This window comes from Sulfurimonas sp. (assembly GCF_041563035.1).
GTDB lineage: Bacteria > Campylobacterota > Campylobacteria > Campylobacterales > Sulfurimonadaceae > Sulfurimonas.
The window spans coordinates 1-57,671 of sequence record NZ_JBFFNS010000007.1; the positions used below are offsets into that span (position 1 = coordinate 1).

The 57,671-nt window shown below is 36.0% G+C and carries 60 protein-coding genes (1 of these 60 running past the window's edge); 39 read left to right on the forward strand and 21 right to left on the reverse strand.

The features are described from left to right. The coding region (locus ABZC13_RS06415) for an OmpA family protein (RefSeq protein ID WP_373001510.1) at positions 1-360 on the forward strand (360 nt) is incomplete at its 5' end. Here the strand turns inward: ABZC13_RS06415 and ABZC13_RS06420 are convergent. Further along, positions 352-1,224, reverse strand: a complete 873-nt coding sequence (locus ABZC13_RS06420; RefSeq protein ID WP_373001512.1) for a ketopantoate reductase family protein — start codon at positions 1,222-1,224, stop codon at positions 352-354. The genes ABZC13_RS06415 and ABZC13_RS06420 overlap by 9 nt on opposite strands. Position 1,225: 1 nt before the next feature. After that, positions 1,226-3,121, reverse strand: coding sequence for a sensor histidine kinase (locus tag ABZC13_RS06425; RefSeq protein WP_373001514.1), 1,896 nt, complete (start codon positions 3,119-3,121; stop codon positions 1,226-1,228). Between the two features lie 101 nt (positions 3,122-3,222). On the opposite strand from ABZC13_RS06425, the gene ABZC13_RS06430 reads away from it, so the two are divergent. Genes ABZC13_RS06430 through ABZC13_RS06440 form a run of 3 tightly spaced genes read left to right on the forward strand, consistent with a single transcriptional unit; the run spans position 3,223 to position 7,107 of the window. Further along, complete coding sequence (locus ABZC13_RS06430) at positions 3,223-3,804, forward strand: class I SAM-dependent methyltransferase (RefSeq protein ID WP_373001516.1); 582 nt, start codon at positions 3,223-3,225, stop codon at positions 3,802-3,804. Next, entirely contained in the window at positions 3,804-5,609 is a 1,806-nt protein-coding gene (asnB, locus tag ABZC13_RS06435) for an asparagine synthase (glutamine-hydrolyzing) (RefSeq protein WP_373001518.1), read from the forward strand. The genes ABZC13_RS06430 and asnB overlap by 1 nt, the downstream gene beginning before the upstream one ends. A 37-nt stretch (positions 5,610-5,646) precedes the next feature. Next, positions 5,647-7,107 carry a diguanylate cyclase gene (locus ABZC13_RS06440; RefSeq protein WP_373001520.1) on the forward strand — a complete coding sequence of 487 codons (1,461 nt, stop codon included), beginning with the start codon at positions 5,647-5,649 and terminating at the stop codon, positions 7,105-7,107. On the opposite strand, the gene ABZC13_RS06445 is transcribed toward ABZC13_RS06440, so the two are convergent. Then, the gene (locus tag ABZC13_RS06445) at positions 7,088-7,972 is read right to left on the reverse strand and encodes a class I SAM-dependent methyltransferase (protein WP_373001522.1); all 885 of its coding nucleotides are present in this window, start codon (positions 7,970-7,972) and stop codon (positions 7,088-7,090) included. The two genes, ABZC13_RS06440 and ABZC13_RS06445, sit on opposite strands and share 20 nt — an antisense overlap. After that, complete coding sequence (gene upp, locus ABZC13_RS06450; protein ID WP_373001524.1) at positions 7,972-8,595, reverse strand: uracil phosphoribosyltransferase; 624 nt, start codon at positions 8,593-8,595, stop codon at positions 7,972-7,974. Before upp ends, ABZC13_RS06445 begins: the two co-directional genes overlap by 1 nt. 205 nt (positions 8,596-8,800) lie before the next feature. Here upp and ABZC13_RS06455 point away from each other — a divergent pair, with 205 nt between their 5' ends. The 3 genes from ABZC13_RS06455 (at position 8,801) to ABZC13_RS06465 (ending at position 14,590) form a co-directional block, all read left to right on the forward strand. Then, positions 8,801-11,218, forward strand: a complete 2,418-nt coding sequence (locus ABZC13_RS06455) for a nitrate- and nitrite sensing domain-containing protein (protein WP_373001525.1) — start codon at positions 8,801-8,803, stop codon at positions 11,216-11,218. 100 nt (positions 11,219-11,318) lie between these two features. Beyond that, on the forward strand, positions 11,319-13,721 hold the full coding sequence (locus ABZC13_RS06460) for a Lon protease family protein (RefSeq protein WP_373001527.1): 2,403 nt from the start codon (positions 11,319-11,321) through the stop codon (positions 13,719-13,721). Positions 13,722-13,726: 5 nt separating this feature from the next. Continuing rightward, positions 13,727-14,590, forward strand: a complete 864-nt coding sequence (locus tag ABZC13_RS06465; RefSeq protein ID WP_373001738.1) for a ribokinase — start codon at positions 13,727-13,729, stop codon at positions 14,588-14,590. A gap of 5 nt (positions 14,591-14,595) precedes the next feature. On the opposite strand, the gene ABZC13_RS06470 is transcribed toward ABZC13_RS06465, so the two are convergent. Continuing rightward, a complete protein-coding gene (locus ABZC13_RS06470; RefSeq protein ID WP_373001529.1) occupies positions 14,596-15,348 on the reverse strand; it encodes a slipin family protein in 753 nt (250 codons plus the stop codon). A 3-nt stretch (positions 15,349-15,351) separates the two neighbouring features. Next, positions 15,352-16,647: a nodulation protein NfeD gene (locus ABZC13_RS06475; RefSeq protein WP_373001530.1), complete on the reverse strand. Its 1,296-nt coding sequence runs from the start codon at positions 16,645-16,647 to the stop codon at positions 15,352-15,354. Between the two features lie 126 nt (positions 16,648-16,773). Here ABZC13_RS06475 and ABZC13_RS06480 point away from each other — a divergent pair, with 126 nt between their 5' ends. Next, positions 16,774-17,430: a DUF2459 domain-containing protein gene (locus ABZC13_RS06480; protein ID WP_373001532.1), complete on the forward strand. Its 657-nt coding sequence runs from the start codon at positions 16,774-16,776 to the stop codon at positions 17,428-17,430. On the opposite strand, the gene ABZC13_RS06485 is transcribed toward ABZC13_RS06480, so the two are convergent. From ABZC13_RS06485 to ABZC13_RS06505, 5 genes are read right to left on the reverse strand one after another with little or no spacing between them, the layout of a single operon-like run. Further along, the gene (locus tag ABZC13_RS06485) at positions 17,397-18,008 is read right to left on the reverse strand and encodes a protein-L-isoaspartate O-methyltransferase (RefSeq protein ID WP_373001534.1); all 612 of its coding nucleotides are present in this window, start codon (positions 18,006-18,008) and stop codon (positions 17,397-17,399) included. The two genes, ABZC13_RS06480 and ABZC13_RS06485, sit on opposite strands and share 34 nt — an antisense overlap. Beyond that, the gene (amrS, locus tag ABZC13_RS06490) at positions 18,009-19,034 is read right to left on the reverse strand and encodes an AmmeMemoRadiSam system radical SAM enzyme (RefSeq protein ID WP_373001536.1); all 1,026 of its coding nucleotides are present in this window, start codon (positions 19,032-19,034) and stop codon (positions 18,009-18,011) included. A gap of 32 nt (positions 19,035-19,066) precedes the next feature. Beyond that, positions 19,067-19,651, reverse strand: coding sequence for a hypothetical protein (locus ABZC13_RS06495; protein WP_373001538.1), 585 nt, complete (start codon positions 19,649-19,651; stop codon positions 19,067-19,069). Between the two features lie 17 nt (positions 19,652-19,668). Beyond that, positions 19,669-20,157 (reverse strand): GAF domain-containing protein, encoded by a 489-nt coding sequence (locus ABZC13_RS06500; protein ID WP_373001540.1) that lies wholly within the window; start codon positions 20,155-20,157, stop codon positions 19,669-19,671. After that, positions 20,157-20,678 carry a GAF domain-containing protein gene (locus ABZC13_RS06505; protein WP_373001542.1) on the reverse strand — a complete coding sequence of 174 codons (522 nt, stop codon included), beginning with the start codon at positions 20,676-20,678 and terminating at the stop codon, positions 20,157-20,159. The genes ABZC13_RS06500 and ABZC13_RS06505 overlap by 1 nt, the downstream gene beginning before the upstream one ends. Before the next feature lie 63 nt (positions 20,679-20,741). Here ABZC13_RS06505 and arsC point away from each other — a divergent pair, with 63 nt between their 5' ends. Next, entirely contained in the window at positions 20,742-21,095 is a 354-nt protein-coding gene (arsC, locus tag ABZC13_RS06510) for an arsenate reductase (glutaredoxin) (protein ID WP_373001544.1), read from the forward strand. Positions 21,096-21,101: 6 nt separating this feature from the next. Here arsC and ABZC13_RS06515 read toward each other — a convergent pair whose 3' ends face one another. From ABZC13_RS06515 to ABZC13_RS06540, 6 genes are all read right to left on the reverse strand, one after another. Beyond that, a complete protein-coding gene (locus ABZC13_RS06515; protein ID WP_373001546.1) occupies positions 21,102-21,653 on the reverse strand; it encodes an iron-sulfur cluster assembly scaffold protein in 552 nt (183 codons plus the stop codon). A gap of 9 nt (positions 21,654-21,662) precedes the next feature. Continuing rightward, positions 21,663-22,106, reverse strand: a complete 444-nt coding sequence (locus ABZC13_RS06520) for a cytidine/deoxycytidylate deaminase family protein (RefSeq protein ID WP_373001548.1) — start codon at positions 22,104-22,106, stop codon at positions 21,663-21,665. Then, entirely contained in the window at positions 22,096-22,932 is an 837-nt protein-coding gene (locus ABZC13_RS06525; RefSeq protein ID WP_373001550.1) for a SurA N-terminal domain-containing protein, read from the reverse strand. The genes ABZC13_RS06520 and ABZC13_RS06525 overlap by 11 nt, the downstream gene beginning before the upstream one ends. A gap of 67 nt (positions 22,933-22,999) precedes the next feature. Then, positions 23,000-24,286 carry a diguanylate cyclase gene (locus ABZC13_RS06530; protein WP_373001552.1) on the reverse strand — a complete coding sequence of 429 codons (1,287 nt, stop codon included), beginning with the start codon at positions 24,284-24,286 and terminating at the stop codon, positions 23,000-23,002. Next, positions 24,286-24,903, reverse strand: coding sequence for a chemotaxis protein CheC (locus tag ABZC13_RS06535; RefSeq protein WP_373001554.1), 618 nt, complete (start codon positions 24,901-24,903; stop codon positions 24,286-24,288). Before ABZC13_RS06535 ends, ABZC13_RS06530 begins: the two co-directional genes overlap by 1 nt. 15 nt (positions 24,904-24,918) lie before the next feature. Further along, the gene (locus tag ABZC13_RS06540; protein WP_373001556.1) at positions 24,919-25,281 is read right to left on the reverse strand and encodes a response regulator; all 363 of its coding nucleotides are present in this window, start codon (positions 25,279-25,281) and stop codon (positions 24,919-24,921) included. Between the two features lie 192 nt (positions 25,282-25,473). Between ABZC13_RS06540 and gltX the strand changes: the two genes are divergently transcribed. The 19 genes from gltX (at position 25,474) to ABZC13_RS06635 (ending at position 42,467) form a co-directional block, all read left to right on the forward strand. After that, positions 25,474-26,862 carry a glutamate--tRNA ligase gene (gene gltX / locus ABZC13_RS06545; protein WP_373001558.1) on the forward strand — a complete coding sequence of 463 codons (1,389 nt, stop codon included), beginning with the start codon at positions 25,474-25,476 and terminating at the stop codon, positions 26,860-26,862. Between the two features lie 123 nt (positions 26,863-26,985). Continuing rightward, positions 26,986-27,525, forward strand: coding sequence for a DUF2202 domain-containing protein (locus ABZC13_RS06550; protein WP_373001560.1), 540 nt, complete (start codon positions 26,986-26,988; stop codon positions 27,523-27,525). Continuing rightward, positions 27,525-27,977, forward strand: a complete 453-nt coding sequence (locus ABZC13_RS06555) for a hypothetical protein (protein WP_373001562.1) — start codon at positions 27,525-27,527, stop codon at positions 27,975-27,977. Before ABZC13_RS06550 ends, ABZC13_RS06555 begins: the two co-directional genes overlap by 1 nt. Positions 27,978-28,051: 74 nt before the next feature. Next, positions 28,052-29,098 (forward strand): SO_0444 family Cu/Zn efflux transporter, encoded by a 1,047-nt coding sequence (locus ABZC13_RS06560; protein ID WP_373001564.1) that lies wholly within the window; start codon positions 28,052-28,054, stop codon positions 29,096-29,098. After that, positions 29,091-30,860 carry an ABC transporter ATP-binding protein gene (locus ABZC13_RS06565; protein ID WP_373001566.1) on the forward strand — a complete coding sequence of 590 codons (1,770 nt, stop codon included), beginning with the start codon at positions 29,091-29,093 and terminating at the stop codon, positions 30,858-30,860. The genes ABZC13_RS06560 and ABZC13_RS06565 overlap by 8 nt, the downstream gene beginning before the upstream one ends. After that, positions 30,857-31,498, forward strand: a complete 642-nt coding sequence (locus ABZC13_RS06570) for an HAD family hydrolase (RefSeq protein ID WP_373001568.1) — start codon at positions 30,857-30,859, stop codon at positions 31,496-31,498. The genes ABZC13_RS06565 and ABZC13_RS06570 overlap by 4 nt, the downstream gene beginning before the upstream one ends. Before the next feature lie 359 nt (positions 31,499-31,857). Further along, positions 31,858-32,103, forward strand: a complete 246-nt coding sequence (locus ABZC13_RS06575; RefSeq protein WP_373001570.1) for a type II toxin-antitoxin system Phd/YefM family antitoxin — start codon at positions 31,858-31,860, stop codon at positions 32,101-32,103. After that, complete coding sequence (locus ABZC13_RS06580; protein WP_373001572.1) at positions 32,097-32,366, forward strand: Txe/YoeB family addiction module toxin; 270 nt, start codon at positions 32,097-32,099, stop codon at positions 32,364-32,366. Before ABZC13_RS06575 ends, ABZC13_RS06580 begins: the two co-directional genes overlap by 7 nt. A gap of 97 nt (positions 32,367-32,463) precedes the next feature. Continuing rightward, a complete protein-coding gene (locus tag ABZC13_RS06585) occupies positions 32,464-32,769 on the forward strand; it encodes a hypothetical protein (RefSeq protein WP_373001574.1) in 306 nt (101 codons plus the stop codon). 48 nt (positions 32,770-32,817) lie between these two features. Next, positions 32,818-33,987 carry a TolC family protein gene (locus ABZC13_RS06590; protein WP_373001576.1) on the forward strand — a complete coding sequence of 390 codons (1,170 nt, stop codon included), beginning with the start codon at positions 32,818-32,820 and terminating at the stop codon, positions 33,985-33,987. Continuing rightward, entirely contained in the window at positions 33,980-35,065 is a 1,086-nt protein-coding gene (locus ABZC13_RS06595) for an efflux RND transporter periplasmic adaptor subunit (RefSeq protein ID WP_373001578.1), read from the forward strand. Before ABZC13_RS06590 ends, ABZC13_RS06595 begins: the two co-directional genes overlap by 8 nt. A gap of 9 nt (positions 35,066-35,074) precedes the next feature. Then, positions 35,075-38,128, forward strand: coding sequence for an efflux RND transporter permease subunit (locus ABZC13_RS06600; RefSeq protein ID WP_373001580.1), 3,054 nt, complete (start codon positions 35,075-35,077; stop codon positions 38,126-38,128). 113 nt (positions 38,129-38,241) lie between these two features. Beyond that, positions 38,242-38,673, forward strand: a complete 432-nt coding sequence (locus tag ABZC13_RS06605) for an Hsp20/alpha crystallin family protein (RefSeq protein ID WP_373001582.1) — start codon at positions 38,242-38,244, stop codon at positions 38,671-38,673. A 27-nt stretch (positions 38,674-38,700) separates the two neighbouring features. Then, positions 38,701-39,306: an Hsp20/alpha crystallin family protein gene (locus ABZC13_RS06610; protein WP_373001584.1), complete on the forward strand. Its 606-nt coding sequence runs from the start codon at positions 38,701-38,703 to the stop codon at positions 39,304-39,306. Between the two features lie 163 nt (positions 39,307-39,469). Continuing rightward, a complete protein-coding gene (locus tag ABZC13_RS06615) occupies positions 39,470-39,913 on the forward strand; it encodes an Hsp20/alpha crystallin family protein (RefSeq protein ID WP_373001586.1) in 444 nt (147 codons plus the stop codon). 9 nt (positions 39,914-39,922) lie between these two features. Continuing rightward, complete coding sequence (locus ABZC13_RS06620) at positions 39,923-40,483, forward strand: Hsp20/alpha crystallin family protein (RefSeq protein ID WP_373001588.1); 561 nt, start codon at positions 39,923-39,925, stop codon at positions 40,481-40,483. A 69-nt stretch (positions 40,484-40,552) separates the two neighbouring features. After that, positions 40,553-41,956: an MBL fold metallo-hydrolase RNA specificity domain-containing protein gene (locus ABZC13_RS06625; RefSeq protein WP_373001590.1), complete on the forward strand. Its 1,404-nt coding sequence runs from the start codon at positions 40,553-40,555 to the stop codon at positions 41,954-41,956. After that, complete coding sequence (locus ABZC13_RS06630) at positions 41,934-42,137, forward strand: hypothetical protein (protein WP_373001592.1); 204 nt, start codon at positions 41,934-41,936, stop codon at positions 42,135-42,137. Before ABZC13_RS06625 ends, ABZC13_RS06630 begins: the two co-directional genes overlap by 23 nt. Positions 42,138-42,164: 27 nt before the next feature. Then, on the forward strand, positions 42,165-42,467 hold the full coding sequence (locus ABZC13_RS06635) for a monooxygenase (protein ID WP_373001594.1): 303 nt from the start codon (positions 42,165-42,167) through the stop codon (positions 42,465-42,467). A gap of 24 nt (positions 42,468-42,491) precedes the next feature. Here the strand turns inward: ABZC13_RS06635 and ABZC13_RS06640 are convergent, their stop codons facing one another. Together ABZC13_RS06640 and ABZC13_RS06645 are read right to left on the reverse strand one after the other, a co-directional pair. Beyond that, complete coding sequence (locus ABZC13_RS06640; protein ID WP_373001596.1) at positions 42,492-43,607, reverse strand: sensor histidine kinase; 1,116 nt, start codon at positions 43,605-43,607, stop codon at positions 42,492-42,494. Continuing rightward, positions 43,600-44,247: a response regulator transcription factor gene (locus tag ABZC13_RS06645; protein ID WP_373001598.1), complete on the reverse strand. Its 648-nt coding sequence runs from the start codon at positions 44,245-44,247 to the stop codon at positions 43,600-43,602. The genes ABZC13_RS06640 and ABZC13_RS06645 overlap by 8 nt, the downstream gene beginning before the upstream one ends. Positions 44,248-44,346: 99 nt before the next feature. On the opposite strand from ABZC13_RS06645, the gene ABZC13_RS06650 reads away from it, so the two are divergent. From ABZC13_RS06650 to ABZC13_RS06690, 9 genes are all read left to right on the forward strand, one after another. After that, complete coding sequence (locus ABZC13_RS06650) at positions 44,347-44,541, forward strand: hypothetical protein (RefSeq protein WP_373001600.1); 195 nt, start codon at positions 44,347-44,349, stop codon at positions 44,539-44,541. Positions 44,542-44,639: 98 nt separating this feature from the next. Beyond that, positions 44,640-46,772, forward strand: a complete 2,133-nt coding sequence (locus ABZC13_RS06655; RefSeq protein ID WP_373001602.1) for a copper-translocating P-type ATPase — start codon at positions 44,640-44,642, stop codon at positions 46,770-46,772. Between the two features lie 50 nt (positions 46,773-46,822). Next, complete coding sequence (locus ABZC13_RS06660) at positions 46,823-47,128, forward strand: hypothetical protein (protein ID WP_373001604.1); 306 nt, start codon at positions 46,823-46,825, stop codon at positions 47,126-47,128. An 86-nt stretch (positions 47,129-47,214) separates the two neighbouring features. Continuing rightward, the gene (locus ABZC13_RS06665) at positions 47,215-47,595 is read left to right on the forward strand and encodes a FixH family protein (RefSeq protein ID WP_373001606.1); all 381 of its coding nucleotides are present in this window, start codon (positions 47,215-47,217) and stop codon (positions 47,593-47,595) included. Positions 47,596-47,604: 9 nt separating this feature from the next. Then, positions 47,605-48,798 carry a TolC family protein gene (locus ABZC13_RS06670; protein ID WP_373001608.1) on the forward strand — a complete coding sequence of 398 codons (1,194 nt, stop codon included), beginning with the start codon at positions 47,605-47,607 and terminating at the stop codon, positions 48,796-48,798. Next, positions 48,795-49,790 carry an efflux RND transporter periplasmic adaptor subunit gene (locus ABZC13_RS06675; protein WP_373001610.1) on the forward strand — a complete coding sequence of 332 codons (996 nt, stop codon included), beginning with the start codon at positions 48,795-48,797 and terminating at the stop codon, positions 49,788-49,790. Before ABZC13_RS06670 ends, ABZC13_RS06675 begins: the two co-directional genes overlap by 4 nt. Before the next feature lie 10 nt (positions 49,791-49,800). Beyond that, a complete protein-coding gene (locus ABZC13_RS06680; protein WP_373001612.1) occupies positions 49,801-52,923 on the forward strand; it encodes an efflux RND transporter permease subunit in 3,123 nt (1,040 codons plus the stop codon). A 52-nt stretch (positions 52,924-52,975) separates the two neighbouring features. Further along, entirely contained in the window at positions 52,976-53,506 is a 531-nt protein-coding gene (locus ABZC13_RS06685; RefSeq protein WP_373001614.1) for a hypothetical protein, read from the forward strand. Further along, a complete protein-coding gene (locus ABZC13_RS06690; protein WP_373001616.1) occupies positions 53,506-54,081 on the forward strand; it encodes a transglutaminase family protein in 576 nt (191 codons plus the stop codon). The genes ABZC13_RS06685 and ABZC13_RS06690 overlap by 1 nt, the downstream gene beginning before the upstream one ends. Before the next feature lie 5 nt (positions 54,082-54,086). Here the strand turns inward: ABZC13_RS06690 and ABZC13_RS06695 are convergent, their stop codons facing one another. Both ABZC13_RS06695 and ABZC13_RS06700 read right to left on the reverse strand, forming a co-directional pair. Further along, complete coding sequence (locus ABZC13_RS06695) at positions 54,087-55,487, reverse strand: HD-GYP domain-containing protein (RefSeq protein WP_373001618.1); 1,401 nt, start codon at positions 55,485-55,487, stop codon at positions 54,087-54,089. 88 nt (positions 55,488-55,575) lie between these two features. Then, positions 55,576-56,613 (reverse strand): hypothetical protein, encoded by a 1,038-nt coding sequence (locus ABZC13_RS06700; RefSeq protein WP_373001620.1) that lies wholly within the window; start codon positions 56,611-56,613, stop codon positions 55,576-55,578. Positions 56,614-56,802: 189 nt separating this feature from the next. Between ABZC13_RS06700 and ABZC13_RS06705 the strand changes: the two genes are divergently transcribed. Both ABZC13_RS06705 and ABZC13_RS06710 read left to right on the forward strand, forming a co-directional pair. Continuing rightward, entirely contained in the window at positions 56,803-57,642 is an 840-nt protein-coding gene (locus ABZC13_RS06705; RefSeq protein WP_373001622.1) for a PhnD/SsuA/transferrin family substrate-binding protein, read from the forward strand. Continuing rightward, positions 57,639-57,671, forward strand: partial view of a diguanylate cyclase gene (locus ABZC13_RS06710; protein ID WP_373001624.1) — the beginning only. Its footprint extends 1,890 nt past the window's final position; only the first 33 of its 1,923 coding nucleotides appear in the window; the start codon lies at positions 57,639-57,641; its stop codon lies off the right edge, out of view. Before ABZC13_RS06705 ends, ABZC13_RS06710 begins: the two co-directional genes overlap by 4 nt.

Below are 57,671 nucleotides of genomic sequence, written 5' to 3' on the forward strand. Positions count from 1 at the left end.
GTTGTTGATGGTTATGGTTGTCCACAGACTGCAACACTAAAAGTAAACTTTGCACCGAGTAAATACAATGTTTCAGAAGAACTTGTTAACGATCTTCAAAACTTTGCACTCTTCTTAAAAGAAAACTCCGGATATCAAGTTGTTATCTATGGATATACAGATAGTATCGGTAGTGCGGCAGCAAACAAAAAGCTTTCACAAAACCGTGCAAATGCTGTAAAAGAAGCTCTTAGTCGTTATGGTATAAAAGCTACTAGAATGACTGCTATAGGTAAGGGTGAAGCTGACCCAATAGCTGATAATATGAATAAAGCCGGACGTGCGCAGAACAGACGTATTGAAGTAGAGTTACTACAGTAACTCTCTATACATCTTACTCATAAGTGGAGTTAAAACTCCACTTGTTTTTCCCTCTCTTACAACATAACCCGTCAGACTCTCTAACTCAACTCTCTTTTCATTTTTAAAGTCTAGATGCATTGATGTGTAAGAATCTTTTGGAACTTTACTAGCAGTATAGAGTGCCTTTTGCACCTCAGCTTGAACATCTATACCCTTTGCCAAAGCGACATCTGCTATCTCATGTAGTACTGCCTTTACCTCATCAAAATGTTTCTCATGAAGATAATCTATGCTTCTGTCATAGTAGCTAGTCAGCGTAGCAAAAGCGGAGATAAATATATACTTTTTCCATATTGCTGTTTTTATATCATCAGGAATTTTTGCTCTTAAAAATGAGTCATCAAATATAGATTTTAGAATGGCACTTTCATACTCTATACCACCAAAAACAGCTAAGAAAATAGTTCCTTTTTTTCTTATGACTCCTGGAGATTCTATATGAGAGAGTATATACACACAGCCATCAAGAACTTTTGACTTGCTGATTTTTCTTAAAAAGTCACCGTTAGATACACCATTTGAGAAACTTACTATTATAGTATTGTTATTTATGAACTTACTAATAGCCTCATATGATTTTTTCAGATCATAGCTCTTTACACAAAATAACACTACATCAAAGTATCCACTAGCCTCACTAAGCTCTCTTGCGTCTAACTTTGCACTCCAACTCTTATCGTCTTCAACTATTTTAATACCACTTTCTTTTATCTTTAAAAGATGCTCATCTCTGGCAAAACCAACTATCTTATGAGTACTTTTCGTTAGATTTGCAGCTATGTAGCCACCTACTCCACCAAGACCTACAACTGCTATTCTCATATTACACTTCACTCTCTTTTGTATTGTTTTTTAGCTCTATCTTAAAACATGCTCCACGATTTGTATTTTGCACACTTACTGTACCATCACAATGTTCAGTAATGATTGTTTGCGCTATATATAATCCAAGTCCTGTTCCATTTTTATCTTTAGTTGAAAAGTACGGATCAAATATTTTAGAGATAATTTCATCAGGGATTCCTCCGGCGTTATCTTCAATTGATATTACCTGATCTCCAACCGAGTTTTGTTCGATTCTTATATAGATACGCGGTTCTTTAATCTTGTTTTGCATTAAAGCATCAACTCCATTATTAACAATACTCAGTATAACTTGCATGATCTCATTTTCAAAACTGCTTATATTAGGCAGGTTTCTCTTATAGTCTTTTACAACTTCTACACGATTTGTATCTAGTAAATGCTCACCGATATTAAGTGTTTTATCTACTAACGTCACAAGACTAAAAGAAGTTCTAACCTTATCAGGCTTAAAAAAGTTTCTAAAATCATCAATGGTTTTAGAGAGATGCTTTATAAACTCATTGATCTTATGTAGATTCTTAAGACTGTACTTCTCCATGTCTTCTCTACCTTTTTGCGTGGTAAGATCATAGATTCGACGTTCAAAAAGTCTGATTTGCATATCAATAGAGATAGCTGAGATAACACCAAGAGGCTGTCTCCACTGATGAGCAATCATAGAGATCATCTCTCCCATCTGTGCAAGACGAGACTGGTTTAACATATGCTCATCTTTAATTTTCATCTGAGCAAGCTTATTCTCCATTACCTCTTCGATCTTTACAATGTTTTCATTCACAACATTTGCCATAACAGCGATCTCATCTTTGCTCTCTATCTCAATCTGATTAGCAGAGTTCTTTTGAAGATCCAAGTAGCTAAAAAAGTCCAAAAGACCAGTTTGAAAATTTGTTATAACTTTAGAGATAGAGCGAGAGATAAGAGCACCAAAAGCAACACCAAAAAGAATAGTTAAGAAAGTAACGATGATTAAGACAGCGACTACGAAGGTACGCTTTTCATAAATATCATCTAAAGAGTCATTACCGATTTTAAGTGATTCTGCAATGACAATAGAACCCAACTTCTTCGTTTTAGGAACTATACTCGATACATGCTCACCATTATATTTAACCCATCTATACATTGCCTTTTCATAATTTTTTGCAGAGTCATTAAAGATTGATATTTTCTCATGTTCAAAAGGCTCATCTGACATAGTTTTAAGACGTTCTAACTCACTCATCATAAAAGCATAATCTTGTTTAAATTTCTCAAGCAGTTTAGCATCCGGAGAGAGCAGATAGCGCTTTTCATCGGCACGAGTCATATAAGTGTACTGCCAAATATTTGATCCTGCATTTATCTTTTCAATAGTTTTTTGAGACAGGTGTTGTTTTACATCAACCCTCTTTGCTTCAACATATTGCTGAATCTCAGATGTTATACTCTCTCCCTCTTTTTGAAGAAGCCGGCTCTCTTTTTCCAACTCTTTTAGTAGATAAATTCCTCTTTTATAGTTAATATCATACTCTTTTATAGCATGTCTGATCGCTTTTGTTGACTCTTCGTTCATATCATCAATAGTTACATAAATATTTTTTACTGCACGCTCAGACTTGATGAAAGCCTGCTTGGCATTAGCATGATTCATTACAGAACCATTGGCATTTAAAAGGTAGTTTTTATCTTCTAAGATTGCTCGATATGCATATCTTTCTATATTGTTTGCCCGAATCAATTCATCGACCTGAGCCTGAATAATATTTAACCCGCTGTTAGAGACAAGAGAGAGCGTAATTGCAACCAATACACTCAATCCAACAAGCATATAAGTTTTGCATTTGATAGAAAAATTGTTTAAGAAGTTCATTTTTCCCCTAATATAAGATAGACTAATACTATATTGTAAGCTATTGTTCATTTGTGTTTACTTATAAAATGAATTATAATACGCTTTTACAAAGGGGTTTGATGCCACGCATTGACAATAAGAAATTTTACAAATCATCTATAGAGATGTATGGAGTAAGTGCAAAAGGTGTAAACTGGCACTCAAAATGGTCTCAGGAAATTAGATTTGATGTTATACTCTCAATGCTACCGCCCAAACTTGAACCTTTTAGCATAGCAGATGCAGGCTGTGGATTTGGTGACTTATATCTTTATACTCAAAAAAAGAAGAAATATCCTAAAGAGTATATAGGCATAGATGCTCTACCAGACATGTACTCCATTGCATCTGAGAGAACTGGCTGTGAGATCATTATCGCAGATATATGTAAAGATGAACTCCCCAGTGCTTCATACTATATTTGTAGTGGCGCTATGAATGTTCTAAACAGTTTTGAGACTCACCTTTTCATGCGAAACTGTTATGAAGCATCTGAGATTGGATTTATTTTTAATATTCTTCATGGAAAATCAGATAGTGAGACTTACAACTACATCACTACAGCTCAAATCCAAAAGATAGCAGCTGACTTGAATGTGAAGACTATAACTATCAAAGATGATTATATGGAAGATGATATAACCGTAGGATTTTTCAAGTAATGTGCGCAATATTTGGAATAGTAGGAGAGTATGATGAGTCAAAAGCAAAACATGCTTTAGGTCTACTCTCGCACAGAGGCCCAGACTACTGTGGCATCACTCAGAAAAACAATCTATTTTTTGCTCATCAGAGACTCAGCATCTTAGATGAGAACAGTCGTTCACATCAACCTTTAAAACATAAAAACATCCTACTATCTTTCAATGGAGAGATATATAACTTCAAAGAGTTAAAAAGAGAACTGGCATCTGAGTTTGAGTTTAAAACACAGAGTGACAGTGAAGTTATCATAGCTGCATATCTCAAGTGGGGAGTAGACTTTGTACTGCATCTGCGTGGTATGTTTGCCATCGCTCTGATGGATGCAGAGACACTCTACCTTTTTCGTGACAGACTAGGCAAAAAACCTCTTTTTTTCATGCAAGGTGAGAGTTTTATATTTGCATCTGAGATAAAAGCACTGACACCGTTTCTAAACAGTGTTCAAATGAATGAAGATGCTCTTATGAGCTACCTCTCTTTTTTAGCACCGACTCCTCCTCACACTTTTTTTAAAGGCATAAACAAACTTGCATCTGGAGAATATCTAGTTTTGAAAGATGGACAGTATGAAGTGAAGAGATACTTTGACCTGCTAAATGTAACTCCAAGTATCATTACAGATAGAGATGAAGCTCTGCATACCTTAGAATCACTTTTAAATGAGTCTATAACTATGCGTCTAGGTGCAGATCAGCCTATGGCATCTCTACTCTCTGGTGGAATAGACAGTGCGACCATAAATGCTTACGCAAAACAAAGTGGTGTAAATCTTCAAACATATACACTTGGATATAAAAACTTTGCAAAATATGATGAACGCGCAAATGCAAAAGAGACAGCCGACTTTTTAGGTCTGAGCAACATTGATGTTGAAATCTCACAAAGCGACTTTATAGATGCAAGTGACAAAGTCTTAGACTCGTTGGATGAACCTCTGAACGATCCTGCATCTGTTCCTCTGTATTTGCTGTTTGATAGAATTAGACAAGATGGATATAAAGTAGTTCTAAGTGGAGAAGGAAGTGATGAGCTTTTTCTTGGTTATAGACAGTATTTTGAATTTTTAGACATAGAACAAATGTCAAAACTCTCAAACAAGAACTGGCTAAAAAAATATTTCCGTTCAAACTACTCTCAAAATAGAGAGTGGGAATACTATAAAAGAATCTTTGATGACACCCTGCTCTTTAGAACATCCGGTGAGACTTTTACAGACCTGCAAAAAAATGCTCTTATGAAGAGAAACGTAAAAGACAACCAAGCTCTAAAATATTTGAAAACTTACAGAGACAGGTTTGAAGCATCTGAACACACAGATGAAAGCATCTGGTACAGCTACATAGACTTAAATCATTTTCAAGCAGAACAATTCCTCACAAAACTAGACCGCGTTTCTATGGCTCACAGTATCGAGTCACGTACCCCATTTTTAGACCACAAGCTTGCATCTGCTGTCTTGAGTATAGACCCAAAACTCAGGTATGAAGATGGAGTCACAAAGTCACTGCTCAAACAAATAGTAAAACCGCATCTAAATGATAAAATCCTAAAACGTAAGAAAAAAGGTTTTTCAAATCCTTATATGGAGTATCTAGTAAACTCTAAGAGATTAGAACTTATCAAAGAAGTAAACAAAGAAACTGGGATGTTTAAAACAAAAGAGTTAGATGAGCTGATAAATAGCGCATCTACTGGTGGATTTAAACAGCACATATGGGGATTATATGTGCTGAGTGTTTGGATTAAGAAGTGGATAGTTTAATTAAGATATAATCCTTTTTAATATACTTAGGATTATTATGAGATCAAACTACAAAATTATTATCGTTATTACAGTCTTACTTCTTATTCTTTCTGTTACCATTTCTGTAGCCAATTACATGGTTTCACTAAAATCTACTCAGACGCATCTAAAAACTCAGTCCCTGCCTCTTTCTATTGACAATATCTATACTGAGATTCAAAAACACTTAATAGAGCCTTATCTTGTTAGTTCCATGATGGCTAACGATACTTTTTTAAAAGACTGGATAGTTCATGAAGAGGAGAATGTAGGCAAAATAGCGAAGTATCTTGACAGCATAAAAAACAAGTATGAAATGCTAACAGCATTTTTAGTCTCTGAAAATAGTAAAAAGTACTATACTCACAATGGCTTTTTAGAGGACATAAAAAAAGATAATCCTACTAATAAATGGTATTTTGACTTCAAAAATATTCCAAAGAGTCATGAAATAAATCTTGACTTTAATGACAATTTCACAAATACTCTTATCATGTTTATCAACTTCAAGATATATGATGACAACTATAATTTCATAGGTGCAACAGGTATTGGGATAGAGATCTCATACATTGATGAGATGCTTCGTATGTTTAAGAAGAAGTACCATTTAAATGTTTACTTTTTAAATGAAGCTGGAAAAGTTGTACTTACCAGACAAGACAAAAGTGCTCCTAAACATATAGATGAGATGCAAGAATTAAAAGCTTATAAAGATGAGATAATATCTAAGAACACGGATATCATCGAGTATGAAAAAGATGGCAAAGAATACATAGTAAAGACTAAGTATATCCCTGAGTTAGACATATATCTGGTAGTTGAAGCAAAACTAAATGACTTTGCAAAAGAGGCTACACAGGTTTTCTACATAAACCTTGGACTTTCTTTATCTTTTACATTTATATTTGCTATTATCATTATGCTTATTTTAAGAAAGTATCATCAAAAGTTAGAAAGACTGGCAGACTTTGATTCACTTACACAGATACCAAATAGACGTAACTTTGACAAACAGTTTGAGCAGTTTTTAGCTCTACATAAAAGGGATGAGAGACCTATATGTCTGGTGTTTATGGATATTGATGATTTTAAAACTATTAATGATGAACTTGGACATCAGATAGGCGATGATGTTTTAATACAAGTTGCGAAGATACTTAGTAAGAGCATAAGAAAAACAGACCTTATTTCAAGATGGGGTGGAGAAGAGTTTGTTGTCGCATTTATAGACACACATATAAATGATGCTCATACTATCACTCAAAAAATCAGAGAAGCCATAGAAAAAGATGAAAGACTCAAAAAGACTATAGGTTACAATCTAACAGCAAGTTTTGGACTTACTTCCTGTAATGAATACGACAATATAGACACTGCTATATCAAGAGCGGACAAAGCTATGTATGAAGCTAAACAACACGGCAAAAACAGAGTTGTCTTAGCCCGTTCACAGCCTACTGAGCAATTTTCCTAGCCGTTAGGAAAAGATAGTCTTTTCCTGTTACGGTAACTCTGTACTTTTTTTGTTGAAGATATTTTTTACAAAAATGTATATCTTTTAAAACCAAACTCAACTCAGAAAATGCATAGTTTGGTGCTTTTGCACCATAAACCATCTCGCCGTCAATCCATCTACAGTTTGGAAAGCCAAGTATTATGGCTCCACCCCTTTCCAAGTGATTTTGATAAAGAGACATAAATGTAGTGTTGAAGTTTATGTTTGTGCTTTGAAGAGTTCCTATTGAGATGATAAGATCAAACTCTCCCAAACCCAGCTCATCCAAAGCATTTATATCGTGACATCTAAACTCTACATTTGAACTTGGGAAATCTTTTTTTGCATACTCTATAGCAGATGCTGAGTAGTCTATACCAACAAACTCTTTTGCCCTAAACTCATCTTCGGACAACAATTCTTGAATAACTTTAAACTCATCACCTCTGTTTACCCCAAGGTTTAAAACTCTTTTTTTCTTCTCTATATTTATAAATTTCAATGCTTGTCTGTAGTGGTATAAAAAACTGAACTGTGATGTTTTATCTATAGTAAAGAACTCACTATCTACGCCGTATTTCTCACTGCTTTTATCTGCTTTATGAAAAGATGTCTCCAAATTTAACTTCTGAAATCTCAGGGTTAAACTCTTTGCATCTGATTGAGTAGGAGTCAGCATCTTCATAAAAAAGATCTGCGCTAAATCAACAAATGCTTTATAACCTATGCGTTCTATATCACTCTCTAAAATTTCCAACTCGACAATTTCACCGGCTTCTACTTCACAAGCTTCAAACCACTCAAGTATCTCTTTTGAACTTTTCTCTTTAAAATTTATACTCATTACCCTACCGTGTTATATGACCTGTCACCAGCATCTCCAAGACCAGGAATAATGTACTTATCTTCGTTGAGTCTCTCATCTATTTGTGCGATAAAGATATCGATCTCAGGATAAGCAGATTTTACCACGTCCAGACCCTCTGGTGAGCCTATTATGTTTAGTGTTATTATTCTTGATGGCTCTCTTGATTTTATAAGCTTTAAGGCATCTATAATCGAACCGCCAGTTGCTACCATCGGATCAACCAAAAGTATTGTTTTGTCCTTACAGTCCGGAAGTCTATCATAATAGAGAACACTCTCATGTGTTGTCTCATCTCTTTTCATAGCTAGAAATCCAGCATGAGCCTCTGGTAAAAGCTCCATAACACTGTCTAGCATCGGCATACCTGCTCTTAAAACTGTGACTACAACGATGCTCTCTTCGTCTATCGTTTTACAACTTAGCTCCCCAGTCCATGTAGTTATAGTCTTATCTAAAAGAGGAAAGTCGTGAAGTGCCTCATAAACAAGTTGTTTTGTAAGTTCGGCAATCGTATGTCTAAAGCGAACTGCATCTCTTCTTTGATCTCTTAGATGTGTCACTAAAGTTTTTGTTACAGGGTTTGTAAGTTCATGAATCATTTCTACTCCATATTCTATAAAGTATTTCTCTTGAGTTATCATACAATATTTTTTACAACTTAGGAGTATTCAAAAATTCAATTCTATTTAAATTAATTATATCTAATAATATAAAATTAATTATATATTTAAAAGTATATTCATATTTCATACAAACTAGCTATTTTTTTGATACAATATTTTTCAATAAAAGAAGGAATCATATATGCAACTAGACTTAAAATCAAAACTACTTTTTTTAACTGCAGTTCCCATCATCATCATTTTTATCTTATCAATTGGTAGAATTATTTACGATATAGACGTTAAACAAGAACTTGAAGATACGAAAGAGCATATAGTTGAAGCAAGAGCTCTCTCCAGAGTAATCCATACCATGCAAATAGAAAGAGGACTTAGTATTGGATTTGTAACAAAAGGAGATTCAAATGATACGGAGTCTCTTGCAAAAGCACGAGAAAATTTAAACAGAGCTATAGAAGCTACAAATTCCATATACTTTTTTAAAAAAATAAAAAATATAGACTTTTCAAATATCTCAAATGATTTAACATCAATAAGAAATAAAGTCGATAATTTTGACATATCGACAAAAGGAGTTATGAAATATTATACAAAGCATATAGAAAGCCTTATTGATTTTACACAAAGTATGCCGAGTATGATAAGTGACAGAGATGACAGAAATTTTATCCAAGCATACAGTTATATTCTAGCTTCAAAAGAGTCTTTAGGACAAATAAGGGCAGCACTTAACGAAGCTTTAATTATGAAGACTTTTTCAGATGCTAATTTTATGTTTGTTAGCGAACAGCTTTATAACTATAAAAACAACTTAAACAGATTTGAAAAAACACTTTTTGACCACAATGAACTCATAGATTATTATTACAAAAATTTAAATGATGCCAGCACTAAAGAGACATTTAAAATTATTAATTCTGCTCTTAAGAACAAAGATACTTTGGATTTGGATGTTAATGCTTCGCACTGGTTTGAACATGCTACAATGACAATAGATATGCTCAAAGAAGTAGAAAGTAAACTCTTTCAAATCTTATACATAAGCATTAATGAAAAAATAAGTGCTATTACTTTTACTATGACTTTCATTCTCTTTTTTCTACTTTTTATGATAGCTATTGTTATCTTTTTCTCAGCTACATCTATTAAAAAAATCATATCTTTGACAAATAAATTCAGTGAAGATTTTGAAGATTCATTGACACTTCTAGAGCAATACAAGGCGACTGTGGACAAAAGTTTCATTGTCTCAAAAACAGACCCTAAAGGAATCATAACATATGCAAACGAAACATTTTGCAAAATAAGCGGATATACAGAAGCTGAGCTAGTAGGAAAACCACACAACATAATCAGACATCCGGATATGCCAAAAGATATTTTTCAAGAAATGTGGCACACCATAAAAGAACTAAAACAGCCTTGGAGCGGTGAAATCAAAAATCTTGCTAAAGATGGCTCTTCTTATTGGATGAACACTCATATAAACCCTATTCTAGATAAAGAAGGTAATGTCATAGAACATATTGCCATGAGAATGGATATTACGATGATTCAAGAAGATAAGGAACGCATCAAAGAGAGTTTGGGTATTAGCATGTCAAACTATGAAGAAGCGCGTCACTTAGCAAATGAGTATGAAGATGCTATGAATGCAACTTGGAGTATCATAAGAACAGATACCGACAATATTATCATACATATAAATGAGACATTTTCAAAGGTAAGCGGCTACTCTTTAAAAGAACTTGTCGGTAGAAACTGCAGTGAACTAAGGGATAAAAAACATATTAACAGCGGTGATTGCGACAGATTAAAAGCCGCACTATGGCGAAAAGAGATTTTTAGAATGCAGTTTGAAAATATTGCAAAAGACGGAAGCTCTTATTTTGTAGATGCAACTGTCATACCAATTGTAAACAGCAAAGGTGTCGTTATCGAGCATCTGCATCTTATGTGTAATGTCACAGAATTAGTACAGCTTCATGTCGAGATAGAAAAAACACAGCAAGAGATAATCTGCCGTATGGGAGAGATAAGCGAATCAAGAAGCAAAGAGACAGGCAAACATATACATCGTGTTTCAGAATACTCAAGACTCTTGGCACTTAAAGCAGGGTTTGATGAGAAAGAAGCAAATCTTATCGCTAATGCTTCACCTATGCACGACATAGGAAAAGTAGCAATTCCTGATAAAGTTTTATTAAAGCCAGGTAAACTTGATGAAGAAGAATGGGAGATTATGCGCTCTCACAGCACAATAGGTCATACTGTTTTAAGCGGCTCGCAAAGACCTCTTTTAAATGCGGCAGCAGTTATCGCCAAAGAGCATCATGAGAAATACAACGGAAGCGGTTATCCTGATGGAATTGTAGGTGAGGATATTCATATCTATGCACGCATAGTAGCTATTGCCGATGTTTTTGATGCACTGGGGACAGATAGGGTTTATAAAAAAGGATGGGAGCTCGATAAGATTTTAAACTTTTTTGAAGAAGAAAAAGGAAAACATTTTGACTCAAAATTGGCAACAATATTTTTAGAAAATATTGATGAGTTCTTAAAGATTAGAGATGAATATAAGGAAGTTATAAAGTAACTCAAATAATTAAATTTTTATATTTAAACTTTAAGCTAAATTTTTAAAAGTGAGAGTATAATTTTTGATAAGACCGAGCTTTATTATTTAAAGGACTAAAATGGTTGACCCTCTTAATGTATCTGATCTATTTCATTCATGTGATCCTAGCCTTTTCTCATTTGGTACTACCGATGAGCTGGAACTACTAGAACAACCTATAGGTCAAACAAGTGCCCTTGAAGCTGTTGACTTTGGTGTCAACATAGAGCAGGACGGCTACAACCTCTTTGCCATGGGACCATCTGGAAGTGGTAAACATTCAGTTATTATGACCTTCTTACAAGGCAAGGCAAAAGATAAAGATATGCCTAGTGACTGGTGTTACGTAAATAACTTTAAAGACCATCAAAAACCTATTGCTATAGAGTTGGCACCCGGACTTGGAGCAAAGTTTAAAAATGACATTGCAGAACTCATAGAGTTGGTTAAGACTATCCTTCCCACTGTTTTTGAGAGTAACAGCTACCGCAATGAACGCGAGGCAATCAACCAGAAGTATATTGATGAACAGGCAGATATTTTCTCAAGCTTGCAAGAAGAAGCAAAAAAACACAATGTCTCTATGAAGACTACATATGTCGACCGTGTGACTTTTGTGCCTATTGTTGATGGCAAAATACTCTCTGCTGAAGAGTTCAATGCCATAACCGGAAAGAAAAAAGAAGAGATCACCAAAAAGATGAGTGAGTTTGAGCGCATCGTAAAAGAGGGTCTTCACAAGGTCAGCGAGCTAAATAAAAGTCTGCATAAAGAGCTTAAGCAATTAGAAAAAATGGTTACTCAAAAAGCCGTAGAATCGCTTATTGATGAAGTCTGTCGTAAATATGAAAAGTACGAAAAGATACTAAACTACCTTGAAGCCGTGCAAGATGATATCATTCACCATTCACAAGACTTTTTATCAAAACAGGACAATGTTGGCATACCGCCATTTATGAGAGAGTTTTACGCTCCATCTTTTGCAAGATACAAAATCAACCTCTTTATTTCACACGATGGTAAAAATTCTGCACCACTCATCTATGAAGATAATCCCACTTACCAAAATCTTATTGGAAAGGTTGAGCATCTTTCTCAGGTCGGTACTTTAGTCACCGACTTTAGTATGATTAAACCCGGAGCACTTCATAGGGCAAATGGCGGGTACTTGGTTTTAGATGCCAGAAAAATACTTATAAATCCTTTCTCTTATGAGGGTCTAAAAAGAATTCTGCTTGCAAAAGAGATACATATAGAATCACTTGCTCAACAATACTCCCTTTTATCCACAACTTCGCTCGAACCGGAACCAATCCCTATTAATGTTAAAGTTGTACTCATAGGTGAAAGAATGCTGTATTATCTTCTATATCACTACGACCCTGAGTTTAAGGAGCTTTTTAAAGTAAGTGCCGACTTTGATGATGAGATGCAGCTAAGTGATGAAAACGTCCAACTTTATGCGCGCATGATAGGCACGATCTCAAAGCATAACAAACTTCGTCCTCTTACGCCTCAGGCTGTTGCAAGAGTTGTAGAGCAGAGTTCACGTGATGTTTCACACTCTTTGAAATTTTCTACGCATCTTCGAACACTATCAGACCTCTTAAAAGAAGCTGATTACTATTCAAAAGAAAATGAACATACTTCAATAGAAAAAAAGGATATTGAAAAAGCACTAAACTCTCAGATAGAACGCATGAACCGTATACAGATGAAGTTATATGAACGCATAGACGAAGGTACCATTATGATTAACCTAGAGGGAAGTGCGGTTGGTCAGATAAATGCTCTCAGCTATATATCCATAGGCGGTCACAACTTCGGCATCCCATCACGTATCACCACAAGAACACGAATAGGTAAAGGTGAGATCATAGATATAGAGCGAAAGGTCGAACTTGGCGGTCCCATACACTCTAAGGGTGTAATGATCCTGACTTCTTATCTGGGCTCAAGATATGCTAAAGAGTTACCACTTAGTCTATCTGCTTCACTTGTATTTGAACAGTCTTACGGGATGGTGGAAGGTGACAGTGCTTCATCTACAGAACTATACGCCCTACTATCATCTATTTCAGAACTGCCAATAAAACAAAATATTGCAGTTACAGGCTCAGTCAATCAATTTGGAGAGATTCAACCAATCGGTGGCGTAAATGAAAAGATAGAGGGCTTTTTTGATATCTGTATGCGTAAGGATCCTAAAGCCTCGTACGGGGTTATTATTCCACATACAAATGTAAAACATCTAATGCTAAAAGAAGAAATACTTCAAGCTGTAGAAGATAAAAGATTCTCCATCTATGCTGTCAAGTCTATTGATGAGGGAATCTCAATTCTAACTGGAATTGAAGCAGGCAAAGAGAATAAAAAAGGCAAATTCCCGGCTAAATCTGTAAACGGTTTAGTTGTAGCACGTTTAGAAAAACTATCCAGAATAGTTAAAGAGTTTTCTCACTCCAAAAAGGATGATAAATAAGAATTATCAATTTTGGCTCAATAAATATAGATTATGTCTACTCTGTGGAGCACTTTGTACGCCCGGGTGAAACACTAAAAAGCGATAACTACACTATCTTTAGCGGTGGCAAAGGGGCAAATCAGTCCATCGCACTCGCACGTGCCAAAGCAGAAGTTATTCATGCCGGAAAAATCGGTAATGATGGAGCATGGCTCAAAGAGAAACTGCAAAAAAGCGGTGTGAACACGAGTCTGATAAAAACCATCGATACACCTACCGGACATGCCGTAATCCAAGTAAACAAAGATGGAGAAAATGCCATTATCATTCACGGTGGGGCTAACCAGACTTTTACTGATGCAGAGATAGAAGAAGTCCTAGATAGTTGTGAAGCAGGAGATTTTTTACTTTTACAAAATGAAATAAATGCTGTTGGTAAGATACTTCAAAAGAGTCAAAACAGAGATCTTACCGTCATATTTAATCCGGCTCCAATAACAGATGCTATTCAAAACTACCCTTTAGAGTTTGTAGATATATTCATCATCAATGAAGTAGAAGGTGAAACTCTCACCAAACAAAAAAGCCCAGATGCAATACTAAACACGATGCAAAAACTATATCCTAAAAGTAAAACTGTCCTGACTCTTGGTAAAGCAGGTGTTATCTATACCCATAATGAACAACGAATCAAAACGGCAGCTTTAAAAGTAAAAGCTGTAGATACAACAGGAGCCGGAGATACTTTCATTGGCTACTTTTTAGCAGAACTCTCACGGGGAAGTAAGATAGAAAAATGTCTGGAGATGGGTACCAGAGCTTCAGCCATATGCGTAACACGTAAAGGAGCAGCAGACTCGATTCCCAAGCTCGAAGAGATTATTTAACATTTCTAGTCAGCTTTAAAAAACTTTCTAAAGTCTGCCGGAAATGGAAAAACAAGAGTATTAGTCTTATCATTGGAAATGTCACTCATAGTCTGAAGATATCTCAGCTGTATTGCTAAATCATTTTGAGAAAGTTTTTTTGCTGCTTCTAGTATGTTTTCACTAGCTTCTACTTCACCTTTAGCGTTAATGACTTTCGCACGGCGTTCACGTTCTGCCTCAGCCTGTTTAGCAATCGCACGGACCATACTTTCATCTAGGTCAATATGCTTGATCTCAACATTTGAGATTTTTATACCCCATGCATCTGTCTGCTTATCAAGTATCTCTTGTATATCAAAGTTCAGTCTCTCACGTTCTGCAAGCATCTCATCTAGTTCATGTCCGCCAAGAACTGAACGAAGAGTAGTTTGGGCTAGTTGGCTTGTAGCCGTATAAAAATCTTCTACTTGAATGATAGATTTTTGAGGATCTATAACACGAAAATATACAACTGCATTTACGTGAACTGAGACATTATCATGAGAGATAACATCTTGTGTCGGGACATCAAGAACAATAGTCCTCAAATCAACTCTGACCATCTGTTGTATAAATGGAACAAGTATGATCAGACCAGGTCCCTTAACACCTGTAAAACGACCCAGTGTAAAAACGACACCACGTTCGTATTCCCGCAAAATACGAATAGCCATCGCAAGAAAAACAATCACTAAAACTACTATATAAATTACTAAAACTGGTGTATCAAAATACATCTTTTACTCCTTAATTGGTTTAACTTCCAGCGTAAGACCCAATAGTCTCACAACTTCAACTTTCTCTCCAACACTTAACTCAGTGCCACTCTTCGCACTCCAAATTTCACCGTGACATCTAACATGATAGATACCGTCCTCAGTCTCAGTTACCTCAGCAACAGCCCCTATAAGCTCTTCAACTCCAGAGACTACTTTTGCAGAGCGAGAAGTCATAAAGAGCTTGATGACCAAGACAAAGAATGCGGCACTGACTATAGTAAAAGCCAAGATCAGCGGTATTGAAACACTGCTACCCAAAGTATCTGCATCAAAAAGAAGCACTGAACCAAAGGCAAAAGCTATTACTCCCCCTATGCCAAGCACTCCAAATCCGGCTATAAAGATTTCCGCAATCATAAAGACTATGCCCAAGAGCATAAGCATCAGACCTGCATAGTTAAAAGGTATGATGTTAAGGGCATAGAGTGCTATTACTGCAGAGATGCCGCCGATGACTCCAGGAAATATCTCACCAGGATTCATCAACTCAAAGAAGATTCCGTATATTGCTATAAGTAAAAATATATATGCCATGTTTGGGTTTGTGATGACTGAGAGAAAACGCGTTTTAAAATTTGCTTCGTAGCTGATTATGTTGGCATCTTTAGTATTTAGTTTGACACTGCTGTTAGAAACCTTGACAACTCTGCCATGAAGTTTACCAAGCAAATCATTTGTATTAAAAGCTATCAGGTCAATCACCCCCGAGCTCAATGCATCTTCAGCAGAAAGACTCTTTGCCTCTTTTACCGCATCAATTGCCCAAGAGATATTGCGGTCATTTAATTGAGCCAAACTCTTTATGTAGGCCATTGCATCATTTATAGCTTTTTTCTCTAAAGTAGAGACAACACTACTGTTTGAGTCAACCATCTTTTGTCCGGGCATAATACTAACAGGAGTAGCTGCGCCAAGATTAGTTCCTGGTGCCATAGCCGCTATATGAGATGCATATAAAAGATAAGTACCTGCACTCGCTGCTCTTGCACCCTTAGGGTAAACATAAGCAGCTACAGGAATGGAAGAGTTAACAATCTCTTGAATCATCTCTCTCATAGACGTGGATAGACCTCCGGGAGTATCTAACTCTATGAGTATCATCTGAACATCATAAGCTCGTGCTGATGCCATTCCCTCTTTTAAGTAGTTGCTTGTTGCAGGTCCTACAGCACCTTTTATTTGAAATTTCATTATTGTAGCGGTGCTTGCTAGAAGCGATAAAGTGATTAGAAGAAGTAAAAAAAGTAATCGTTTCATCTTGCATACCTCATATTTTAAGCATTGAAGGACACATATAACTATAAGTAATAATACCCAAGAAATAACAATAAAGTCAAGTTTTATAACTTTATAAATGATATAATTTGTTATAAAAGGTTTCCCGTGAAATTAAAGAGCTTAACACTCCTTTCTCTTCTTTTGTTGACTGCTTGTGCAAAACCTGTCAGCTCGTTCTATCCGCCGGACTTCAGCAGGACTGACAATAAAACAATATATGTCGTAAATGACAGATGGCATACTGGCATTATAGTATTCAAAAAAGACTTAGACCCATATATCCGTTTGTTTGATGATATTCCAAACAGAAAATATTTAGAGATTGGCTGGGGAGATGAAGTCTACTATCGGGCTAAAGAAAAGACTCTCTGGATGGGCTTCAGAGCTCTCTTTTTGCCTACCGGTTCCATTATTCATGTTGCCTCATTTCAGCAAGATCCTGCATCATATTTTTCCAATAGTGAGCTTATAAAACTAAAACTATCAGAACAAGGCTTTATAAGACTTGCCGAGTTCATCAGCAAAAGCTTTGCTTTAAACGAGAAGAAAGAACTTGTTAGACTGGGAAAAGGCATCTACGGGACAAGCAGGTTTTATCGTGCAAACGGTACATTTCATATATTTAACAACTGTAATACCTGGAGTGCAGATGCAATCTACTCCTCAGGGTTTCCGATAAGCAGATATACATTTTCAGCCGAGAGCCTGCTCGAGCAAGTAAAGAAAAATCAGGTAATCAACGGAACAAACGTAAAGCCGTAATGCTCCAGTGCCTCGACTTTACCATTTTCACTCTTTGTGATTTCATAAATAGAACTTCTTACCGGAACAACAAGTTTTCCATTATCTTTGAGTTGTCCTATCAATTGAGTCGGAAGCTCATCCGCTGCAGCAGACACCAAGATCCTGTCAAACTTTTCGCCCGGGACACCAAGTTTATCACCGGCTTGGATAATCTTAGAATTGTAAAATCCATATTTATCAAGATTGATACCGCCAAAGCTTACAAGCTCTTCAACTCTTTCCACGCCAAGGACAGAACCTCTGTCTCCAACTATAAAACTAAGAAGAGCAGTTGTCCAACCTGAACCGCTTCCGATATCCAGTATTTTTTGACCCTTTCGCGGAGAGAGCATCTCCAACATCATAGCAACTGTTGTCGGCTGCGAAATAGTTTGTCCATAGCCTATTTGAAGAGGGTAGTCTTCATATACGTCTGAGACACTTGGATTATAAACAAAATCCGCTCTGTCTATATTTTTAAATGCTTCTATAATGTTTTTAGATCTAAGAGCTCCTGTATTTATAAGGTGTTTAATTAAATCATTATTTGAAGTCATCTATTTCCATACTCCTTCAAGCTCATAACTACAATAAGGACAAACTCCATTTTCATCAAGTTCGTTGGTCACAAACTGACCTATATTGCCACTTCTATCTATAACTCTTTTTTTACAGCTTGGGCAATATGTAGATTCATAATCTTCGTTGTCTACATTACCTACATAGAGATACTTCAGTCCCTCTTGCTGACCTATTCTGTACGCACGAAGAAGTGTGGACTCAGGGGTGCGATGAACATCTAACATCTTATATGTTGGATGAAATGCCGATAGATGCCAAGGTATAGAAGGATCAAGATGCGCGATAAACCTAGCGATACCGCGTATCTCTTCATCAGAATCATTTTTACCGGGAATAAGCAGTGTAGTTATCTCTATCCAGATGCCTTTTTCATGAGCATATGTTACTGCATCTAGTACAGGTTTTAATCTGGCACCACAAATCTCTTTGTAAAACTCATCTGAAAAAGATTTTATATCTATATTCATCCCATCTATATATGATGCCAGCAGGTCTATTGCTTTGTGTGTCTCATAACCGCTTGTCACATAGATATTTTTAAGCCCCTTTTCATGAGCTATTTTTGCTGTATCATATGTGTACTCAAAAAAGACAATCGGTTCGTTATAGGTATAGGCGATTGAATCACATCTATTCTCAATAGCTAGTTCGACAATACGTTCTGGAGAAAGTTCCTGCCCAACTATTCTATGATTATGCTCTTTTGGATACTGAGAGATATCATGGTTTTGGCAAAACTTACAAGAGAAGTTACAGCCAACTGTGCCAAGAGAGAAGGCTCTGCTTTTTGGCAGAAAATGAAACATCGGTTTTTTCTCTACGGGATCAACATTTACAGCTGAAGCAAGTCCATATACAAGAAGTCTTAGCTCACCATTTTCTACTTTTCTGACACCGCATATGCCGTATTCACCCTCATTAAGTACACATGCTTGTGAACATGCTTCACACATAACTTTACCGTTTTTAAGTTCTCTGCTTAACCACGCTTTTTCTGACATAACGTACTCCTTTATAAATGTTCTAAAGAGCTTTACAAATTCTCATCTTCCTTTACATCTTTTCTTTGTTTTGATGTTTTAAAAATAATATATCCTACACCAAGTAAAACCAACAGAGCTAAAACTATCTCGAGAGTATAATCTTTCTCTTCTTCAATATGTTTTACCGGTGCTTTGATTTGTGCATGTGTCTTCACTCCGACACTATCATCATTTTTTACTTCTTTTGATTTTTCACTCTTTTCTTTTACAGGTGCTGTTTTTTCTTCTACTACTTTTTTAGCCTCAACCTGACTTATAGTTATCTTCTGTCCATTATCCAACACATATGCATCATCATAATAGCTCTCTAATGCTCTTAAAGTTCTAAGCAGTTGTACATAACTTGTAAAAGGCGACAAAGATGCAGCATGATACTCACCTATCTTTTTTAGCTTTACTTCTACAGAGTTTTTATTTATAAGTGCTGAAAGTTTATCGTCTCTGAGTATATGGTTGTTAAGTTTTACTAAACTATTTAAAGCATTTTTCTCTTGTAAAAAACTCCCGACAATAATCTGTTTCTCATTTGAGAAAAGCATTGTTGTTAACATTAAAAGTAAAAGTATTGATTTCATTTGTAAATCCTTAAGAGTTATTTTTTTTCGTTAATTAGATCTAGCTCCAGACTACCGCTTACATAGTTTGCAAAAAAAGTAAGTGATTCAAGGTCATCATCATTGTAGTCACCTCTTGATTTATTCAACAACTGTATAACACCTATAACATCTCTTTTAGAGTCAAATATAGGAACCGTTATAATGTTTTTTGTAACGTAACCGCTTTTTTTATCTATGTTAGGCAAAAATCTGGGATCATCATATGGAGAGTTTACAACTTGCGGTTTGGCACTTTGATAAGTATCACCCACTATTCCTGAATCTAAAGAGATAACTATACGTCCTATTCCATCACTAACTTTAGTCCATAGCATCTTATCTTCTGCATCCACGATAAATATAGAACATCTGTCTGCATTAAGTAGCGACTTTGCTTCATCTGCAATAAGTTCAAGTGAATTTTCAATCTTTCCAAGAGCCATAAGCTTCTTTCCAAACTCTGCTATTTGGTTATACTTCTGCATTAAGCTTTACTCTCCTTGCTGCTAATACCTTCCATCAAACATAAGTCTATCAATTCCAAATATCCACTGACATAGTGTGCAAAAAATATCATAAACCTGATATCTTCACCATCAAAACCTTCCTCTTTATTCAAGAGTTGAAGAACCCCTATTATCTCTCTTTTTGAGTTAAAGATTGGTGCTGTAACTAGATTTTTAGTAATGTAACCGCTCTCTTTATCTATGTCTGGAAGAAAGTTAGGGTTGCTATAAGGATCATTTTCTATAAGCGGTTTTCTCTCTTTTATAGTATGACCTACAAGACCTTTATCTGAAGGGATTATAATTCTCTCGATATCATCTGCCAAAGTTGTCCAAAGTTCACCCTTTGCTATATCATTGATAAAGATGGAACATCTATGCGCTCCAATAACTTCTTTTGCATACTTTGCAATGCGGGGAAGACCCTTCTCATAAGAGGTGTCATTTAGCAGGTCTCTTCCAAAATCAGCAAGTTTTTTATAAATATTTTCATATCGCATAATAGTACCTCATTATTTTCTTATAATAATTATAGTGTAAAATACGGAAAAAAAGGAACCTATATGATTCAAGTAACTATTTGGCATAATCCAAGATGTTCAAAATCTCGCGAAGCACTATCAATCTTAGAAGAAAGCGGATGTGAAAAAGAGGTAGTAAGATATCTAGAGACTACTCCTACCAAGGATGAGATTACAACCGCACTTACTATGCTTGGAATGAACCCTAGAGAGTTAATGAGAACTAAAGAAGATATCTATTTGGAACTAAATCTAAAAGAAGAAGATGATTATGATAAATTAGTAGATGCTATGGTTGAGAATCCAAAGCTTATTGAGAGACCTGTGATTTTTAAAGATGGAAAAGCAATCATAGGAAGACCTACTTCTATAATTGCTAAGTTTTTAACTAGCTAAAGAGAGTTACTTTTTCCCTTTAGTTTTTTCTACAAAAGTACAGTCACCGCTTGAGTATGGGCAAGTTTTTACTATGCTCATCTCAAACTGTTCCTCTTCTATGCCTTCTTGCTTGCGGTCGTAATGGCGCATAGCTGCTCTAAAAGAAGTAAGTACCATATTTGCACTGTCTTGATGATCTGTTGAGATATGCTCTACCTGCTCACCTTCTGGCTTAGATGTATCTATTTTTGGCGGTTGAATATTTGCATAAGCTTCTTGAAGGTCTTGCTCTAATCCTAAAACTGTTACAAGAGAATCAACTATAGGTTCGCCTTTTATCATCTCTGTAAGAAGAGAGCCAAGAGTTGCCGCGTCTTGAGTTGCAGAGTTTGTACCAAACTTCACATCAAGAATATGACTACTGTCTCTTTTCATATACATGATTACATAACTCTTTGTCGCATTATCAATGCCTACACCGACACAATCTGCATCTTCAAGTTTGCCATAATTCTCGGGCTGCATCATGTGTTTTGCTATCTCAGCACTTAGTTCTTCTTGATTTTCTTCTTGCATATTTTACCTCTATACTTTTGGAGCAAGTTGTTCTATACTCACACCATTGTCTTTAATAAATTTTGAAATCGTATCTGAGTGAGTATGCTCATACTCTTTTGCATAAACGATTCTTTTGATACCACTTGCTATTAGGTTTTTACTACATTCACTGCATGGTTCAAGTGTTACAAATATCGAAGCACCTTCTATTGAGATGCCTTTTCTAGCTGCCCAGATAATAGCATTCATCTCTGCATGAATCTCGTAAGTCTTTGACCAGTCATGGTGATCTGCTGTATACTCTCCATCCCAGTGGTCGCAACAATTTGTAAATCCAGAAGGTGTACCGTTGTAGCCAGTACTTAAGATGCGACCATCTTTTACAATAACTGCACCCACCTGTTTAGACACACACTTTGAAGCTGTTGCAAGTTCGAAGGCAATATTTATAAAATTTTCATCACTTAACATTTCTAATCATCTTTATATCTGCATTGTGACGAAGCCTAGCGAAGTAATCACCAAGAACCTGTTCTCTTTGCTCAGCAGCAATCATATTCATTATCTGGCTTCTAACACTCTCTAAGCCTGTCTCTTTAGCTGATGCTATCTCTTTTATGTAAAAGCTCATATATCCACCTTTGCCATCAGGAACTGCGGCTGTAAAAGTGTTTAGTGGAGTCCTTTCTAACAGAGAAGCTAACTCTGGAGAGATTCTGTCATAAGGAAGGTCCTGCTCATTGCTAGAGATATCTGGTGAATAGAACATTGGATTATCAATTTTTTCTTGAAGCTTTTGTTTGTTTGTTGACTGATATATCACAACTTTAAATCCACTTGGGTGAGCAAAGTCATTTTTATGTGTTTTAAAATATGCTTCTATCTCATCATCAGTCGGCTCTGAAACCCCACTATAAGCGATCGCAGAATAAAGCTTTTGAGAGAGTAGTTTCTCTTTTATCTTCTCTTTTAACTCTTCTGAAGTTAAACCGCTTGAATTTCTAACAGCTTCGTAAAACTCACTTACACTCAGGTTATTTCTCGCAGCAGTTTTCTTGATGTCATCATAGACTTCACCACTGCTAACAGATATTTTTCTCTCATTTATCTCTTGTTGTTCAAGAGCTTTTCTTATTAAAGAATCTGTAGCAGATTTAGAATCTATTTTTGAAGTCTGCATCTCTTTTTTTATGTCATAAAGAGTTATAGCACTCCCTTTAACAACAACAGCGATGCCATCAACAATCTCGGCACTTAGCGTTAAAGTAAGTATAATAGTTAAAAATATTTTGTGCATTAATTATCCTGTAAAATTAAAAAAAGCATTTTACCTCTTTTTAGCCAATAGTTGCCTAAAAACAATCCTACAGCTCGACAACAACCCTATTTCTGCCTGATTCTTTTGCTTCATAAAGAGCATTATCTGCTCTTTTAAAAGTAAGGTTGGTATCTTCTCCGGCATAATACTTAGTTAAACCAATTGATGTTGTAACATTAATAGTATCTTGTATTTTTGCTTTTTCTACATTAGCTCTTAACTTCTCTGCTATCATTTGAGCTTCATCGAGTTCAGTATTTTTTAGCATAATAACGAACTCTTCTCCACCCCATCTAGCAACAACATCATTGTCTCTCAAAGAGTTTTTAAGGACATTAGCCACATCTTTTAGTGCTTCATCCCCGACTTGATGACCATAAGTGTCATTTATAGATTTAAAATGATCAATATCTGTAATCAGTATAATAAAATTAGTATCAGCTTTTCTTTGATGAAGAGCTATAGAAGTCATTAACTCATCAAAATATGTACGATTATATATTTGTGTTAGAGGGTCAGTAACATAGAGTACTTCAAGAAGTTTTTTATTTGTAATGTCCTGATAAACAGCATTAAACTCCACTATTTCTCCGTCATTATTCAGAATAGGAGTTATTCTTGACTGCACCCATCTACTTTCACCTGATGAAGTTACATTTTCAACTTCACCTGTCCAAGATTTATTATTTGTAATAGTATTCCAAAGTTCTTTATAGACTAAGTCAGGTAATTTACCACTTTTAAAAACAGAAGGATTTTTACCGATAAGTTCACTCTTGTCGTATTCAAAAAATTCACAAAACAGACTACTAACGTCTGTTATTTTTCCATTTGCTGAAGTTTTCATCACCATAATATTTTTGTCTATTATATCTCTGTCATTTTCTAAAATCTCATTTAACTCATTTACTTTATTTATCTCTTTTTGGAGGGAAAGTTTTACTTCATGAAGCTCACTGATATTGTAAATAGAGACCATGACTTTATTTTCATTCACTATGTATGGGGAAATCGTTACTTGTTGCTGCATTAACTTCAATGCTGTTCTAGTGACTTTATTTCGAGTGATTGGTATGAAAACAGTGTTGGAGTTTGAGTCATAAAAAGTAGGAGTGTTTAATCTAAGTGCAGTTCTTATTTTGCGAAGTAAAATTTTATAGTTAATATCCGGATAAAATTCTTGGAGATTTTTACCGATAATATCTTCACTTGTTATTTGAGTATTGACACTTAACCATCTATTCCAATAAGTTACCGTGAAGTTCTCATCTATTACAAAATGACCGTTTTCTAAAGAGTTTAACAAAATCTCTGGACATTTTAAACCATCCATTACGAATACAACTCTTCTATTTTTTTGTCTATCAGATCTCTTAGACTTGTAATGGCTTCATCTTTTGTAAGTATAAAGATATTTGCACATATATTTTGATCTTTAAACTCTAACTCTGTACTTACAACTATAATTTTTGAATAACTAGTGATTTCATCATCATCTATGATATTTGATGCATTTAGAAAATTGGATGTCGGTGCGAAAAACTGAACCTGAACATCCAACTCTTCTGTCAAGCGACTTATTATTGAAGAGGTCACGATATTTGTAAGTTCCATAACGGCGTCAGTAATATCATCTTTTAAAGGCTCTTCTATGTCGTATAGGTGTGCTCCTAAATTACTTGCAGAATCCTCGCTTATGATAAACACACACTCTCCACCAAATTTACCGGAAAAAAGCTGTTTCATCACATAGTAATTTAAATTTTTATCTATATTATCAATAACAACTTGATTCAATTCACTCATATCTTGAATAGAGATATTCGGTATATGCATAGTACCAAAAGCATTTAGGAGTTCAGCCACATGAGAAGTCGCCTGACCAATCGAAATATTCATAAACTCTTTTAATGCGTCTATTTGATCTTCGTTGAAATTTATACTATTCAAAAATTAACTACCTTTTTATACGATTAAATCATTAATGAAAATGTTTTGCATTTTCTCATCATTTATTGGTTTGGGACACATGTTTTTAGCACCAAGTTTTAAAACTCTTTCTCTTGCTACAGGTTGTATGTCTGCACTCACAACTATAACTTGAGCATCTGAGTCTATCTTCATAATCTCCGCCAAAGCTTCATAACCATCCATTACAGGCATAGTAAGATCTAAAAATACTACACGAGGCATCTCTTTTTTAAATACTTCTACTGCTATCGCCCCGTTTTCTGCTTCAAAAAACTCCGTAGCCGGCTCAACATTTTTCACTGATTTTATGAGTGATAATCTTGCAAGCTTTGAGTCATCTACAACTAATACTTTCAAATCTGTAAACTCCATTCTTAGTCATGTGATATAACTTTAATTAATTCATTATATTCTACCATAATTAAATAAATACTTTAGATTTTTGGGAGACAACAATTAAAAAGCTTAATATGTTTAAATTGAAAAAGTTTTACCCATTTTTAACAAACATTTGTCTAAAATTCAACTACTAAAATAAAAGGCTCTCTCATGGTTGTTACTCGTTTTGCTCCTAGCCCTACCGGCTATCTTCATATTGGTGGTTTAAGAACTGCTCTTTTTTCGTACCTTTGGGCTAAAAAAAATGGTGGAAAATTTGTTCTTCGCATCGAAGATACGGATAAAGCAAGAAACTCAGAGGAGGCTTCAGATGCTATTTTAAAGGCGTTTGAGTGGTTAGGTTTAGATCATGACGGCGAGATAACTTACCAATCACAAAGAGATGAGATATATGCTAAATACATCAAACAACTTTTAGATGAAGGCAAAGCCTACAAATGTTACATGTCAAAAGAAGAACTTACAGAGCTTCGTGAGACTCAGATGGCGAACAAAGAGCGTACTATGTATGATGGTCGCTATCGTGATTTTGATGGAACTCCGCCAGAAGGTGTTGAACCAGTTATCCGTATTAAAGCACCTCTAACTGGAGAGGTCTTAGTTAAAGACGGCGTTAAAGGTAATATTAGTTTTCAAGCCCAAGATATCTTAGATGATTTTGTAATCGCAAGAGCTGATGGAGCACCTACTTACAACTTTGTTGTAGCTATTGATGACCACTTAATGGGAATCAATGAAGTAATCCGTGGTGATGATCATCTCTCAAACACTCCAAAACAGATAGTGGTTTATAAAGCTCTTGGATTTGATATTCCGATGTTTTACCATGTTCCAATGATTCATAACTCTGCAGGGAAAAAACTATCTAAACGTGACGGTGCTACTGATGTTATGGCATATAAAGAGATGGGTTACACTCCTCAGGCACTACTGAACTTTTTAGTTCGTCTTGGCTGGAGTCACGGAGATCAGGAAATATTCTCTATGGAAGAGATGATAAACCTTTTCAACCCAAAAGATATAAACAAATCAGCATCTATTTATAACACTGAAAAGCTTGACTGGTTAAATGCTCACTACATCAAAAATACATCAAACAAAGAGTTGGCTCAACTTCTAACTGAATATGGTCTAGTTCTAACTTCACATGATAAAATAGAGATTCTTCTAGATGCTGTTAAAGAGCGTGCAAAAACTTTAAAAGAGATGGTAGAACTCGCACAAGAGATACTAGCCACTCCTACTTCTTATGATGAAAAAGCTGTTAAAAAAGCATTTAAAGATGACTCTGTTGTTATTTTAAATGCCTTTGGAGCAAAAGTCGGTGCTTCTGACGAGCTTCACCTTCCAAGTGATTACCATCACCTAATGGAGAGTGTTGTAAATGAGATGGAGATAGGCTTTGGAAAAATCGGTCAGCCACTTCGTGTAGCACTTCTTGGAAAAATGAGTGGTCCAGGACTTGATGTTGTAATGGCAGTGGTAGGCAGAGAAGAGACTATGCTTAGAATCGCAAATGCTATAACTGCAAACTCTTAAAACTTCCCCCCCCCAAATAAGCAGATAAATTTTTATCTGCTTATTAACATTGCATTAACAAACTGATAACACTTCACTTACACTTAGCTTATATACTTTTGTCATTAAACCTAAAGGATAAAAATGAAAAATATATTATTAGCAGGATTAGTAGTAGCTGTCATGACAACAAGTGCAATGGCAGGTAAAAAAGTGACTACTACAGTGTCTCTTACAGATGAGCAGCTAGATACATTGGTATTTATTTATCAAGAAGAAAAAGTTGCTCGTGACACATACATCACACTTGGAAATATGTATTCAAACCAAAATGTTTTTGCAAATATTCAACTATCTGAACAAGAGCACATAGACAAAGCTGAAATTCTTTGTGACAAATATGGTGCTGATACATCTAACATCGACGAGACTAATGTTGGTCAGTTTGTAGTTCCTGTTTTACAAGAGCTTTATGACACATTGATAGCACAAGGATCTCAATCAGAACTAAGTGCCTTGATGGTTGGAGAGTATGTTGAGATTACAGATATTGATGACATTGAACATGCCCAAGTCGGTATGCCTAGTGATGTAGTAAAAACGTATGAAAACCTAAAAGAAGGTTCTATAAATCACCTTGCAGCATTTCGTAGTGCAATAGACGCATATAACAGCTCTAACTAATGTTGAAAATTCTTTCTCTTTCTCTTTGTCTTGCAAGCTTTTCGCTTGCAAGCGAAGTAGATTTAAATACTCCAAGCAGAGCTGTCCAATCTTACTATGATGCTATAAATGAAGGTGACTTAAACTCACTCTCAAAAGTAATGGTAAAAGAGTCTTATGATACTGATGTGCAAGTTTATGCTCTGTCTATTGCCCTTAAAAACAAAGAGTTTCACAAGACACTAAAACAGTATAGTGAGAGTGAGACGGCAAAACAGAGTGTTCTACAAGCTGTAGAGAAAAAGTTACAAAATAGAAAAAAACGAGACATCGTAATAAACAAAGAAGTCCCAATCGGGAAAAATCGTGTAATGGTTCGTTTTAGCGAAAATTTAAAACCTAAACAGTTATACCTAAGTCACCATCCTGAGGGCTGGAAAATAGATTACTTAGCAGGTAGAAAAACAAACTAAGATACCTTTTAAATAACTCTTCTTGAACTAAAAGTGCCTGTGAAGTTTAATAATAAGTAGGTAAACTTCTGATTATGGAACTACTATTAGAATTTTTCACAGCCTTGTATGATCTTAGCAATGCAATGGCTCTTTATATCATCTTCGGTCTTGCCTTTGCGGGAGTTATGCACGAACTTGTACCTGAGACACTTGTGACAAAGCATCTCGGACGTGAGAGCATCAGCTCAGTTATAAAGTCCACCATCTTTGGCATCCCTCTTCCCGTCTGTTCTTGTGGTGTTATACCTTTAGCATCTAGTATCAAAAAAAGTGGGGCTTCAAAGGGTGCGACTCTCTCATTTCTTATCTCTACACCCATTACTGGAGTCGACTCAATCCTAGCTACTTACGGTATGTTTGGCTGGATATTCACTATCTATAGAGTTATAACTTCTATGGCTATCGCTATGGTTGCAGGAATACTTACAAATATCTACGACAAAGAGATAATCCCTGAGGAAGTAGAAGAAAAAAGTGATAGTTGTTGCTGCTCTAGTTCTTGTTCATCAGAGGGCGAAGTCAAACAAAGGTTCTCATTTAAAAGAGCTATGGAGTATGCCTTTGTAACTCTTCTTGGTGATATTGCAAAAGCTCTTTTTTGGGGTCTTATCATCGGAGCACTTATTACTATAGCTATCCCTCAAAACCTTAGTGATATTCTTAGAGAATACTCATGGCTTTCATACCTGATAGCAATCGCTATTGCGGTACCTATGTATGTTTGTGCCACTGCATCTCTGCCTATCGCTGCGGGACTTATGCTTAGCGGAGTAAGTGCTGGAGCTGCTTTTGTGTTCTTAAGTGCAGGTCCTGCTACAAACACCGTTACTATCGGTGTAGTTAAGAAGATGCTAGGGACAAAGTCTCTTTACATCTACCTTGGAACTATCATCTTAGGAAGTGTTCTTTTTGGTCTTGGACTTGATTTTGTGTTTGATATCAACTCCATAGATGCCAAGTCTCTTATCCATATGGAAGAAGAAGCCGGTCTTTTAGAGATAGCAAGTAGTCTAGTCTTATGGAGTTTGATGTTATACTTTGTATTAAAATCATATTTTAAAAAAGCTTCAAATGAATAACAAACCAATCACCCTAAAAACTATTTACAGACTCATACTAGAGAAAAAACCTGCACTTATTTACGGTCAAATAATCACACTCTTAGCTATCTTAGTAAGTGTACCTATTCCTCTTATGCTACCGATAATGGTTGATGAGATTCTTTTAGACAAGCCTGCTCATTTTGTAGATGCTATCGACTTCTTCCTTCATGGAACAACTGCATTTTACTATATTGCAATCGTAACAGTTGTAGTTATCTTACTGCGTTTTATCTACTACTTTCTTGGTGTGATCATCACTAAGATCTTTACCAAAATATCCAAGCACGTTACCTTTATGATTCGTAAACGTCTCATAGAACATCTTCGTATTGCATCTATGAATGAGTATGAGACACTAGGTTCAGGCGCAATAACATCAAACTTGGTAACTGATGTAAACACTTTAGATGCTTTCATCATCACAAGTGTGAGCAAGTTTGTTTCGTCCATCTTAACTCTGGTTGCTGTTGCTATTGTTATGATTGTAATCGACCCTGTTTTAGGGATATTGATTTTGATTATTCAGCCTATGATTATGCTTATGAGTAAAAAGATGGCGAAGATCGTCGGTAATCTGAAGAAAGACGAGAACAATGCAATAGAGAAGTTTCAAGATAACATCGGAGAGACTCTAGACCTCTATGGACAGATAAAAGCATCTAACAAAGAGGATTACTTTTTTACTGATGCTATCTCTCATGCTAAAGAAGTTCAAACAACATCAAATGCGTATGGCTATAAAAGTGTAGCGTATGAAAAACTATCTTACACTATCTTTTTAACAATGTTTGAAATCATTCGTGCATCTGGGCTTATCCTTGTAGCTTACAGTGATCTGAGCATCGGTATGATGTTTGCGATGTTTGGCTATATCTGGTTTATCATGACTCCCGTTCAAGACATTCTTTCCATGCAGTACAGCTATGCATCTGCAATGAGCGCGATAAAGAGAATAAACAAGATACTTACCCTAAAAACTGAGAAGAGCGGAGACAAAAAGATAGAGTCTAAAAAACTGGAAATCTCTATAAAAGATTTGGACTTCGCATATTCAAATGAAAAACCCATCCTTAAAAACATCTCTTTAAACATAGAAGCCGGATGCAAGATAGCACTTATCGGTGCAAGTGGAAGTGGTAAAACAACTCTCGCGCAAGTAATTTCAGGCTTCTATGCAAAAAACAGCGGTTCGCTAAAGTACAACGGCATGGACATAGAAGAGATAGACAAAAGCTCACTAAGGCAGAGGATATTTTTAGTTCTTCAGATGCCAATCCTTTTTAACTCTACTCTGAGGTTTAATATAACTATGGGTGATGAAAGTATAAGTGATGATGATATTTATAAAGCGCTAGAAATAGCTCAACTAACGGATATGATAGAAGAAATGTCAGAAAAACTAGATACCATCGTAGGTCGTCACGGTATCAGATTATCGGGTGGTCAGAGACAAAGACTTAGCATCGCAAGGATGATTATCGCTGATCCAAGTGTAGTAATCTTTGATGAGTCTACATCAGCACTCGATGTTCACACTGAGGCAAAACTACAAACGACTATAGCACCGCTTCTAAAAGATAAAACAGTTATCACCATCGCACACAGACTAAGCACAGTTAAAAATGCTGATATTATTTACGTTTTAGATGGTGGAAAGATAGTTCAGCAAGGAACTCATGAAGAGTTGGAAGCCGAAGAAGGGCATTATATGGAATTTGTGAAAAAGCAGTTATTATGACAAAGAAATTTCTTCTTTTTGACAACGACGGCGTTTTAGTCGAGACTGAAAACTGGTACTACGAAGCAAATGTAAAAGCCCTGGCAGAGATAGATATAGAACTAACATTTGATGTCTATATGGAGATAATGGCAAGAGGCGGAACTGCTTGGGAAGTAGCCCGTGCGCAAAATATTTCTCACTCTATCATAGATGCACAAAGAGCTAGAAGAGATGTCTACTACAGAGAGTTTATAAGAAGTGAACACATCGAAATAGAAGGTGTTGTTGACACTCTTGAAGAACTCAAAAAAGAGTACAAGATGGGAATCATAACTACTGCAAGACGAGTAGATTTTGACCTTATACACAATGAGCGAGACATCATAAAGTTTATGGACTTCTCTCTTTGTGTAGAAGAATACCCTCGTGCAAAACCACACCCTGACCCTTACTTAGCGGGTATGAAAAAGTTTAACGCTATGAAAGATGAGTGTTTAATCATAGAGGACTCTCAAAGAGGACTAACATCTGCCGTAAATGCTGAGATAGAGTGTGCGATAGTTGAAAATGAGTTTACTAGAACTCATGACTTTTCAAAAGCCACTTATCATATTGAGAAGTTTTCTGAGTTACCAAAACTGCTTCTAAGTATATAAATTATTGAAGAGATTAAGGGACATATAAATGTACCTATTTATGAACCTATAACCCCATCTCGTTACGCCTCTCCTGAGGTGTGACGCATCATTGTATTTATTTACTTCTATATGCGTTCCATCTCGGGAGAGATGGAACGATAAGAATCTTCACTCGAGTTGGGATTGCCCTAATTGCGGTTCTATTGCTGCATGGAACGGAGCCAGATGTGTTATTTGTGGAATAATGAACGATGAATAGTTTCACACTAATAAATGCCTATGAGATATTTATTAGTGTATTCAACCCTTATATTTCATAAATTCAATTTGACAATACGTACGATATATGGTACCATACTAGAATAAGAGGAGTTTTTATGACAAAAGTTATGACAGTTAGCCAAGCCAGAACTAATATATATAAAATAATGGATGAAACAGCTCAAACGCATCAGCCTATTATAATTACTGGAAAAAGAAACAATGTTGTGATGATTTCAGAAGAAGATTGGAACGCAATAGAGGAAACTTTGTATCTAAATTCAGTTACTGGTATGGCAGATTCTATAAAAGAAGCCATGAACGCTCCTGATAGTGAATTTAGTGAAGATATTGAATGGTAAACTATAAAGTTCTCTATTCAAAACAAGCTTTAAAAGATGCAAAAAAACTCTCATCTGCTAACTTAGACAAGAAAGCTAAAGAGTTGATTGAGCTCATAAAAAACAATCCATTTCAAAAACCACCTCCATATGAAAAATTGGTTGGAAATTTAACAGGTTCTTATTCAAGAAGAATAAATATTAAACATAGAATAGTTTATGAAGTTAGAGAAAGTGATAAAGTTATTAGAATATCTAGAATGTGGACGCACTATGGAGAGTAAGGTTTAACGACTAATATAGCCCAGTGAATACATTCCCAATCTACTAAAAACTGTCTCCTAAAAGTACTCTGTTACTTTTATAGAGTATACTGCTTTCATGAGACTAAGAAGCCTAACTACATTAGCGCTACTGTTTGTAATCAGTTTTTCTATCGTACATGAGTATGTTTATGCAGCTTATGATGATGACCACTGCAGTGCCATAGAGTATGTTAGTGAGTTTGACAAACCCTCATCTCATGAAGACCTTTGTGATATTCACTTTGAGTATCATCAATCCTATCTACTTTCTCAAAATACACATTTACCAGATGTAGACTTTAAAACAACTACAAATAAAATAGACAAAGAAACATACAACTTCAAAACTCATTTAGAATTTTACAAACCCCCTATCTCATAACCTGTAACCCAACTAAATACAAACTATATAATTATTACAGGAACAATAATGATAAAGATATTATCAGCAGTTGTTCTAATCTCAGCATCACTATTTGCACAAAATTTTGATGCGTTTTTAGACAACGCACTAAAAAACAGTCCTTACTTAAAGTCGTCAAATTTGAGTTTGTCTCAAGCACGCGAGCAAGGTTCTGTTATAACTAGATACAAAAACCCGTCTTTAGAGTTAGAGTACTCAGCTTTTAAACCAGATAACTCTAGCGATGACAATGGTTACAGAGCTGCCTTTACTCAGCCAGTAAGGTTATGGGGAGTCGGTAGTGATTCAGAAGCTTACGCAGATGCCACTCTACAAAAAGCTGCATCTGATTATTCACTAACATATGCAGAGTTCACTCGTGATATCTCTATGCTCTACACGGAATATGCAAACCAGAGAAAAAAGCTTGAACTAGCTGGAGAAGAGTTGGAGATTGCAAAGCATATATATGACATCTCAAAAGAGAGAAACAGTGCCGGAACAATCTCTAGGGGCGTAATGCTTCAAGCACAAGTTGATTATGAGATGGTTGAGATAAAAGCACAGGCTCTTAACATTACTATCCAAGAGACATATTTCAAGCTTCTTAAGTTTGCAGGCATCTCTAAAGAAGTAGAACTTGATTTCAAACATGAGTTTAAACTAGACTCGGATGCAGACTCTCTTAATAACCCAAACATAAACTATCTCAAAAGTTACAAAGAAGAAGCAAAAGCTTCCTCGCAGATAAACTCAAACAAAGTTAAGTGGGTAGACCTTACAGCTGAGTTTGAAAATGAACCAGATCAAAATATTATGAGAGTAGGAGCTTCTATTCCTCTTGCTATTTTTAATACTTCATCAGAAGAGATGCAAATAGCAAAACTCGAAGCAGATAAAACTGAACTTCTTATAGAAAATGAAAAGGCAAAGATATCTATAGAAAATATCAAACTAAAAAAACAGAGAAAGCTTTTAGTGCTTTTAAAAAACAAAAATGAAGAGACTCTGAAGACTCAGACAAAACTTCTAAAAATGTTTGAAGATGGATACAAGATAGCAAGTACAAACCTGCTTGAACTTCAAAACATCAAAAACAGAGTTATCAAGACAAAAGAGTCTCTCATAAAAATCGACACTGCACTAAATCAAAATGCAATCACAACTAACTATATTGCAGGAGCATATAATGAATAAAATATTTTTACTATCAATCACTTTAACCCTTACACTTTTTGCGATTGAGATACCGACTAAACATGCCGAGCAAAGAGCATTTGGAAAGTCTGTAGAACTAAACGCGCAGATAATTCAACTCTCAAATGCTTCACAGTCTATCATGTCGCTTGTCGGCGGTCACATAGAAGAGTATTACGTAAGAGTCGGGCAAAGGGTTAAAGAGGGACAAAAAATAGTCCTCATAGAGTCTATAATGCTCTCAAACATGACAGCAAACTTTATCTCTCAAAAGAAACAACTCCAAGCACAGGAGAAAAACTACCAAGCTTCAAAAAGTCTATATGAAAAAGGTATGACTTCGATGCAAGAGCTAAATACTCAAAGCATCAAAAGAGATGAAGCAGAAGCAAAACTTACATCACTAAAGTCTCAGCTTAACACTTTAGGAGTAAATACAAATGAGTTAAAAGGCGCTTCTCCAAACTTTATACTTTACGCTCACAGTGAGGGCGTTGTATCAGAGATACTTCAGCCTCTGCACTCCAGTATCAAAGAAGATACTCCTATCATCTCTGTTATAAAAAGCCAAGCATTTTATCTGAAATCTTTCTTGCCCTTAGAATATGCATCTAAGGTTAAAATAGGACAGAAGATAGTTATAAAGACAAATGCTAAAAACATCGTCTCAAACGTAACACAGATACTTCCAAATGTAGATGAGAAGACTCAAAGAATAGTTTTACTATCAAGCATAGATGAGATTACAGACAACCTATATGTAAATGCTTACACATCATCAACACTCTACTTTAACTCTACAAAAAAATATGTAGCAGTAGAAAAATCTGCTCTGTCGTTTTTTAATAACGAATGGGTTGTGTTTGTTCCAAAAGAGGATGAACATGAAAAGCACGAAGGACATGATGAAGAAAAACATGAAGCAACATATGAAGCTCGTGTTATCAACATAGTGACTCAAGATGAAGAGTTTGCCGCAGTTGAAGGTTTAGAGCTGGATGAGAAATACGTTAGTGACAAAAGTTACTATGTAAAATCACAACTACTTAAATCTTCTCTTGGCGGACACGGTCACTAGGGAGATATTATGTTAAATAGACTCATTGATACTTCTCTAAAGTACAAACTCTTAGTAATAACTCTTTTCATTGCCATAAGTGCCTTTGGTTTTAAAGCCTACCAAGATATACCAGTAGATGCTTTTCCTGACATCACACCTAAACAGGTTGTTATCTATACTGAGAGTCCAGGTAACTCTGCCGAAGATATAGAAAAACTCATAACTTACCCCATAGAGTCAGCCCTCTCAGGGATGGCGGGAGTTAATATGATAATGTCAAACTCATTTTTTGGCTTATCATATGTATCTGTTTTCTTTGAAGACGAGATGGATATTTACTTTTTACGTCAACTTGTAAGTGAGAGACTTGGAAGTGTAGATATTCCAAAGGGTTGGGGTAAACCCGAACTTGGTCCAAACACTACAGGTCTAGGACAAGTCTTTTGGTATAAACTCCAAGATGCTACTGGTAAACTATCTCTAAAAGAACTACGAGAGATGCAAGACTACATAGTTACACCTCTACTAAAGAGTGTTAGTGGAGTTGAAGAAGTTATCGGTTGGGGTGGAGATGAAAAGCAGTACAATGTACTCATCGACACTAAAAAACTCCAAAACATCGGAGTAACTTACGAAGATATAATCACTGCACTTAAAAAGAGCAATCAAGCCGCCGGAGGACAATACCTAGAGTTTAATCGTGAACAGTATCTCATCCGTGGAGCAGGTCTTTACAAGTCGCTTGATGACATAAGAAACTCTGTTATAAAATCAGATGAAGGTCAAGCCGTAACTATCGGTGATGTAGCAACAGTTGAGACTGGCTCGATGCCACGTTTTGGAGCGGTAAGCATAGATGGACGCGAAGCGGTAATGGGAATGATTCTTCAACGCAGTGCGACCAATGCCGCAAAAGTAGTAGAACACATAAAAGAAAAACTCCCTACAGTTAACTCTGCACTTCCAAAAGGTGTCAGTGTTGAGGCTATTTATGACAGGACTGAGATAACACACAAAGCAGTAAGTACTATGACATCTGCACTTTTAAGCGGTGTAGTCTTAGTTGCATTTGTACTGTTTCTGTTTTTGTTTGAACTACGTTCTGCATTTATAGTAATCCTATCTCTACCGATATCTCTGCTCATAGCTTTTTTACTTATGGATTACTACAACCTCTCGGCAAATCTGATGAGTTTAAGCGGACTCGCAATAGCCGTGGGGATGATAGTCGACGGTACAATAGTTGTAGTTGAGAACACCTTTAGAAAACTGCACGGTGAAGAGGGTGATTCTAAACTAAAGATCATTGCAGACTCCGCAAAAGAAGTTGCAAAACCTGTAACTTTTGCAGTTTTAATCATCGTGGCTGTATTTATCCCGCTTCTCTCACTTGACGGTCTTGCAGGAAAACTATACTCTCCAATGGCATTAAATATTGTCTTTGTAATGCTTGGCTCACTTTTTACAGCTCTTGTTTTAGTTCCTGTTCTAGCCTTTCTTCTACTAAAACCAACTAAAAATGCTGACAATGCACTGATGAGCGGACTCAAAAAACTCTACGCACCACTACTGATATTTTCACTCTCAAATGCTAAAAAGCTTTTAGCATCTGTAACTGTTTTATTTTTGGCTCTTGCCTTTGTACTTTCACAACAGGGTCGTGAGTTTATGCCTGAGTTAAATGAAGAGTCGATTATGTACAGAGTTATCTCAATCCCGGGAACAGCTCTTTCACAATCTGTAGAGAGTGCCTCTGAGATAGAGAAGCACATACTTAAAAACTACCCTAACGAAGTAAGCTCAGTTCTATCTATGATAGGCAGAAGTGAAAAGGGTGAGACAGCCCAAGCTAACTATATGGAAGTTCTTCTGACTCTTAAAGAGGGCATCAAAGATTTGCCTGCACTGACTCACAAGATGAATGAAGATTTAGAACATACCTTTGAGCAGGTTGCATTTGTTCCTACACAACCTATTGCTATGAGGATAGAAGAACTGCTTGAAGGTGTAAAGGCTGAACTTGCTATCAAGATATATGGACATGACCAAAAAGAGTTAGATGGTATCTCTAAAGCTATCCAAGAGACTATTGCCAATGTTGATGGACTTGCAAGAATGGAAGTCGAGACTCAACTTGGACAGGCTCAGATAAAGATAGAACCAAACTACTTATCTCTTTCTCGTTATGGAATCAGTGTTGATGAAGTGATGCAGGTTATTCGAAACGGTATCGGAGAAGAAGAAGCTACCGAGATGCTAGAGGGCATCAGAAGATTTCCAATAGTTGCAAAGATAAAAGATGCAAAAAAAGATATCCAAGCACTAAAAGATGTGACTCTTCGCTCACATAACGGTTCATTAGTTACACTCGACCAGATTTGTGATATCAGTATTAGTCACGGTGCTTCGTTTATAAAGCGTGAAAACCTTAGTCGTTATATGGTTCTTTCTATGGAAGTAGATGGACGTGATGTTGCTTCGTTCGTAAAAGAAGCAAACAGACTTATCCAAGAGAAAGTAGAGATGCCCACAGGTTACTACATCGGTTGGGCTGGTGATTTTAAAAACATGCAAGAAGCCACAGATAAGTTGATGGTCATCATACCGATAACTATTCTTTTAGTTATCCTTCTTTTATATACTGCTTTTAACTCTATCTCAAAAGCAATGCTCATTCTTATCAATGTACCTTTTGGTTTTATAGGTGGGATTATTGCTCTCGTTATTAGTGGCATCTATCTCTCAGTCTCAGCAATCATCGGTTTCTTAGCCATCTTTGCCATAGCTATTTTAAATGGTATCGTTTTAGTCAGCTTTATTGACCAGCTTCGTGTCAAGTTTCCCGATGTTGATTTAAAGACACTTCTAAAAGATGCAGCTCTGCTTCGTCTTAGACCTGTACTCATGACAGCGTTTACAACTCTGTTTGGGATTCTTCCACTTCTATATGCCAGCGGTGTAGGAAGTGAGATTCAGTACCCGCTATCAGTTGTTATAACAGGAGGAATTATTAGCTCGACTATACTTACACTTCTCGTTTTACCTGCTGGATATTACTTTATTAACATGAATAAACAATAAATTAAATAAAACATAACCTATTTTTAACATCGTTTAAGCTGTTGTGATTTATACTTGTTAAAGGTGGTTATTAAATATCTTTACCACTTTAAATTTATTTTTAGGAGTTTATCATGTTTCTTACTAAGTACAGTCCACTTCACGAGTTTAGAGATTTTGGGACTAAGTTTAATTCACTAATGCGTGAGTTTGAAGATGAAGAGTCTTCTTTGAATGGCTTTAAGCCTGTAGTAAATACAAGAGAGGGTGAGTTTGCCTATCATGTAGATGTTGATATTCCCGGTGTAAAAAAAGATGATCTCAAGATTAGTATAGATGGGAAGATGATTACAATATCCGGTGAAAGAAAACACAAAAAAGAGGTAAAAGAAGCTGACTATCACCGAATCGAGACATCCTTTGGAAAGTTTGAGAGAAGTTTTACTCTTCCAGATGGTGCGGATGTTGAAAATATAACAGCAACTAGCAAAGATGGAGTTTTGGAAGTAACCATTCCTAAACTAAAAAGCGAAAGTAAAAAAATTACAAATATTAAGGTTAAATAACCTCATCATAATATAAAGAGGTACAAGATGAAAGATAACTATCTTAAAATTGTATTGTTAGTTTTATTAGCGCTACTAGCTGTTCAGGGTTATTTTTTGTACGATATGAGTCGTACCCTAAATGATAAACAAGCTTCTTCAGAGCGTGCGGATTTATTTGTCTTGTCAAATAAAGACCTGCTCTTTGATTCTATTGACAAAAAAGAGAGTATGTTTTTGGAAATGGAGAAATTTCGACATGAGATGGAGAGTAATTTTCTAAATTTTGAGAATTTTTTTAATAGCATTCCATCTTTAAACGAGTTTTCTCAAAAGCTGTACCGTATGCCGAACTTTGATATGAAAGAACAGGATAATCAGTACATCATAACCATGGAGCTACCAGGATTGGAGAAAGAAAACATTCACTTAAAAACTGAAGGTGGAAAGCTCTTTATAAGTGCAAAGTCATTAAAAGAAGATGACAATAACACTACTACTTACTATCGTCATGAGAGACGTCTCAGCAGTTATAAACGCATAATAAGGCTTCCCTCAGATGCTGATGAAAAATCTATGCGGAGCGAATATAAAAATGGTTTGCTGAGTATAACTTTTGACAAAAAAAACCACAAAAATGTTACAAGCCTTTAAAGGCTTGTAACATCTTAGTCCCTACAATTTAATTAAACTTCTTAAACTTTTTTTTATTTTTTTTGATTTACAATTTCACATGTAGAACTTGATAGTAAGACTGTCAAGGTTATGCCTACTAAGACTATCAAGTACTACTAAATCTTATGTTTAGGAGTTTATTATGTTAATTACTAAATTTGACCCGTTTAAAGACTTAAGAGATCTAAATAGAAGATTCTACAATTTAAGTCATTCGTTCCCTAATGTTGATATAGACCGCGAGTCATCTATATCTGGATTCACACCTGAAGTTAACACTCGTGAAGGTGAGTTTGCATACCACATTGATATTGATTTACCAGGTGTTTCAAAAGAAGACATTAAAATAGATATAGAGGATAATACTCTAAAGATATCCGGTGAAAGAAATTTTAAAAATGAAGTAAAAGAAGAAGACTACTATAAAGTAGAGACATCATTTGGGAAATTCCAAAGAAACTTCACTATACCGGATAATGTAGATGCAGAAAACATAGATGCTTCTTCAGCTGAAGGTGTTTTAGAAATAGTTTTACCAAAGATAAAAGAGCCAGAGAAAAAGGTTAAAAGTATAGAAGTTAAATAGGAGTTTATTATGAATTCTTCAATTAAATCTATAAAAATAATTATCGCTGTTTTAGTTATGGCTATCATTGCCATAACTACTCAAGCACATATGAGTAATGGTTTTCAAAATACAAATGATGCAAACCTGTCTAAAGCACAAGAGAGGAGCCTGTATTCTCATCACTTAGATCACTTTAAAGAGTTTCATGAGATGCAAAAAGAGTTCGATAGAATCTTCAGTAAATTCAACTCTCATTTTTTCGATGATGTACACTTTAAAAGTGAATTTAAAGATGATTTTTTTCATAGACCATTAATAGATATGACCCAAACAGATAAAGAGTATAAAATTAAAATGGATATACCAGGTGTCAACAACAGCACTATAAAAACAATAGTTGAAAACAATACTCTAACAGTTAAAGCCGAAGTTGACAAAACCACAGAGAGTAATTCCAGCTCATTTATGAAAAAAGAGAGATACGTAAACAAGTTTTACAGAAGTGTTATATTGCCAAAAGACGCAGACACTTCAAAGATGAAAACAGATTATAAGGACGGAGTACTGATTATTACAATACCAAAGTAAAATCATTTAAGCAAATATAAACATTCATAGTAATAAACTTTAACTATATCACTTAAGTGGAGCTATATCATGAATACAGTCACATCATACGGAGCGGCGGGAACTGTTACAGGTTCATGCCACTTAGTAAAACTTGGTCCTATAAAAATACTCATCGATTGTGGAATGTTTCAGGGAGAAGGAAGTAACGATGGTCAAAGAAACTATGAGCCTTTTGAGTTTGATCCTGCTGAGATTGACTTTCTTATAATCACTCATGCACATCTTGACCACATAGGAAGAGTTCCAAAACTCATAAAAGATGGCTTTAACGGTAAGATTATTGCTACACAACCAACCAAAGACATAGCTCAAATAATGCTACTTGATAGTGCAAAAATTCTTAAAGAAGAATATAAGACTCTTAGAAGAAAAGCTCTACGTCATGGGGATGAAGAAAGAGTTTATGAACCTCTGTACACTGAAGATCATGTTAAAGAAGTATTTTTGAAGAACTGGCACACTCTAGAATACTTTGAAAAACACAAATTACCAAAACGTATAAAAGTCACACTTGGAAACGCAGGGCATATTATGGGAAGTGCTTTTGTGATGATAGACTACATAGATGACAAAATTCCTAAGCGTGTAGTTTTTTCAGGAGATATAGGAAGTAAACACAGACTAATCATCGACCCTTTAGATAATACAGAAGAAGCTGATACCCTGTTTGTAGAGTCTACTTATGGTGACAGAAAACACAGACTTCTTAAGGAGAGTATTAATGAGTTTAAACAGACTGTAATTGATACACTAGAGAGAAATGGCAATGTGCTTATTCCTTCATTTGCACTTGAGCGTACTCAGGAGATATTGTGGTTATTACATGAGATGCATGATAATAATGAGTTGCCAAAATGTCAAGTTTTTTTAGATAGTCCTTTAGCCATAAAAGCGACCAGACTCTACAACAAATACCCTATTCATCTCAGCGATGAAGTTGAATATCACACCTTGGATAACGGTGACCCTTTTTCATTTGAATCACTCAATACTATTTCTACAAGAGAAGAGTCTCGTATGATAAATAAGATTAAAGAACGAGCGATAATCATAGCCGGAAGCGGAATGTGTCATGGCGGCCGTATTATGCATCATCTAAAACATCGCCTATGGAATAGTAACAACACTGTTATTTTTGTCGGGTTTCAAGTTGAAGGAACTTTGGGACGAAGCATAATTGACGGTGATGAATATGTGAAAATATATGGTGAGGATATTGTTGTAAAAGCTCAAATACAAACAATCAACGGCTTTTCTGCTCATGGGGATCAAAATGATTTAATAGAGTGGATAGATAACTTCTCAGAGTTGAAAAATCTCTACTTGATTCATGGAGAAACTGATAAAATGGAAGCATTTAGCATAGTGATAAAAGAGAAACTAAACAAAGATGCCAACATAATGGAGTATGGAGTTTCTGTCACTCTATAGAGGTAGCATCTGGCTGCTTCTAACCCCAGTAAGGTTAAATGCACAAGGAAGTCTTAGTGAACTAGAAAAGCTCTTAAAACTAGACCTATCTCAAGAGATTGATATTATTGAAGAAAATAAAGATGAAAAAGACATAGAGCAAGATAGATATGTCAAAAAAAGGAGTTATTCAGTACAATAATGAACTCAAATAAAATATGGAGCAAATATGAAATTTCTTTTACAAGTAGACTTTCCACACCAAGGTCCTTTTGGTGATGAACTGACAAAAGCGATGAGTGATCTGGCTAAAGATATAGCAAATGAAAAAGGTTTAATCTATAAACTATGGATAGAAAACGAAGAGACTAAAGAAGCGGGTGGCACTTATGTTTTTGACAATAAAGAAGATGCTTCTAGATACTTAGAGATGCACACTAAAAGACTAGAATCTTTTGGATATTCAGACATAAAAGCTAAGATCTTCACTATCAACGAAGAACTTAGTAAACTCTCAAAAGCAGACATATAAACGAAGTAGCTTATAGCTGCTTCTCTACCAACTCAGTCTAAATTTACTTCCAACACCTATTGTAGAGATGACATCTATTTCTATTTTAAACTCATCACATATCTGTTTTACGATGCTAAGCCCTACTCCAAAACCACCTGCTAGGTCTGAGCTTCTATGATAGAGTTTAAATATCTCATCTATCTTCTCTTTTTCTATTCCTACACCTTCATCTTCGATGCTAAAAAATCCCTCTTTTAAGACAATGCTTATAGTAGTATCTGGCATAGAGTACTTTATAGCATTTGAGATAAGGTTTGAAAAAAGCAGTTCTACCCTTGTATCTATAGCCACAAGATTTGAGTCTTGCATGTCTGCTTTTATTTTGATATTTTTAGCATGGCTTAGTTCTGAGTAGTACCCTATACTTTGTACTAGTAGAGGTTTGAGGTTTAGCATCTGTGACTCTTGACTTACTCCGCTGAAGTTTAGGTAGGCAAGTGACTGGTAGATGCTGTATAACTGTTTTGTAGAGATTGATATATTTCTCAGTATTCTCTCATCATAACTCTTTTTTTGCATAGCTCTCTTTGTACTCATACCAAGTGCCGTTATGGGAGTGTTTAGCTCATGAGAGATATCTTGTATAAAAGACTCTATCTCTTTTACTTTTTGATGTATCGGGCGCATAAACAGACGTGAGAGCATCCACGAGATAACTACTATGGTTATAAATATCAACGTTATCGCAACAAGGACATTTGTTTGCAAAGCCTTTAACTCTTTATGATATTCATCTGTTCTTACAAGCACGTACTCTATATTTAAGTGTTCTTGCGGTGCAGTAGATACAAGGACTTTAAATCCATTATCTTCGAAGTATTTTTTCTCAAACACTCTACTCTCTTTTGCAGGTATAAGCAGATACTCATAATCCTCTTCCACCTTTGGAAGAACAAGAGGAGATGAAGTCATATGAGCATTTATGACAAGACCAGAGATAGTATCAGCCAGGTGTTGAAGTTTATAGTAGGTAGTATTTTCAAGTGAATTTTTCTGTGCGCTAAAGTACCAGTAACCTGACAATAGTGTAAAGAGTAGAGATGAACCAAGATATAGAGCTAAAAATGAGTAAAATGATTTTTTTTCTAACTTATTCAAACCTGTATCCTTCGCCTCTTATGTTTAAAATGTGTTCTTTACCAACATACTTTCTAAGGTCTTTTATAAGAGTACGAACTGCATCTCCAGATGGCATCTCATCATATTCCCAAAGATTTTGCAGCATCTCATCCACACTCACAACACGATGACGATTTTTGTAGAGGTAGTGAAGACAGGCACTCTCTTTGTTGCTTATATGCTGAGAAGTCTCTTTTTTTCTCACTATATGGTTTTGAGTGTCAAACACTATGCCCGAAGCTATCTCTACTAAAGAGCTGAGTCCGAAGTGTCTTTTTATATTTTCTATTCGCTGAGTAAGCTCTTCAAGGTCAAATGGTTTTTTTATAAAATCGTTTGCACCAGATTCAAAAGCTTTTTTTAGATGCTGTGTATCATGAAAAGCAGTAATAAAGATAGTAGGAGTCTCATCATTGAAACTTCTCAACTCCTTTAAAAGTGTGATGCCATCACCATCTGGGACATTGATGTCAAATATATACAAGTCGTAGTTTATCTTCTCACTAAGAACAAGTGCTTTTTTCATACTATATGTATGAGTCACGCTGTACTCTTCTTGTAAAAAATCGACCAAGATATCTGCTAAGACCGTATCATCTTCTAGGAGTAAAATTTTCATGAAGTATTATAACACACAAGAGTCATATAAAAAGTCCTCACTATCTGCTCACAAACAATACCTATAATTTAATATATAAATAACAAAAAGGAGTCTATTATGCATACTTTTGGAATACTAGGAATGGGACTGGTATGGTTAGTACTACTGTTATTAATCGTGGCTTTTGTCTACTGGATGGATAGAGACAATAAAAATGAAATGACCGCTAAAGACATACTTGATAAGAGATACGCAAATGGTGAGATTAACGAAGAGGAATACAAGGTCATTAGAGATAGTCTAAGACTATAATCTAATGTCTTTATAAAATCCTCACAAAATCCTCACAATCTATGAGTACACTTACAACATGAAGAACTAGATGCCCTAAACAAAAATGGAGGTGCGTCATGAGTGTTATAGAAACTACAATCTATACTTGTCCTATGCATCTTGAGATAAAACAAGATCATCAGGGAACATGTCCAAAGTGTGGCATGGCGTTAGAACCGATCACAGTCCAAGCAGATGAAGAAAACGAAGAACTCACGTATATGAGCAGAAGATTTTGGATAACTCTGTTCATATCCCTCCCTCTCTTTATCGTAGCTATGACAAATGATTTAGCACCGGAGCTTTTACCCGAGAATGTTTCTATGCTAAGTGTTCAATGGTTTCTTTTTATACTCGCAACTCCAGTAGTACTTTGGGGCGGATGGCCATTTTTTGTCCGTGGATACCTTTCAGTAAAAACATGGAACTTAAATATGTTCACACTTATAGCCATAGGTGTAGGTTCTTCTTATATATATAGTATATTTGCACTTTTTGTGCCTCACATTTTTCCACCTATGATGCTTACAAAGGAAGGCCTAGTCCACGTATACTTTGAAGCATCTGCGGTTATTACGACTCTAGTATTGTTAGGTCAAGTACTAGAACTAAGATCAAGAAACAAAACAAACTCTGCTATCAAAACACTATTAAACCTCTCTCCTTCAGTAGCACACAGAGTTGATATAAATGGAAATGAAAATGATGTATCTCTAGAGAGCATCCAGATAGATGATATTTTAAGAATCAAACCCGGTGAAAAGATTCCTGTTGATGGAGTTGTAATCGGCGGTCACAGCAACATCGATGAATCGATGCTTACAGGTGAAGCGATGCCAATCTCAAAATCAGTAGACGATTTTCTAATCGGAGCTACACTAAATAAAAATGGGACACTACTGATGCGCGCTGTTCGTGTCGGAAGTGACACTATGCTCGCGCAAATCATAGATATGGTAGCAAAAGCAGGGCGCTCACGCGCTCCTATCCAACACTTAGCCGACAAAGTATCAGGCTACTTTGTACCAGCCGTAATACTCTCAGCAATTTTTGCCTTTCTTGGCTGGTGGATATGGGGTCCTGAGCCTAGGCTTGCTTATGCAGTAGTATCTGCAGTAGCAGTTTTAATAATTGCCTGTCCTTGTGCCTTGGGATTAGCGACTCCAATCTCTATTATGGTAGGAACTGGTCGAGCTGCGCTCATGGGCATACTAATAAAAAACGCACAAAGTTTAGAAACTATGGAAAAAGTCTCAACGCTCGTAGTTGATAAAACCGGAACACTGACAGAGGGGAAACCTGTAATCACTGACTCCATAATTTCAGAAGGTTTTGATGAGATAGAAGTCTTAAAATACGCCGCAAGTTTGGAAAGTGTCAGTGAGCATCCATTGGCACAAGCGATAGTTAATCATGCAAAAAAAATCGGTCTTGTCTTATCTAAAGTAGAGAAGTTTAAAGCCATTACAGGAAGAGGAATTATAGGTGAGATCGATGATAAAAAAATCGTAATAGGCTCAGAAGAGTTTATCAACAGCTTATCTATCATAGAAAAAGATGTAAAAAGAGAAGCAAAAGCTCTTCGTCATGAAGGAAAAGGTGTTATCTTTATGAGTATAGATTTTAACTTAGCCGCTGTCTTTGCGATTGACGATCCGATCAAAGAATCATCTATGGATGCCGTAAGCGCACTAAAAGGCGAAGGTATTAAAATTGTTCTGCTAAGTGGAGACAATAAAATCACAGCAGATAAGGTAGCAGAAAAGCTCGGTATTGATAAAGTTTACGCAAATGTTTTACCAAATGCTAAAGCTGACATTATCAAAGAGCTTCAAAAGAGTGGTGAGATAGTAGCCATGGCTGGTGACGGAATAAATGACGCTCCTGCATTAGCTCAAGCAGATGTGGGTATAGCTATGGGAACAGGAACAGACGTTGCCATAGAGAGTGCCGGAATTACTCTTGTAAAAGGTGATTTGTTCGGCATTGTAAAACTAAGAAAACTAAGCCATGTAACTATGAAAAATATAAAACAAAACCTATTTTTTGCCTTCATATATAATAGTGTCGGCATCCCAATAGCAGCCGGTCTATTCTTCCCTCTCTTTGGTGTTTTACTCTCTCCTGTTATCGCAGCAGCAGCTATGAGTTTTAGCTCTGTCTCAGTCATAACAAATGCACTACGTTTGAGGAATATAAATATTGATTAAACTTATATTGGAACTTTATGTGCTACTATCTTTCAAGCAAAGGATTTTGAATGAGTAAATTAATCAGCCTTCACAAGAAAAGTGATCCTCTAAAAGATTGGGAAGATAAAGATCTCATAAGAAGAACAAAATCATATATCTCTTATTCAGAGGAACAAAAAACTCCTAAACCGTCAAAATCTAAAATTTATGAATCTCCACAAGATATAGCAAGAATAGCCGAGATACTGGCAACAAAAGATGAAATCCGTCGAAGCTTAGAATCTAAAGTTCCTTACACTAACACACATGAGAGTGTAGCCATTGAAAGAAGAAGGAAAGAACTTTTAAACGTTAAAAAAATCCTTCAAATGTAGATAAATATGCAACAACTTGTTCACCTCACAAACCACTCACAAACAATCATTATAATTCTTCTATCAAACAATAAAAAGGACATATCATGAAAACGATAGCAAAAATATTTCTAATAGCAATACTAGGAGTTAGTTTACTACAAGCAGCGGCTTTTGAAAAAGTTGCAAAATCAAGAGCGACTAAAGTTGTAATGAGTTCAGAAAAACCTCTTACTACTGGTAACAACACTATAAACATTACAATTGCTGATTCTAAGTTTGCAGATGCTGCTGTAAACATAAAGGTATTTATGCCGGCAATGCCAGGTATGCCATATATGGAAAGTACGGCAGATGCTAAAAATCTAGGATCAGGAAAATATGAAGCTAATATAAACCTTTCAATGGGCGGTACTTGGCAAGTTCATATCTTCGTTACTCCAAAAACTGGTAAAAAAATAAGAGTTAAAACATCTCTTAATATCTAAGGATAAACTATGAAAGCTCTAGCTCTCCTCCTTCTGCCACTTCTACTAAGTGCCACTTCTCTATCAACCCTGATAGAGAGTGCAAAAGTAAATCATACTTCACTTGAAGTTATACAAAAACGTCTAAGTGCGATTGATAACGAGTATGAAGTAAGCAGAAATTTTGCAGACCCCGAGCTTTCTCTTAGTATTAGTGATATTCAACTAAATGACCCGACAAACCGTTCAATAGAACCTATGCAGTACACTGCGCTAAATGTAAAACAAAAGATTCCATACTTTGGAAAGAGAGATGCTCAATCAAAAAAAGTTGATGCAAAAAAGCAAAAAGTTGGATTTACCCTTGAAGAAGCAAAAGTAAAACTGGTAAAGTCTATAAAACTTACGGCATACAGCATCTGGCAAATAGAAGAACAGTTAAAAATCACAGATGACTACATAAAACTTACTCGTCAAAATATTGAGCTTTACACTGCTTACAGTACAAGTGATACAAAGGCTCACATGGGAATCATGTCAGCCGAGCTCTCACTCTCACAACTAAAGATCAAACGCAGTAGACTTCAAAGCTTACTAATAGGTCTTTACAAAAAAGTTAGTTACCTAAGTGCTATGGATGTAAAATCTATTGAACTCTCTATGGAGATGAGACAGCCTGATGAGTTGGCTTACTATCTAGATGCAACAAATGAGAGCAGTGCTTACAAAATAAAAGAAGCCTTAGTAAAAGAAGCGGATGCAGATATAAAAGTAAAAGAGTTGGCAAAAAATGTAGACCCTTTTGTTCAAGTGGGTTACTTTTACCGTGAGTCTTTCGAGGACTACATGAACGTAAACGTAGGTTTTGCACTTCCTATCTATGGAACTCAAGACTCTAAGGAAGAAGCTTCTAGAAAACTATCCCTTGCAACAAAAAGTGATGTAGTTGATTTTAAAAACTCACTCGATTCTAAGATCATAGAATATTATGCTGCGCTTCAAGACTCATACAGAGTCTACACGATCATCGAAAAAGAGAGTCTGCCTCGTATTGAACATATGTTTGATTTGACAAACAGTTCTATAAAAAGTGGTTCTGATCTTTTTATATATATAGAACTTTTAGCTAAAAAATTAAAACTTGATGAGCAGAGTATAGGAGCAGTTGCTTCTTACTACAAAGCAACAGCATCTCTAGATGCACTCATAGGAGCACAACAATGAAACTCTTACTAATAATACTTATCTTTTTCTCAGTGCTAAATGCAAAAGATAAAACAGTGCAACAACTCTTTAATGTTCAGACTACAAAAGTAAAACTTGTCTCAGATGCCAAAAGCATAAAAAGCTTTGGTTTTGTAAAAGTAGATGAGTCTAGAGTTTATGATGTCAGCCCAAGATTTAGCGGATTTGTAGAAACTCTATATGCTGATAAAACATATAAAAAAGTAACTAAAGGTGAGAAGCTTGTAATGGTCTACTCTCCAGAAGTTCTAAAAGCAAAAGATGACTACCTAAACACTATAAACTACACAAAAGAAAGACCAAACAAGACTATGCTTAAAAGTTCGAAAACAAAACTCGCTCTTTTAAACATTCCAGATGCAGAGATACAGCAGATAAAAAAAGATAAAAAAACTTCATCTTTTACAACTATCCTCTCTCCTGCAAACGGCTATATATTTAAAAAATCACTTAACAACAACTCTGCTTTTAAAGCCAAAAGTGTACTTTTTCAAGTAGTAAACCTAGACAAAGTTTGGGTGGAGTTAAAGATACATCAAAACCAGCTATCAACTCTTGCAAACATTAAAAGTTTTACACTAAGTACACCGTCTCTAAAGCAGACATTTATAGCGACAAGAGAAAACCTCTACCCGGAACTTGATCCAAAAGAAGAGAGTTTCACACTTAGACTATCTCTTGATAACAAAAGTAACCTGCTTAAACCCGGAATGTATACAACAGTAAATATGAGCGCAGATGCCAAGAGCTACCTAACTCTTCCCGCAACTTCTGTTATGAGAAAAAACGGAAAGTTTTATGTTTTTGTTGTTGGCGAATATGAGGGTGAATACGAACCTTTAGAGATAGACGTAGAAGTTTTAAACCCTGATACTTACATAGTAAAAAGCGAACTTAACGCTGGTGATGAAGTAGTTAACAACGCACTATTTATGATGGACAGTGATGCTCAAGTCAATGGCTTGTACTAAAGGATAAGTGATGATTGAAAGTATAATAAGCTTTAGTATCAGAAATAAATTTCTTATCCTGATGGCAACTCTGTTCATAACTTTTGGCTCTTTTTGGGCTGTTAAGAACACTCCTCTGGATGCCATACCTGACTTGTCTCCTCCTCAAGTCATCGTAAAAGTTAATTGGGCTGGGCAATCTCCTGAAATCATAGAAGACCAAGGGACTTATCCGCTAGTTTCCCAATTTCTATCAATTGCAAATATAGAGACTGTTAGAGGTTTTTCTACTTATGAAAACGCTCTGATATATATCATCTTTAAAGAGGGAACTGACCTTTACTGGGCTAGAACCCGTGTGCTAGAGCAGTTGGCATCTATACAGTCACAGCTTCCAAAATCTATGGAAGTAAACCTTGGTCCTGATGCCAGCGGTGTCGGCTGGGTTTATGAGTATGCACTTACGTCAAAGACTAAAAACCTCAGCGAGCTTAGAACTCTGCAAGACTACTACTACAAGTATGCATTACTAGGTGTGGACGGAGTAAGTGAGGTTGCATCTATAGGTGGATTTGTTCCTACTTACCAAGTTAGTGTTAGTAATGATACACTTGTTCGTTACAACCTAAGCATTCAAGATATAGCAAAAACTCTAAAAGCAAATAACAACGATACAGGCGGTAGAATCGTTATACAAAACGGTTATGAGTGGATGGTTCAAGCCAAAGGTTACCTCAATGATCTAGACGATATCCGCTCTTTGGTAGTTACAACAAAAGCAAATACTCCGGTAACTATAGGTGATATAGGAAGAGTGGAGCTTGTTCCTGCTGCTCGTCGCGGTATGGCTGATCTTAACGGTGAAGGAGAAGTTGTCGGCGGAATCGTTATGGTCCGTTACGGCGAAGATGTTTACTCTACTATCAAACGTATAGAGAAGAAGATGAGTGAGCTTCATATCGACGGCGTTGAAGTGATAGAGACTTATAACCGCTCAGACCTCATAGAAAAAGCTGTAGGCACACTAAAGACTACACTTATAGAAGAGAGCGTTATTGTCATCATTATCATTGCTCTGTTTTTAATGCACTTACGATCATCTATCATAGTTTTGATAGTCCTACCTCTAACTATTGGTGCAACATTTCTACTTATGAAAATGTTTGGTATCGACTCTAACATCATGAGTCTTGGCGGTATTGCTATTGCCATCGGTGCAATGGTAGATGCAACTATAGTTATGATTGAAAATGCTCACAAGAGCATAGTAAAACTCGAAGAAAAAAAAGGGGAAGCCCTCACAAAACAAGAGAGGTTTGAAGCCATCAGCAGTTCATCTAAAGTTGTTGGTCGTCCTATATTTTTCGCTCTTGCTTTAGTTGTTGTTTCATTTTTACCTATCTTTGCACTTTCTGGACAAGAGGGACTTCTCTTTACTCCTCTGGCATTTACAAAAACATTTGCCATGATGGCAGGAGCAATTCTTTCCATAACTCTGGTTCCTGTTCTTATGCTATTTTTCGTAAAGGGAAAAATACTTAGCGAGAACAAAAATCCGCTAAACCGTTTCTTTATCTGGCTCTATCATCCAATCATCGTTTATGGACTGAAACTAAAGTACATCATACTCATAGCAGTTGTTATAGCTCTTGGATATATGTACCCTCTGTATAAAGGTCTAAAGTGGGAGTTTATGCCTCCGCTGAATGAGCAGAGTGTTATGTACATGCCTGTTACTCCTTATGGAATCAGCGTTGATCAAAGTAAAGCCCTTACCCAAAAGACAGATGCCATCATCAAAGCATTTCCCGAAGTGAACATCGTTTTCGGTAAAGGCGGTCGTGCAAACTCTGCAACCGACCCTGCTCCGCTTGGTATGATAGAGACTATCATCACTTTCAAACCTCAAGAAGAGTGGCGAGAAGGGATGACTCATGAAAAACTCATGGCAGCACTCGAAGACGCTCTTCAAGTTCCGGGGCTCATTAACTCTTGGACTTATCCTATTCGCGGTCGTATAGACATGCTGCTAAGCGGTATACGTACACCTCTTGGCATCAAGCTATACGGTAAAGATGCCCAGGGCTTACAAAAATATGCACTTGAGATAGAGAGCAAACTTAGAACTTATGACAAGACACTTTCAGTCTTTGCAGATCAGGCAAGTGCCGGTTACTATCTGGATATACAGCTCGATGAAAAAGAGTTGGCAAGATACAAGATAACAAAAGACTACCTGCTTGACTACGTGGCATCCGGTATAGGTGGGATGAAAGTATCTACTATGTACAAAGGCATAGAGCGTTATCCTATTGCCCTTCGTTTTGAAGAAGATGAAAGAAGAAGTATAGACAGCATCCGTGACATTCAGATAAAGACTCCACTAGGTTTTGTACCTCTTGGGAACTTTGCAGAGGTGGCTTACCGCGAGAGCGCATCTGTCATAAAAAGTGAGATGGCATCTCCCGTGACATTTATATACATCACACCAAACGTCGGAATCAGTGCTACAGAGTACAAAGAAGAAGCTAAAAAACTTCTAGAGTCTGTAAAACTTCCGGCAGGATACTACATAGAGTGGGCAGGACAGAGTGAGTACTTAGAATCAGCGATGCAAAAGATAGTCTGGATAGTTCCGACTGTACTTATAGTCATACTGATACTAATCTACTTTGCACTTAAAGATATGATACCTACGCTTATAGTATTTTTCACTCTGCCGTTTGCACTGCTGGGTGGACTGATGTATATAGACATGCTTGACTTTAACATGAGTATAGCCGTAGTCGTTGGTTTCCTAGCACTTTTGGGAGTCGCAGCCGAGACCGCCATAGTCATGATAGTCTACTTGCAAGAAGCGGTAGATGAGGCAAAAGAGCAGTACAAAGACAGCTTCGGACTTAAAGAGCTAAATGCCGCGATATACGAAGGTGCAGTTCAAAGAGTAAGACCAAAACTGATGACAGTATTTGCCATCTTAGCAGGACTACTCCCTATCATGTACACGCACGGAGTAGGAAGTGAAGTGATGCAAAGAATCGCCGCACCGATGTTAGGTGGGGTTGTCAGTTCAGCAGTTCTTAGCTTAGTAATCATCCCTATACTTTTTGAGATATATGTTAAGTGGGGATTGAAGAAAAAAACAATCGACTAAGTAATATATATTAGATATAATCGTCAAAATAAAAGATTATAAGGCTGCAAATATGGGCTTACAGTACAAAACTTTAAAAGATTCAGACATAGAGTTTATTAAGCACCAGAAGCTTTTTTATCTTGCCAGTTCATCTGGTAAAGAGGTAAATCTCTCACCTAAGGGTTATGACTCCATCAGAGTTTTAGACAACTCTACACTAGTTTTTATGAACTATCCGGGAAGTGGAAACCGTACATATAGAGATGCTAAAAATGATGGAGAGTTTACTCTGGTCTTTAACGCCTTTGAGGGAAAAGCGAACATAACGAGGATCTTTTGTAAAGCTATTATCATAGATGCTAAGAGTGAGAAGTTTGCTGAGTATCTAAAACTATTTAGAGAAAAGGAGAGTCTTGTTAGAGACATATTTCAGTTTAACATCTATGCTGTTGAGTCTAGTTGCGGTGAATCAGTTCCAAAAATGGACTATGTAGAAGATAGGAAGTCTTTAAAAAACTGGGTTAAGAAGATGGATAAAAACAACAAACTTCAAGACTACAAAGCAAACCACATAACTCCACCGGATTTAAAAAGTATCTAATGAAAAAGTTTTTAAAAGAGACAGAGCTTGTAGACTTTTCGCATCCAGATATAAAAAAGCTTGCATCTGAGCTATCACATAATGCTCTAACAGATGAAGAAACAGCCCGTAACTGTTTTACATATGTTAGAGACAAAATCAACCACAGTGGGGACGCTCAAGATAACATAACGACCATCAAAGCTAGTGATGTTTTAAAACACAGAACAGGTTGGTGTTATGCTAAAAGTATCTTGCTAGCGGCTCTTCTACGTGCTAACAACATTCCAACAGGGTTTTGTTATCAAAGACTTTCATGTTCTGAGTATGTTAAAGACGTCTACTGTCTTCATGGTCTCAATGCCATCTACTTAAAAGAGTTTGGTTGGTATAGGATAGATGCAAGAGCAAATAAAGAAGGGGTAGATGCGCAGTTTAACCCACCTATAGAAAAGTTGGCATTTGAGTTAGAAGAGCATGAATATGATTTGCCCAAGATACTAGAAGACCCACTTCCAGAAGTTGTAGATGCACTAAAGAAGTACACTACTTACGAAGAGATGACACATAACTTTCCGGATGTAAAGCCAGACTAAGACTCTTATGATAACTTTCTAAGAATTCTTTTGTATTCATCTTTATTTTTAATAATAATATCCACTAGTTTTGGGTCAAAATGTTTACCGCTCTCTTTTTGAAGTAATTCCATCACCTCTTCTAGTGGCCACTTCTCTTTGTATACACGTTTAGACAGTAGGGCATCAAAAACATCGACAATAGCAACTATACGCGCATATATAGATATTTCCTCACCTACTAAGCCCTGCGGATACCCTGTACCGTCATATTTTTCATGATGCTCATATGCAATAATTGCCGCTGTCTGTAAAAGTTTACGTTCTGAATGATTTAAAATATCACGACCAAACAAAGAGTGTGACTTCATTATTTCAAATTCTGCTTCAGTCAATGTTGAAGGTTTGTTCAAGATAGAGTCACTTATCCCAACTTTCCCAATATCATGCAATGGAGATGCAAGTTCTATAAGAGCTACTTCTTCTTCACTGAGACCACATTCTCTTGCAATAAGTGTACTTATAATAGAAACACGTTTTGTGTGAAGCTTAGTCTCCCCTGAACGAACTTCTTCAATACGTCCAACTGCAAGCATAGTCTCTCTTAGAGTTGATTCTATCTCTTCATTTAGATTTTGAAGTTGTATATTTTTAACTAGTAATTCTTCTTCTTTTTCCAAGATATTGAAGTTAAACTTGTTGACGTTTTTCACAACATCTTCAAACTCTCTACTTTCATATTTTGAACTGTCTATAGCTTGTCTAGAACTATAAGCCAGCTCTCCATCTTCTATGATGTTAGATAGTGGTTTACGAATATATCGTTCGATAACACGAAACATATTCAGTATGATTACAAATGCTAAAAAGAGCAATGCAACACCGATTATATAGCTGTTTTCAAGGGCAGCGACTTGATATGAGTTAATATCTATAGTAATGTCAACTGCTCCAAGTACTTCTCCATCTTTTGCATTATGGCATTCTAAACAATTTAAAGTTCCTTCTGAGCTTGCAATGTATGGAACAACAGCTTCTACTGAACTGTCCATGTCATTAAATAAAATAAAGACTTCTTTTTTTTCTAGGATTTTTTTAAGGTAAGGCGTAAGTCTTTTTTCATACAGTGTGGATTCTCCAAACTGTTTATTTACAGAGTCACCACGAATTATTTTTATAGATTTTATGTCATATACTGAAGATATCTCATTTAAGAAGTAAGCACGTTTGTCCATGATGCCGGCTTTCATGTGCGATGTCAGACCGGCTTTTACTATTTCTGAAACTGATATGATTTTTTTCTCTATTACAAACTCAAAAAAGCTTCTATAGCTTAATCCAATAACAGCCGCTATAATGAGCATGGACACAAGAAACACTTTTAACAATTGAGTAACTGTAATATTTTTTATACTCTGTTTTTGCATTTTATCTCATAAATAGTGTTTTAGCATATTATAAGTACATTTCTTAAATCTAAGCTGAAGAAAGAGATAGTGCTTTCGCACTCTCTCTTTATGCCTGTAGAAGTGTGGCTAGAGGTTCTTCTATAACTATATTTGCGTTTGCCTCTGCAACTTCAAACTCCTCTTTTTGTTTGTCTTGTCCTTGCTCTTTTGCGCGAGATGCAAAGTCTATCTGGGAAATATTCCCGCATGTTCCATCTTCATTTAAAAACATTCCGCAACTCTTCATCTCACCAAGAGTTTGGTTCGTGTTAGTTTTATAGGTAAACTCACTTGCTGCCGAGTCTAAAAAGATAGCTCCGATGCCAACTTCACCAAGACCAACTAACTCTTTTTCATTGTCGTCTCCATTTTTAAACCAGATGCGAAGCTTGTCAAAAATGCTGTCATTTTCATCTATCCAGTGATTGCCATCCATATCATACTCACTTAATTCACCAAAACCATTTCCTGTAAGTGTCCCAAAAAGTTCACTTCCTTGGTTTATGACTCCATCCAAGTTCTTATCAAGTGCCAGAAAACCGCTTCCGCTTCCTAAGCTAGAGATTTGGTCTTTTTCTCCATCATTGTCAAGATCAAAAGAGAATGTGTCTGTAGAGAGATTTGGAATATCTCCGTCCAAGTTTATGACAAGCGGATCAAAACTACTGTAGATGTCTATACGGTTTTCTATCATAAAACTTCTACTCATTGAGAAGTTCAGGTTGATATCAAAGTCACCTTTGTCTGTTTTAATATGTCCCATGGTTGAGAAATCGAGTTTTTCATGCTCTTCATAGCGTTGCATCATTGAGAAGTGTGAATAACCGAAAACTTCTTCTTCGGGTGCTTCTTCTGGTTCTCTTTTTGCACTGAGCATCTTTATGAGATTTTGGATAATCTCATTTAGTGTTTGTGCATGATTTGTGAGAAATGCACCTACCTCATTTTGAGGCTCTGATTCATGCATGTTTTGTAGCTTCTTGGTTGCGTCCTTGCCAACCGGAGCGTCAGTAAAGAATGTAGAAAAGCTCATCATGGCTTCTAACTCTACCCTCTTTAACGTGTGTTGCGATTGCATTGCAATCTCATGTGATTCTATTTTCATAGCTCAGCCTTTTTGCTAGGTCTTATGACCGTCCCTGATTGCCTAAGTTTAGGGAATCTCCTTAATCCGTTTAAATATAATAGCAAGTAGAGTACCCTTTCCCTTTTCTATTTCTTAAATATATAACTAAATTAAGTAATAATTATATTTACTTCTGTTAGCATTAGTGTTTATATTTTCGGAGAAAAAATGACAATGTTTGCAAAAAAAACATTTATACTAACTGTTTTTATACTTCTCTCTACTACGCTCTTTAGTAACGAAAAAAGAGTCATTAAGTTTGCCCCACTCCCTACAAAAAAAGCTTCAAAAAACATAGAAGACTTTTTACCTATGAACTCTTATCTAAAAGAAAAACTATCTATTGATATAAAATACGTATATAAACAAGACTATCAAGATATATTAAACGGCTTTAAAGACGGTACTATAGACATGGCTTACCTTGGTCCACTTCCATTTATCTCTCTACAAAAAGAGTATATGTTTGTAAAACCGATCATTACATTTAAACAAAAGAGTGGCTCTAGCAAGTACAGATGTGTACTCGCAAAGTTCAAAAATGACAAATTTGACAAAGAGAAACAGATAAAAGTAGCACTAACGCAACCACTTTCTACTTGTGGTTACCTAATGACAAATCTACTTCTCAAAGAAAACTTTAACATTGAGCTAAAAGAACAAAAATACGACTATACTATGTCTCATACAAATGCTCTTATCTCTGTGGTTAAAGGAGAGTTTTTAATAGCTGGTGCCAAAGATAGCATAGCAAAAAAGTATGAGTCACTTGGTATGGAGATAATCGCACAAAGCAGACTTCTGCCTGGTTTTTCACTTGTAGTAAATACTCAGACTCTCTCAAAAGAGCAGATCAAAGAGATTGAAGATGCCCTTCTTGGTCTTCCTCAAGAAACATATAAAAGCTGGAAAGGCATAACCAAAAACGGTATAGAAAAAGCAAATATAGATGACTACAATGAGTTAAATGTAAACTTTCATATTCCTAAAAAAGGAAATATGCAATGAAGATAAAAATCTCTATTGCACTTATCTTT

Coding starts and splice junctions, on each gene's coding strand:
- ABZC13_RS06420 (WP_373001512.1), bottom strand. CDS start 1,224: ATGAGAATAGCAGTTGTAGGTCTTGGTGGAGTAGGTGGCTACATAGCT.
- ABZC13_RS06425 (WP_373001514.1), bottom strand. CDS start 3,121: ATGAACTTCTTAAACAATTTTTCTATCAAATGCAAAACTTATATGCTT.
- ABZC13_RS06430 (WP_373001516.1), top strand. CDS start 3,223: ATGCCACGCATTGACAATAAGAAATTTTACAAATCATCTATAGAGATG.
- asnB (WP_373001518.1), top strand. CDS start 3,804: ATGTGCGCAATATTTGGAATAGTAGGAGAGTATGATGAGTCAAAAGCA.
- ABZC13_RS06440 (WP_373001520.1), top strand. CDS start 5,647: ATGAGATCAAACTACAAAATTATTATCGTTATTACAGTCTTACTTCTT.
- ABZC13_RS06445 (WP_373001522.1), bottom strand. CDS start 7,972: ATGAGTATAAATTTTAAAGAGAAAAGTTCAAAAGAGATACTTGAGTGG.
- upp (WP_373001524.1), bottom strand. CDS start 8,595: ATGATTCATGAACTTACAAACCCTGTAACAAAAACTTTAGTGACACAT.
- ABZC13_RS06455 (WP_373001525.1), top strand. CDS start 8,801: ATGCAACTAGACTTAAAATCAAAACTACTTTTTTTAACTGCAGTTCCC.
- ABZC13_RS06460 (WP_373001527.1), top strand. CDS start 11,319: ATGGTTGACCCTCTTAATGTATCTGATCTATTTCATTCATGTGATCCT.
- ABZC13_RS06470 (WP_373001529.1), bottom strand. CDS start 15,348: ATGTATTTTGATACACCAGTTTTAGTAATTTATATAGTAGTTTTAGTG.
- ABZC13_RS06475 (WP_373001530.1), bottom strand. CDS start 16,647: ATGAAACGATTACTTTTTTTACTTCTTCTAATCACTTTATCGCTTCTA.
- ABZC13_RS06485 (WP_373001534.1), bottom strand. CDS start 18,008: ATGACTTCAAATAATGATTTAATTAAACACCTTATAAATACAGGAGCT.
- amrS (WP_373001536.1), bottom strand. CDS start 19,034: ATGTCAGAAAAAGCGTGGTTAAGCAGAGAACTTAAAAACGGTAAAGTT.
- ABZC13_RS06495 (WP_373001538.1), bottom strand. CDS start 19,651: ATGAAATCAATACTTTTACTTTTAATGTTAACAACAATGCTTTTCTCA.
- ABZC13_RS06500 (WP_373001540.1), bottom strand. CDS start 20,157: ATGCAGAAGTATAACCAAATAGCAGAGTTTGGAAAGAAGCTTATGGCT.
- ABZC13_RS06505 (WP_373001542.1), bottom strand. CDS start 20,678: ATGCGATATGAAAATATTTATAAAAAACTTGCTGATTTTGGAAGAGAC.
- arsC (WP_373001544.1), top strand. CDS start 20,742: ATGATTCAAGTAACTATTTGGCATAATCCAAGATGTTCAAAATCTCGC.
- ABZC13_RS06515 (WP_373001546.1), bottom strand. CDS start 21,653: ATGCAAGAAGAAAATCAAGAAGAACTAAGTGCTGAGATAGCAAAACAC.
- ABZC13_RS06520 (WP_373001548.1), bottom strand. CDS start 22,106: ATGTTAAGTGATGAAAATTTTATAAATATTGCCTTCGAACTTGCAACA.
- ABZC13_RS06525 (WP_373001550.1), bottom strand. CDS start 22,932: ATGCACAAAATATTTTTAACTATTATACTTACTTTAACGCTAAGTGCC.
- ABZC13_RS06530 (WP_373001552.1), bottom strand. CDS start 24,286: ATGGATGGTTTAAAATGTCCAGAGATTTTGTTAAACTCTTTAGAAAAC.
- gltX (WP_373001558.1), top strand. CDS start 25,474: ATGGTTGTTACTCGTTTTGCTCCTAGCCCTACCGGCTATCTTCATATT.
- ABZC13_RS06550 (WP_373001560.1), top strand. CDS start 26,986: ATGAAAAATATATTATTAGCAGGATTAGTAGTAGCTGTCATGACAACA.
- ABZC13_RS06555 (WP_373001562.1), top strand. CDS start 27,525: ATGTTGAAAATTCTTTCTCTTTCTCTTTGTCTTGCAAGCTTTTCGCTT.
- ABZC13_RS06560 (WP_373001564.1), top strand. CDS start 28,052: ATGGAACTACTATTAGAATTTTTCACAGCCTTGTATGATCTTAGCAAT.
- ABZC13_RS06565 (WP_373001566.1), top strand. CDS start 29,091: ATGAATAACAAACCAATCACCCTAAAAACTATTTACAGACTCATACTA.
- ABZC13_RS06570 (WP_373001568.1), top strand. CDS start 30,857: ATGACAAAGAAATTTCTTCTTTTTGACAACGACGGCGTTTTAGTCGAG.
- ABZC13_RS06575 (WP_373001570.1), top strand. CDS start 31,858: ATGACAAAAGTTATGACAGTTAGCCAAGCCAGAACTAATATATATAAA.
- ABZC13_RS06580 (WP_373001572.1), top strand. CDS start 32,097: ATGGTAAACTATAAAGTTCTCTATTCAAAACAAGCTTTAAAAGATGCA.
- ABZC13_RS06585 (WP_373001574.1), top strand. CDS start 32,464: ATGAGACTAAGAAGCCTAACTACATTAGCGCTACTGTTTGTAATCAGT.
- ABZC13_RS06590 (WP_373001576.1), top strand. CDS start 32,818: ATGATAAAGATATTATCAGCAGTTGTTCTAATCTCAGCATCACTATTT.
- ABZC13_RS06595 (WP_373001578.1), top strand. CDS start 33,980: ATGAATAAAATATTTTTACTATCAATCACTTTAACCCTTACACTTTTT.
- ABZC13_RS06600 (WP_373001580.1), top strand. CDS start 35,075: ATGTTAAATAGACTCATTGATACTTCTCTAAAGTACAAACTCTTAGTA.
- ABZC13_RS06605 (WP_373001582.1), top strand. CDS start 38,242: ATGTTTCTTACTAAGTACAGTCCACTTCACGAGTTTAGAGATTTTGGG.
- ABZC13_RS06610 (WP_373001584.1), top strand. CDS start 38,701: ATGAAAGATAACTATCTTAAAATTGTATTGTTAGTTTTATTAGCGCTA.
- ABZC13_RS06615 (WP_373001586.1), top strand. CDS start 39,470: ATGTTAATTACTAAATTTGACCCGTTTAAAGACTTAAGAGATCTAAAT.
- ABZC13_RS06620 (WP_373001588.1), top strand. CDS start 39,923: ATGAATTCTTCAATTAAATCTATAAAAATAATTATCGCTGTTTTAGTT.
- ABZC13_RS06625 (WP_373001590.1), top strand. CDS start 40,553: ATGAATACAGTCACATCATACGGAGCGGCGGGAACTGTTACAGGTTCA.
- ABZC13_RS06630 (WP_373001592.1), top strand. CDS start 41,934: ATGGAGTTTCTGTCACTCTATAGAGGTAGCATCTGGCTGCTTCTAACC.
- ABZC13_RS06635 (WP_373001594.1), top strand. CDS start 42,165: ATGAAATTTCTTTTACAAGTAGACTTTCCACACCAAGGTCCTTTTGGT.
- ABZC13_RS06645 (WP_373001598.1), bottom strand. CDS start 44,247: ATGAAAATTTTACTCCTAGAAGATGATACGGTCTTAGCAGATATCTTG.
- ABZC13_RS06650 (WP_373001600.1), top strand. CDS start 44,347: ATGCATACTTTTGGAATACTAGGAATGGGACTGGTATGGTTAGTACTA.
- ABZC13_RS06655 (WP_373001602.1), top strand. CDS start 44,640: ATGAGTGTTATAGAAACTACAATCTATACTTGTCCTATGCATCTTGAG.
- ABZC13_RS06660 (WP_373001604.1), top strand. CDS start 46,823: ATGAGTAAATTAATCAGCCTTCACAAGAAAAGTGATCCTCTAAAAGAT.
- ABZC13_RS06665 (WP_373001606.1), top strand. CDS start 47,215: ATGAAAACGATAGCAAAAATATTTCTAATAGCAATACTAGGAGTTAGT.
- ABZC13_RS06670 (WP_373001608.1), top strand. CDS start 47,605: ATGAAAGCTCTAGCTCTCCTCCTTCTGCCACTTCTACTAAGTGCCACT.
- ABZC13_RS06675 (WP_373001610.1), top strand. CDS start 48,795: ATGAAACTCTTACTAATAATACTTATCTTTTTCTCAGTGCTAAATGCA.
- ABZC13_RS06680 (WP_373001612.1), top strand. CDS start 49,801: ATGATTGAAAGTATAATAAGCTTTAGTATCAGAAATAAATTTCTTATC.
- ABZC13_RS06685 (WP_373001614.1), top strand. CDS start 52,976: ATGGGCTTACAGTACAAAACTTTAAAAGATTCAGACATAGAGTTTATT.
- ABZC13_RS06690 (WP_373001616.1), top strand. CDS start 53,506: ATGAAAAAGTTTTTAAAAGAGACAGAGCTTGTAGACTTTTCGCATCCA.
- ABZC13_RS06695 (WP_373001618.1), bottom strand. CDS start 55,487: ATGCAAAAACAGAGTATAAAAAATATTACAGTTACTCAATTGTTAAAA.
- ABZC13_RS06700 (WP_373001620.1), bottom strand. CDS start 56,613: ATGAAAATAGAATCACATGAGATTGCAATGCAATCGCAACACACGTTA.
- ABZC13_RS06705 (WP_373001622.1), top strand. CDS start 56,803: ATGACAATGTTTGCAAAAAAAACATTTATACTAACTGTTTTTATACTT.